Genomic DNA, 56,066 nt, shown 5'->3' with positions numbered 1-56,066 from the left:
CCGTGCCTGCTGGCAGTGGATGCGGGCCTGCTCCTCCTCCGCCTGGTCCTCGTCGCGCGCAGCCGGCGCGCCGTCGCGGCCGGGCGCCCGGCGCCGACCGACCTCCTGCTCGCCAGCAGCCTGACCTGGGCGGGCCTCGTCGGCATCGCCACCGTGCTGTGCTTCATGAGCGGCGATCCGCTGCTGCAGGTCCTGGCACCGCTGACCATGATGGGCATCCTCGCCGGCATCATCACCCGCAACTACGCCGCGCCGCGCCACGCCCTCGTGATGATCGTGCTGTGCGACCTGCCGCTGAAGCTGATGCTGCCCTTCCATTACGGCGATCCCTGGTTCCTGATCGGGGCGGTGCAGGGCCTGCTCTTCGTGGCCGCGATGCGCGTCACCACGGTGAAGCTCAACCGCACCTACGTCGAGGTGCTGCTCGCCCAGCGGGAGAACCAGCGCCGGGCCACCCACGACGCCCTCACGGGCCTGCGCAACCGCACCGGACTGATGGAGGACCTCGCCGACCGGCTGCGGCGCGGCGATGGCCTCGCCCTGCTCTACCTCGACCTCGACGGCTTCAAGGCGGTCAACGACTGCCTCGGCCACGCCGCCGGCGACGCGCTGCTGGTCGAGGTCGCCGGCCGGATCACCGCCGGGATCCCCGGGGAATGGCGGGCGGCGCGGCTCGGCGGCGACGAATTCGTGATCCTGGCCGCCGGCGACAGGGCCCACGAGGCCGCGATCACCGCGGCCCGCCTGATCGAGGCCGTAAAGGCGCCCTACGCCATCGGGATCGGCGTCGGCCTCAGCGTCGGGATCGGTTGGGCGGCCCCGGGGATGACCCCGGAGGCGCTGCTCGCCGAGGCCGATGCCGCGCTCTACCGCGCCAAGGCCGCCGGCAAGGGCCGCCTGATGACCGCGGGCGCCGGCGCGCCCGGGCCGCGCGCCGCGGCCCGGGTCGGGTGGGCGTGATACGATTTCAGGAAGTAATCTTCCGGAAATCGTATCACTAGCCCGCGCGGCGCCTGAGCGAAGCCGATTTCCGCATTGCGAAGCAATCAGTCGGAAATCGTATGAGACTTCAGCTCATCGCCTTCTTGACGAACCGGTCCTCGACCGTCGTGGCGAGGTCGATCTTGGCGCCCTGCAGGTCGGGATCGAGGGTGCGCACCAGTTCGAGCACGCTCGCCATGCCCTCCTGGGTCGGGATGCCGGTGCGGGAATAGCTCTCGAGCGAGTTCTTCACCGCCTGCACGTAGAGCGGCTTGTCGCCGAAATGATAGGCCGGCGGCACCGTGTCGGCGACCTCCTCCGGCGTCGCGGCGACGATCCACTTCAGCGCCTTGGCGAAGGCGTTGACGACCTTCTGGGTCCCGGCGGCGTGGTGCTCGATCCAGTCCTGCTTGGTGTAGACCACCGCCGCCGGATTCGGACCGCCGAACAGCGCCCGGGTGCCGGCCTCGGTGCGCGTGTCGATGATCACCGTGATGTCGCCGTCGGCCTCGAGCTTGGCGATCACCGGATCGAGATGCGCGATGGCGTCGATCTCGCCCTTCTTCATCGCCGCGATGGCGCCGGCCCCGCCCCCGACCCCGATGAGGGCCGCGTCGCTGGCCTTCAGCCCGGCCTTGATCATCGCGTATTGCGCCGTCAGCGCGGTCGAGGAGCCCGGCGCCGTGACGCCGATCTTGCGGCCCTTGAGGTCGGCGGCCGACTTCACCGTGCCGGCGAGGTCCTTGCGCACCCCGATCACGATGGCGGGGAAGCGGCCGAGCTCGCACACGGCGCGCACGTCCTGGCCCTTGGCCTGCATCCGGATCGTGTGCTCGTAGGCGCCCGTCACCACGTCGACCGAGCCGCCGATCAGCGCCTGGAGCGAGCGCGCGCCGCCGCCGAAATCGTTGATCTCGGCCTCGATCCCCTCCTCCTTGAAGAAGCCCTTCCGCTCGGCGATCGTCAGCGGCAGGTAGTAGAGGAGCGGCTTGCCGCCGACGCCGATGCGGACCTTCACGCTATCGGCCCGGGCGGGCACGGAAGGAGTCAGCGCCAGGGCGGCGGCGCCGGCGAGGAAGCTGCGGCGTTGCATTGGAAATTCCTCCTTTTTGTTGCTCTCCATGCCTGCCGGCGGTGGGAGCGAATGCGATGACCCGCGACGTCGACACCTCACAGGGTCATCCCGGGCTCCGCTGCGCGGCCCCGGAATGACGATGGAGGGTGCTCGGACGCCGCAAAACAGCCTCTCACCCCTGGCCGCCCGCCTGCGGGCGCCAGACCAGGAGGCGGTTCTCGATCAGGGTGACGACCGTGTCGATCACGATGACGAACACGGTCAGGATCAGCATGCCGGCGAACACGCCCGTCACGTCGAACACGCTCTCGGCCTCGTGGATCTTGTAGCCGAGCCCGGCCGAGGAGCCGAGATACTCGCCCACCACCGCCCCGACGAGGGCGAAGCCGACCGCCGTGTGGAGCGAGGAGAACATCCAGGTCAGCGCCGACGGCCAGTAGACGTGGCGGAGCAGGCCCCGCTCGCTCATCCCGAGCATCCGGGCGTTGTTGAGCACCACCGGGCTCACCTCGCGCACGCCCTGGTAGACGTTGAAGAACACGATGAAGAAGACCAGCGTGAAGCCGAGCGCCACCTTCGACCAGATGCCGAGCCCGAACCACAGGGCGAAGATCGGCGCCAGCACCACCCGCGGCAGGGCGTTCGCCGCCTTGATGTAGGGGTCGAACACCGCGGCGAGGAGCGCGTTGCGGGCGAACAGGAACCCGAAGGCGATGCCGCCGAGGGCACCGGTGATGAAGGCCAGCACCGTCTCCTGCAGGGTGATCCAGAGATGGCCCCAGATCTCGGGGTTGGTCATCTCGGTCCAGGTGCGCTTGAGCACCTCGACCGGGGTCGAGAAGAAGAACTGGATCTGCTTCGGGCTGCCGAGGATCGGATAGACGGTGAGCACGTGCCAGATCGCGAGGCCGGTCAGGCCGACGAGGATCTGCAGGGCGAGGAGGCCGAGGCGGTTCACGAGTGGAGTCTCCGATCAGGCGTCACGCGGGACCGCCCGCATAGGCGCGGGAGACCTCGACCCGCAGGCACGACCAGATCTCCTTGTAGAGGGCGTGGAAATGCGGCTCGAGGCGGATCTCGCTGATGTCGCGCGGGCGGGCCAGATCGACCTTGAACTGGCCGACGATGCGGGCGGCGGGACCGGCCGAGAGCACCACCACCCGGTCGGACAGCGCGATCGCCTCCTCGAGGTCGTGGGTCACGAACATCACCGCCTTGCGGTTGGCCGCCCACAGCTCCAGCAGCAGGTTGCCCATGATCTGCCGGGTCTGCGCGTCGAGGGGCCCGAACGGCTCGTCCATCAGCAGGATCTCGGGGTCGCGGATCAGCATCTGGGCGAGCGCCACGCGCTTGCGCTGGCCGCCCGAGAGCATGTGCGGGTAGCGGTCGACGAAGGCCGCGAGCCCGACTTTGGCCAGCCAGTCGCGGGCCCGGGCCAGCGCCTCGGCGCGCGGGACCTTCTGCGGCTCCAGCGCCACCGCGACGTTGTCGAGCGCCGTCTTCCACGGCATCAGGGCGTCGGCCTGGAACAGGTAGCCGGCGCGGGCATTCAGCCCTGAGAGCGCCGAAGAGAATACCGTGACGCTGCCGGACGCCGGCTTCAGCAGGCCGGCGGCGGCGTTGAGCAGGGTCGACTTGCCCGAGCCCGTCGGCCCGACCACCGCCACGAATTCGCCGGGGCTCACGCCGAGGTCGATGCCCTCGACGGCGACGTAGCGTTTGCCGCCCTTCAGGGTGAAGGCGATGCCGACATTCTCCAGCCGCACCGCATCGCCGTGGGCGAGCGCCGTGCCGCCGACGAGGCGCATGCCGGCCCGCCCACCCTTCTGTCCCTCGGCGGCGCGCTGCCCCACCATCGATCTCCCTCCCGTCGCCCGGCCGTCTCGTGCAGCCGTCTCGCGGGGCCGACCATCGGCGAGCGCGCGCGTGAGATCAACCGCTACGTCCGTCGCGGATGCGCGCCGCCTGCGACACGGGCCGCAGGTGACAAGGATGCGCGAAGCTGGTCCGATGACGTTCCCGATTCGGTCCCGCGCAACCCGTCAGACGCAGATCTCCACAGCCTTGTCCGCCGCCCTCGCCCTCTCGCTCCCCGTCGACCGCCGCCAATCGCCGACCGCGCTCAGCGTGCAGCGGGGGGTGCGGCGCCTCTTCGCCGAGCTCGGGCACGTCACGATCCCGGAATTCACCCTGGCCAATGGGCGCCGCGCCGACCTGATCGCCCTGGGGGCCTGCGGCAAGCTGACGATCATCGAGATCAAGTCGAGCGTCGCCGATTTCCGTGCCGACCGGAAATGGCCGGATTACCGCGACTTCTGCGACCGCTTCTACTTCGCGGTGCCCGAGACGCTGCCGGTGGAGATCCTGCCCGAGGAGACCGGGCTCATCGTCGCCGACGCCTTCGGGGCGGAGATCCTGCGCGCGCCGCCGGAGCATCCCCTGGCCGGCGCCCGCCGCAAGGCCGTGACCCTGCGCTTCGCCCATTCGGCGGCGGGCCTGCTCCACGCGCTGGCCGATCCGGGCTCGATCCGCGAGGGCGCGCTGTAGGGGCGCTACAGCACCAGGGTCTCGTCGAACCGGTCCGGCGACAGCGGCAGACGGAACTCGACCGCGAGGCCGCCCTTGAACCGGCGCACCACCCGGGCGGGGGTGCGGCCGACGGTGAGGGCAGATACGAGCGGCAGCTCCGCCTCGCAGGCCAGGGCCGCGCCGGAGAGCGAGACGTCGATGATGCGGGCGATCACCTCGCGTCCGTCGTCGAGCCGCAGGGTGGCGAGGGTCTGGCGCGGCACCACGCGCTCGTGCCGGCGGTCCTCCGGCAGGCCGAGCGCCGCCCGGTTGGCGAGCCAGGTCAGCTGCGAGGCGATCTTGTCGCGCTTGCGCATCGTCGCGCCGATCGCCACCGCGACGCCGTCCGGCAGGAGCCGGGCGATCGTCCCCTCGATCCGCCCGACATGGTCGAGATAGATCACGATGCGCTCGCCGACCGCGCCGCCGACGGCGCAGGCGAGGCGCACCCCGCCGGGGGACATGTCGACGGTCCGGCACGGGTATTCCTGCCGGTCGGCGAGCATGTAGCGCCCGAGCAGGGCCACGGCGACGCGCTGGTGCCGGCGCCGGTCCGGCACCCGCAGGGCGAGGGTCCGCGCGCCCGACGGCGCGGCCCGGTGCGAGAGGCTCGCCCGTTCGCCAGCCATGACGCTCGATCCTCCCGGCGCGAACCGCTTCGCCCGCGGCAGCCTGCACGGAACCGGTTAAGCAATCACAGCCTCGCGCGATGCGCCCGCCTCCGTCTTGCGGGCCGGGCCCCCGCCCCGTAAGCTCAAGTCCCTGTACACAAAGACGAATTAGTGTGATTCCAAAGTACCGATCAGGCATCGCGGCCGGCCCGGGCACGCCCGCGCCGTGACGCAGGCCATCGCGCTCGGCAGCGCCCGCACGCTCCTCGCGGCGTTGCGCCCGCTCCTCCCGTTCTTCTGCCTGTACGTGACCTTCGGGGCCACGCTCGGCTTCCTGTCGGGCGGGGCGCCGCTGATCCTGCGGGCGCGCGGCCTCGACCTCGCGCAGGTCGGGCTCCTGCAGCTCATCAACCTGCCGGTCGGGCTGACCTTCCTGTGGGCGGCCCTGCTCGACCGGGTGCGCCTGCCGTTCCTCGGCCGCCGCCTCGGCTGGATCGTCGCCGCGCAGGGCGCGACGGTCGCGCTGCTGGCTGTCTTGAGCCTCGGCGAGCACTGGCCGCTCCCGGTGCTGCTCGCGCTCGCCATCGCCACCTGCGCCTGCACCGCCACCATGGACATCGCGCTGGAGGCCCTGGTGGTCGAGACGGTGCCGGCGGAGCGGCGGGCCTTCGTCGCCTCGGCCAAGCTCTGCGGCGCCTCGCTCGGGGGGATTCTCGGGGTCGGCGTGCTGGTCGGCTCCTACGACACGATCGGCTGGCCGGCCGCCTTGCTGGCCTGCGCCGGGCTCGACGCGCTCTGCCTCCTGCCGATCCTCGCCTATCCGGAGGCGCGGCTGCAGGGGGCCGGCGGCGTGCCGGAGCGCTGGTCGGGCTCGCTCGAACGCCTGCGGGTGCTCGCCGGCCGCATCGCGGCGCTCGGCGCCTACTTCGCCGCGGCCTACCTGCTGGCCGGGCCCAACACCCTGGCGCTGCTCGATCTCGGGGTGCCGCTCGGCCAGGTCGGCTTCCTCACCGGCACCGTCCTGCCGGCGGTCAACCTGGTGATGGCGCTGTTGGCCGGCGGCCTGGCGGCCCGGTTCGGCACCGTGCGGCTGATCGGCCTCGGCGGGACCGGGGTGCTCCTCGTCGGCGGCCTGATGGCGGCGGCCTGCCTGCTGCGCTCCGAGGGGCTGGCCGTCGCCGCCACGGTCCTGAACTTCGTCTTCGGCGGCTTCCTCGGAGTGCCGGTGTTCAACATGATCTATCGCTGGTCGCAAGGACCGCGGCCCGCCACCGACTACGCGCTCCTGTTCGGCGCCGCCTTCTTCGCCGCGATGCCCTTGCGCGTCGCGAGCCCGGCACTCGCCGGCTGGGCCGGCTGGCCGGGCTACTTCGCCGCCGCGATGCCGCCCTACGCCGCGGCGCTCGCCTGGCTGGCGCTCCAGATCGCCCGCACCCTGCGGGCCGACCGGGCGGGGCCGCGATGAGCGCCGGTCCCGCCGCCGCGATGCCCGACATCGGCGCTCAAGTGGCCGCTCACGTGCCGGCCTCGCTCGGCACCTATCGCGACGGCGTGGCGGCGGAGACCGGCGGGGCGGGGACGCCCCTCGTCGCGTTGCGCGATCCTGCGGTGTTCGACGCCACGCTCGCGGCCTTCGCGGCCGGCCTCGGGGTGAGCCCCGGCACCGCCGACCGGCGGGCGCTGGTCTCGTACTGGAGCCAGTTCTACCTCGCGCCCCTCGCCACCCCGGTGATGACGGCCCTCGTGCGCCTCGGGCGGCCGCTGCCGCTCGCCTTCGCGACGACGAGCCTCGAACTCGACGCAGCCGGCCGCCCGGCCCGCTTCCTGGTGCGGCCCGGGGCCCAGGCGGGAGCCCGCGCCGGGCTCGCCGGGCTCGTCGAGGACCACCTGCGGCCCTTCGTCGAGCTGTGCCGGGCGCAATGCGGCATCGCCCCCCGGGTGATCTGGGGCAACGCCGCGGTGATCCTCGACTACGTCGCCCGCGAGCTCGGCGAGCCCGAGACCCTGGCCCGCCCGGAGGTCGCGACCTGCCTCGGCTGGTGCACCGAGGCCGCCCGCGACGGGGCCGCCTGCACCCTCAGCCCGCTGGCGCAGGCCCTGCGCGACCGGCGCCGGCGCACCTGCTGCCTGCGCCAGCGCCTGCCGGGGGTGGCGTCCTGCGGGGACTTGTGCCCGCTCCGGGAGAGCGGTGGGTGCTGCGGGGGCGACGCGCCCTGCGAGGGCGACGCGCCCTGCGGGGTCACGGATCGATGACGTGCGGCACGAAGCGGGCCCGGTCGGTGGTGATCGGCCCGTCGCCTTCGCGCAGGCACAGGCCCGAGGGCTCGTCGCCGACGATCCAGCTGCCGATCAGCGCGTGGCGCCCCTCGAAGCGCGGCAGCGCGGCGAGGCCCTGGCGGACGAAGCCCTCCGCGCCGTAGGGGCCCTCGACCCGGGCCGCCACCGCGCCCTCGCGCACGACCAGCACGTTGGCGCCCTCCCGGGCGTTGAGCGGCTTCTTGACGAAGCTGTCGCCGAGGATGGCCTTGGCCGGGTCGTCCTCGAAGAAGGCCGGCAGCAGGTTCGGATGGCCCGGCGCCATCGCCCAGAGATGGGCCAGCATCCCCTTGTTGGAGAGCACCGCCTTCCAGGGCGGCTCCAGGAAGCGGGTCGGCGAAGCGGCGACCGCCCGGCCGAACGGATCGGCGAAGATCCACTCCCACGGATAGAGCTTGAACAGGGTCTCGATCGGGTGCCCGGCCTCGTCGACGAACCACCCGCCGGACTCGAGGCCGATCGCCTCGACCGGCAGGAACGGCGCCGCGAGGCCGGCCTGGAGCGCGCAATCCTGCAGGTAGGCGACCGTGCCGCGGTCCTCCGGCGCGTCGGCGAAGCTCGCGAAGGTGAGGCGCCCCGACCCGCCGGTCTCGGCGAGGCGCGCGACCAGCCGCTCGTGCAGGGCGTTGTACTGGTCGCAGCCCGCCGGAAGGCGGCCATGGGCGAGCCCGTCCTCGAGCCAGAGCCACTGGAACACCGCGCTCTCGTAGAGGGCGGTCGGCGTGTCGGCATTGTATTCGAGGAGCTTGGCCGGCCCGCTGCCGGCCCCGCCGTAGCTGAGGTCGAGGCGGCCGTAGAGCGCGGGGTCGCCCCGGCGCCAGCTCGCCCGGATGGCGTCGAAGGCGTGCTCGGGGATCGCCAGGGAGGCGAGGATCGCCTCGTCCTCGACCGCGCGCGCGACGAAGGCGAGGCAGAGCGCGTGCAGGTCGCGGCTCGGTTCCTCGATGTCCTCCTCGATCTCCGCGAGGCTGAAGGCGTAGTAGGCGCTCTCGTCCCAGTAGGGCGCCCCCTCGAAGGAGTGGAAGTGGAAGCCGGCCCGGGCCGCGTGCTCGCGCCAGTCGGGCCGCTCCGCCGTCGCGACGCGGCGCATCAGCCGCCTCCGGTCCCGTGCCCGCTTCCCGCCGCCGCGACCGCCCGCCCGGATCCGCCGAAGCCGCCGCGGGCGATGGTCCGCGGGCTCGAGACGGGGCTGCGGGCGACCGCGGAGGAGACGCGGGCGCCCGAGCCGCCGCCCCCGGGCACGACCCGGGCGCCCGAGCCGGTGCAGTAGCCGCCGGCATACCCGCCGCCATGGCCGGCGTGAGACCGCTCCTCCTCCGGGTCGTGGGCGTAGAGCGGCTGGACCGGCAGGTTCTGCTCGTCCGTCCGCCCCATCATGAAGGCCGACATCAGCGGGAGGGTGCGGCCTTGCGCGTCCGGCGTCACCGTCGCGCCCGGCACGCAGCCGCCGCGTCCGTGGTGGCGCTCGCACTCGGCCAGGGTCTCGTAGCGCGGCGCGCTCGCCGCGTAGGCGGCGCGGGCGGCGGCCTCGGCCTCGGTGCAGGCTTGGGCGCTGCGCACCCGCTCGGCGAGGCAGGCGTCGAGCGTGCGGTAGACCAGCACGTCCTCGTCCCGTTTCGCGCCGGCGAGGCCGGCGAGCGCGAAGGCCCCCGCCCCGGCGCCCGCGACGAGCACCAGGGAGATCGCGGCCGAGCGCTTGGCGCGGCGGGCCGTTTCGTGGGGAGGGACCGTCACGAACTCGCTCACAGGCGCCTCAGGAGGTCATCGAGGCGGCGTTCAGGATGCCGCCGGCGAGCGAGGCGGCCCCGAGCAGGCAGGCCGCCGCCATCCGGTCCTCCTCGATCCGCCGCGACAGGTCCGGCACGACGAGCCGGACCAGCCAGTACACCGCGATCTGCACCACCAGCGCGATGAGGCCCCAGACCAGGCAGTCGAGCACGGAGCCGGCGTTGGTGACCGCCACCGCGAGCGGCAGGGTGAAGCCGACGAGGCTGCCGCCGAGGGCGATCGCGGCGGCCGTCACGTCCCGGCGGATCAGCGCCAGCTCGTTATGCGCCGTGGCGAGGGTGTAGACGACGAGGTAGAGGCCGGTCAGGCCCGCGGCGGTGCCGAGATAGAGCAGGAACTCGGGCAGCCCGGCGATCGACGTCATCAGGTCGATCTCACGCTGTCACCCGGGCCGCTGCGACTGGGAAAAATCTCTGCGAGATGAGCGAGGTGCAAGGCGGAACAAATCCTTCGATCGTCTGATACGATTTCCGACGAATTGCTTCGCAATGCGGAAATCGGCTTCGCTCAGGCGCCGCGCGGGCTGCCATATGATTTCCGGAAGGAATCCTCCGGAAATCATATGGGTGCGATCGATTCGCCCGGCCAGTGTCATCAGTCCCCTCGCCATCGTCAACTCCGCGCCGGCGGCAACGCCGCCACCAGCGCCGTCAGGAAAGCCTGCACCGCGCGGGGCAGGCGCCGGTCGCGCATGGTCTGGACCTCGATGCCCCGCGCCAGGCTGCGGCGGGAGCGGACAGGCAGCACCCGGAACTCGCCCCGCGCGACCTGGCCCTGGAGCGCGACCGAGGACACCAGGGTCAGCCCCCGGGTGCGGCGCAGGAAGGGCAGGACGGAGGAGAGGGTGTTGGCGGTGAGCGCCGGCTCGATCGCGACGCCGTCCGCCGCGCAGGCCGCGTCGAGGATGGTGCGCAAGGTGGTGTCCCGCGGCAGCAACGCCACCGGGTAGGCGGCGAGGTCGGAGAGCCCGATCGGCCCGCCCCCGGCGAGCGGATGGTCGGGCGCGCACAAAGCCACCATGTCGAGGCTGCCGCGATAGGCGACCGCGGTCCCGGTCGAGGGCTCCAGGCTGAAGGTGAGCCCGAGATCGGCGTCGCCCTGGACCACCCGGTGGGTGACCTGGCCCGGCGGCAGCACGGCGAGGTCGAAGCGGATGCCCGGATGGCGGGTGTGGAAGGCGGCCATCGCCTCCGGCACGAGGTCGATGGCGAAGGCCTCGGTGCAGGCGACCCGCACCAGGCCGCGCCACAGCCCCTCCAGCTCCCGGATCTCGGTGACGACCTGCTCGGCGCTCGCGAGCACCTGATGGGCGTGGCGGGCGAGCAGCTCGCCGGCCTGGCTCAGCACCATGCCGCGCGGCCGGCGCTCGAACAGCGGGCAGGCGAGCTCGGCCTCCAGGTTGGCGATCTGCCGGCTGATCGCGGAGGGCGCGACGTTGAGCCGGGCGGAGGCCGCCGCGATCGTGCCCTCGCGGGCGACCGCCAGGAAGTAGCGCAACGCCGTGGTCTGCATCCCGCCCGCATCCCCTGCCTTGCCGTTTCGGCAACGAGCCTATCGACAAATTCGACTTGCTGCGATCGGATCTGCGCAACATTCTGGCAGGGTGAATTTTGCGGCAGTGCAACATGACGGGTCGACGTGCCCGCGCTGTCCACGACGAGGCGGAGCCGACATGCCGACACGGATGATGCCGACACGGATGCCGACACGGATCGAAGCGGGCCGGATGTGCAAAGCGGGGGCGCTGCTCGCCGGCCTCCTCCTCGCCGGAGTCGCGGGCCCGGCGCTGGCGGGCAAGGCCAACGACACCCTGATCTACGCCTCGGACAGCGAGCCGGAGAACCTGAGCCCCTACCACAACAACCTGCGCGAGGGTGTGATCCTCGCCCGCAACGTCTGGGATACTCTCCTCTACCGCGATCCGGCGACCGGCCAGCACCAGCCGATGCTCGCGACCGCCTGGACCTGGGTCGACCCGGTGACGCTCGACCTCACGCTGCGCGACGGCGTGACCTTCCACAACGGCGATCCGCTGACGCCCGAGGACGTCGCCTTCACCTTCAACTACGTGCTGACGCCCGAGGCGAAGATCGTCACCAAGGGCAACGTCGACTGGATGAAGTCGACCGAGGTGACCGGGCCCAACAGCGTCCGGATCCACCTCAAGGCGCCGTTCCCGGCCGCCCTCGAATACCTCTCCGGCCCGACCCCGATCCTGCCCGCCGCCTACTTCAAGAAGGTGGGCCTCGACGGCTTCAGCAAGGCCCCGGTCGGCACCGGCCCCTACCGCATCGTCTCTGTCGAGAGCGGCCGCAGCGTGAAGATGGTGCGCAACGACAAGTACTGGCCGGGCAGCCCGATCGGCAAGGCCAAGATCGGCAAGCTCGAATTCCGGGTCATCCCGGACGCCGACAGCCGCATGGCCGAACTGATGACCGGCGGCGTCGACTGGATCTGGCGCGTGCCGACCGACCAGGCCGAGCAGCTGAAGAACGATCCCACCCTGACCGTGGTCTCCGCCGAGACGATGCGGGTCGGCTACCTGCAATTCGACGTGCAGGGCCGCGCGCAGGAGAACTCTCCGATCAAGGACGTGCGGGTGCGCCAGGCGATCGCCCACGCCATCGACCGCAAGGCGATGGTCGACAACCTGGCACGCGGCGGCGCCCGGGTGATGAACGCCATGTGCTTCATCGAGCAGTTCGGCTGCACCAGCGAGGGCGTGCCCACCTACGCCTACGACCCGGCCAAGGCGCGGGCGCTCCTCAAGGAGGCCGGCTACCCCAACGGCTTCGAGATCGACCTCTCGGCCTATCGCGAGCGCGACTACGCCGAGGCGGTGATCGGCTACCTGCGCGCCGTCGGCATCCGCGCCAAGCTCAACTACCTGCGCTACGCCGCCTTCCGCGACGCGCTCCGGGCCGGCAAGACCTCGATCGGCTACCAGACCTGGGGCTCGTTCTCGATCAACGACGTCTCGGCCTTCACCGGAATCTACTTCCGCGGCGGCGAGGAGGACCTGGCCCGCGATTCCACCGTGATCGCCGACCTCCAGGCCGGCGACACCAGCACCGATCCGGCGACCCGCAAGGCGAAGTACAGGCAAGCCCTGACGCGCATCTCGGCCGAAGCCTACGCGCTGCCGATGTTCTCCTACCCGTCGAACTACGCCTTCAGCGCCGATCTGACCTTCACCGCGCAGACCGACGAGGTGCCGCGCTTCTACGCCGCCTCCTGGAAGAAGTAGGAGGAGGCGCCATGCTGGGCTTCGCGCTGCGGCGCATCCTCGTCGCGGTCGGCGTCGCGCTGACCGTCTCGGTGGCGAGCTTCATGCTCCTCCACCTCTCGGGCGATCTCGCCACCGCGATCGCCGGCCCGGAGGCGACGGGCGAGCAGATCGCGGCGGTCCGCGCGCAGCACGGGCTGGACCAGCCGCTGGTGGTCCAGTTCGGCACCTGGGCCTGGCGGGCGCTCCACTTCGATTTCGGCCGCTCGTTCTACTTCCCCGAGCAGGTGACCGACCTCGTCGCCGCCCGCATGCCGGTGACCCTGACCCTTGGGGTGATCGCGCTCGCCGTCGCGCTCCTAGTGGCGATCCCGCTCGGCGTGCTCGCGGCGTTCTATCGCGACACCTGGCTCGACCGGGCGGCGCTCGCGATCTCGGTGCTGGGCCAGGCGATGCCGAGCTTCTGGTTCGGCCTCACCCTGATCCTGATCTTCTCCGTCAACCTGCGCTGGCTGCCGGTCTCCGGCAACGCGACCTGGAAGCACTTCATCCTGCCGGCGGTGGCGCTCGGCTACTACGCCATGCCGGCGGTGATGCGGCTGACCCGCAACGGCATGCTCGAGGTTTTATCCTCGGACTACGTCCGCACCGCCCGCGCCAAGGGTCTGCCGCAGCGCAAGATCCTGATCCGCCACGCGCTCCGTAACGCCGTGATCCCGGTGATCGCGCTCGCCGCGGTGCAGTTCGGCTTCATGCTCGGCGGCTCGATCGTGATCGAGGCGGTGTTCTCGCTCCAGGGTCTCGGCCAGCTCGCCTGGGAATCGATCGCCCGCAACGACTTCCCCGTGGTCCAGGCGATCGTGCTGGTGCTGGCGATGATCTATATCGGGCTGACGCTGGCCGCCGACCTCCTCAACGCCCTCCTGGATCCGAGGCTGCGCTCATGACGACCCGGCCCGCCTCCCCGCTCGTCCCGGCTTCGGCGCCCGCCGAGATCGTCCTGCCCCCGGCCCGCTCGCCGGCCGCCATCGCGCTCCGGCGCGGCCTGTCCCATGGCGGCTTCCTGATCGGGGCCGGCATCGTCGGGTTCGTCGTGCTGATGGCGCTCGCAGCGCCGCTGATCGCCCCGCACGACCCCTACGCCCAGGACGTGTCGCGCCGGCTGATCCCGCCGTTCTGGCACGCCAAGGGCAGCGTCGAGCACCTCCTCGGCACCGACAAGCTCGGGCGCGACTACTTGAGCCGCCTGATCTACGGCAGTCAGATCTCGCTGCTGATCGGGCTGTCCGCCGCGCTGATCTCGGGGGTGATCGGCACCGCGCTCGGGGTGCTGGCCGGCTATTACGGCGGGCGGGTCGACGCGGTGGTGAGCTACGTCGTCACCACGCGGCTCGCGATGCCGGTGGTGCTGGTGGCGCTCGCCATGGCCTCGCTGGTCGGCGGCTCGCTGAAGGTCGTGGTGCTGGTGCTGGGCTTCCTGCTCTGGGACCGCTTCGCGGTGGTGACGCGGGCCGCGACGAGGCAGGTGCGCAACCAGGACTTCGTCTCCGCCGCGAAGGCCGCGGGCTTCTCCCCGGTGCGGATCCTTGCCCAGGAGATCCTGCCCAACATCCTGAACGCCCTGATCGTCGTCGCGACCCTTGAGATGGCGCACGCGATCCTGCTTGAGGCGGCGCTCTCCTTCCTCGGCCTCGGCGTGCAGCCGCCGCTGCCGTCCTGGGGCCTGATGATCGCCGAGGGCAAGCAGTACATGTTCTTCCAGCCCTGGGTCATCACCATCCCGGGCGTGGCGCTCCTGATCCTGGTGCTGGGCATCAACCTTCTGGGCGACGGGGTGCGCGACATCACCGCTCCGGAAGGCTGGCACTGATCTTTCCTTTCGTCCGCGTAGAAGAAGAGAGAGTTCTCCCATGTCGCGACGCGACGCCATCGGGCTGGCCTACCGGCACTTCGACGACGGCGGCTTCCTCACCGGCTTACGCGAGGCGGTCGCCCTGCCGACCGAGAGCCAGGCCCCGGACCAGGGTGAGGCGCTCGCCGCCTACCTGACCCGCTTCGTCACCCCCCTGGTGGAGCGCCTCGGCTTCCAGACCCGCCTCCTCGACAACCCGAAGTCTGGGCGCGGGCCGTTCCTGATCGCCACGCGGCACGAGGGCGACGACCTGCCGACCGTGCTGACCTACGGCCACGGCGACACGGTGCGGAACTACCCCGAGCAGTGGCGCAAGGGCCTGCATCCCCTCGCCGTCACGGTCGAGGGCGAGCGCTGGTACGGGCGCGGCACCGCCGACAACAAGGGCCAGCACCTCATCAATCTCGGCGCCCTCGAGGCGGTGATGCAGGCCCGCGGCGGCCAGCTCGGCTTCAACGTCAAGCTCCTGGTCGAGATGGGCGAGGAGGCCGGCTCGCCGGGCCTGCACGAGGTCTGCCGCGCGGAGTCCGCTTCGCTCGCCGCCGACCTCCTCATCGCCTCCGACGGGCCGCGGCTGGAGGCGGCGCGGCCGACGATGTTCCTCGGCTCGCGCGGCGGCGTCACCTTCGAATTGCTGGTGAATCTTCGCGAGGGCGGCCACCATTCGGGCAATTGGGGCGGGCTCCTGCGCAATCCCGGTACCGTGCTGGCGAACGCCATCGCGACCCTGGTCGACGGGCAGGGCAAGATCCTCCTCGACGCGTTGCGCCCGCCGCCGATCCCCGCGGGCGTGCGGGCGGCGCTCGCCGACATCACCGTCGGGGGCGATCCGAACGCGCCCGAGATCGACGAGGGCTGGGGCGAGCCGGGCCTGACTCCGGCCGAGCGGGTCTTCGCCTGGAACACCCTCGAGGTGCTGGCCTTCAAGTGCGGCGATCCGGACGGGCCGCAGAACGCGGTGCCGCCCTCCGCCAGGGCGACGCTGCAGCTGCGCTTCGTCGTCGGCACCGACTGGCAGGGCGTGCTGCCGGCGGTCCGTGCCCATCTCGACGCGAACGGTTTCCCGATGGTCGAGGTGCGGGCGACCCGCGGCGAGGTGTTCCGCGCCACCCGCCTGCCGGTCGAGGATCCCTGGGTGACCTGGGCTCTCGCCTCGATCGAGGCCAGCACGGGCAAGCGGCCGGCGCTCCTGCCCAATCTCGGCGGCTCGCTGCCGAACGACGCCTTCTCGGAGATCCTCGGGCTGCCGACGCTCTGGGTGCCGCATTCCTACCCGGCCTGCGCCCAGCACGCGCCGAACGAGCACCTTCTGGGCCCGCCGACCCGCGAGGCGCTGGGGCTGATGGCCGGGCTGTTCTGGGACCTCGGCGAGACCGGGCCGGCGGTGCTGGCGGAGCGCAAGGCGGCGGGGTGAGAACCCCCGCTCGCATCCCGCAACGGAACTGACACCCTCCGGGTCATCCCGGGGCCGCGCAGCGGAACCCGGGATCCATAGCCGCCGACGCCTCAGGATGATGCGGAACGCTGACCGCCTGTTCCTCCAATATCGGCGGTTATGGATCCCGGGCTCTCGCCTTCGGCGAGCCCCGGGATGACGCGGAGGGCATGAATGCTGTCGAGACACTGACACCAGCCGCGAACAAGACTTCATCCGATCGAACCAACCCGCCCATCGGGCGCATGAGGGCCAGAGATGAGCGAACCGATCGTCCAGATCCGCAACCTGACCCTCGCCCTGCCGAAGGGCGCCGACCGGCCGCACGCGGTCGAGGACCTGAACCTCGACCTGATGCCGGGCAAGATCCTGTGCGTCGTCGGCGAGTCCGGCTCGGGCAAGTCGATGAGCGCCTACGCGCTCACCGGCCTCCTGCCGCGGTCGCTGAAGGTGGCGGGCGGCGAGATCCTGTTCGAGGGCCGGGACCTGCTCCGCCTCGACGAGCGCGCCTGGCGTTCCTTGCGTGGCCGGCGGATCGCGATGATCTTCCAGGAGCCGATGACGGCGCTCAACCCGGTGATGCGCATCGGCGACCAGATCGCCGAGATGTTCGAGGCCCACGACCTGCTGACGCCGAGGGAGCGGCGCGAGCGCGCGGTCGCGCTCGCCTGCGAGGTCGGCCTGCCCGACCCCGAGCAGATCGTGAAGGCCTATCCGCACCAGCTCTCGGGCGGGCAGCGCCAGCGGGCGATGATCGCGATGGCGCTGGCCCTCGAACCGGCGGTGCTGGTGGCCGACGAGCCGACGACGGCCCTCGACGTCACGACCCAGGCGCAGATCCTGAAGCTGATCCGTGCCATCCAGAAGCGCCGCAACATGGCGGTGCTGTTCATCACCCACGATTTCGGCGTCGTCGCCGACATCGCCGACCACGTCGCCGTGCTCCAACGCGGCCGGCTGGTCGAATCCGGCTCGGCCGAGGCGGTCCTGCGCCATCCCCAACACGCCTACACCAAGGCGCTGCTCGCCGCCGTGCCGAGCCTGACCCCGCCCAAGCGCGAGCCGATCACCGAGGCGCCGGTCGCCCTCTCGGTGATGGGGCTTGCCAAGACCTACGCCACCCGCGCCGGCCTCCTCGGCAAGCCCCGGGTGGTGGCCGCGGTCAAGGAGGTGAGCTTCGACTTGCGCCGGCGCGAGACCCTCGGGATCGTCGGCGAATCGGGCTCCGGCAAATCGACGACGGCGCGGCTGGCGATCCGGCTGATCGAGCCCGATCACGGTACGGTGCGCCTCGGCAGCCTCGACTTCACGGCGCTGAAGCCCACGGCACTCCGCGACGAGCGCCGGCGGATCCAGATGATCTTCCAGGATCCCTTCGCCTCGCTCAATCCCCGCCGCACCGTCGAGCAGATCATCGCCGGCGGCCCGATCGCCCACGGTACCCCGTCCCGCCAGGCGCGGGCCCGGGCGCGCGAGCTCCTCGACCTCGTCGGCCTGCCCCAGACCGCCGCCGAGCGCTATCCCAACGCCTTCTCGGGCGGCCAGCGCCAGCGCATCGGCATCGCCCGGGCCCTCGCCATGGAGCCGGACGTGCTCGTCGCCGACGAGGCGGTCTCGGCCCTCGACGTCTCGGTCCAGGCCCAGGTGCTGGCGCTGCTGGAGGATTTGAAGCAGCGCCTCGGCATCGCGATGCTGTTCATCACCCACGATCTGCGCGTGGCGGCGACGATCTGCGACCGGATCGCCGTGATGCATCGCGGCGAAGTCGTCGAGATGAACCGCACCGAGGCGTTGTTCCGGGCGCCGGAGCATCCCTACACAAGCAGCCTGCTGGCGGCGGTGCCCGGGGCGCTGTTCGCCGAGACGGCGTGAGGAGGCGGTACGATTTCATCGTAACTAACTTCAATATTCTTCAAGCGCGAGATCCCCTCTCCCGTGTGGGAGAGGGGTAGGGGTGAGGGTGACACGCTTCAGTGTGAAGCACGGAGCGTGGTGCTGGCAGCGAGGCGGTTCAGTATTCTGCGGAATCGTAGCACCCTCACCCCCAGCCCCTCTCCACATGGGAGAGGGGAGCGCGCTCTATTCTTTTGCGCACCGAACAAGCAGAAATCGCATTGAGATCGCCCGCACCTCTCGCGCGTCCGGTGGTAGATCCGCATGGTCCCCCGAACCCCGCGAGCCCGACCCCATGGTGCCCTCCTCCCCCCGCTCCGCCCCGCGGCCGGCCTTCGCCCGGTGGATGGGCACCACCAACCAGATCACCCGCACCTTCCTCGCCGCCGGCGCGATCCCCGACCTGATCAACGTCGCCGGCGGCCTGCCCGACCCGAACATCTACCCGACGGAGCGCATGGCCGGGATCGCCCGCTGCGCCGTCGCCGAGCATCCGGACGAGGTTCTGGGCTACGGCCCGGTCGAGGGGCTGCCGGCCCTGCGGGACGCCCTCGCCCGGCGCCTCGGGTCGCCCGCCCTGCCGCTGACCCGCGACAACGTGCTGGTGACCACCTCGGGGATGCAAGCCCTCGACCTCGTCGGCAAGGTGCTGCTGGACGAGGGCGGGCTGATCGCCGGCCAGCACCCGACCTATCTCGGCGCCCTTGACGCCTGGCGGCCGCGCTCGCCGTCCTTCCGCAACCTCGTGCTCGACGCCCCCGGCTTCGACGCCCACGAAGGCTTGGCGGGCGCGCAATTCGCCTACGTGGTGCCGAACTTCTCCAATCCCACCGGGCGCCTCGTCGGCCTGGAGACGCGCCGGGCCCTCGTCGCGGCGGCGCACGACACCGGCACCTGGCTCGTCGAGGACGATCCCTACGGCACCCTGCAATACGACGGCGCGCCGCTGCCGCGCCTGATCGAGCTGTCGGCGCAAGGAGCGCCGGGCGAGCCCTATGCCGGCCCGGTCGTCTCGCTGGGCACGCTGTCGAAGGAGATCGCGCCGGGTCTGCGCATCGGCTGGATCGTCGCGGCGCCCGCGATGATCGAGGCGCTGACGCTCGCCAAGCAGGGCTCGGACCTGTGCACCAGCGGCGTGACCCAGCGCATCGCGCTCGCGGCGATCGAGACGGGCCTCGTCGAGGCGATCCGGCCGGCGGTCGTCGCGCTCTACCGCGCGCGCCGGGACGCGCTCTGCGCCGCGCTCGCGACGCACCTCGCCGAGTGGTTCACCTGGGAGGTGCCGGTCGGCGGGATGTTCGTCTGGGCAACCGCCCGGGATCCTGGCTTCGACACCGACGCGCTGCTCCCGCACGCCCTCGCGGCGGGAATCTGCTACGCGCCGAGCAGCGTGTTCGACGCCGGCGGGGCGGACAGGCGGGGGATGCGGATCAACTTCACCCTCAACCCGCCGGAACGGCTGGACGAGGGGATGCGGCGACTCGCGGCGGCAGTCGCCGCACTTCGGCGCGCGACCTGATCCCGCCCGTCACCGTCCGGAAACGATCGGCCACGGAGCGGAAATCAGACTTGCTATAAAGTTGCGCACAATCCAAAGTGCCCCTCGGTAAATCCGAGGAAACGCCCTGATGATCCGGTCCCTCTCCCTCCTGGCCGGCGCCGCCGCGCTCGCCTCTCTCGTCGCGCCCGCAGCCGCGGAGGAGGCGGATCCCGCCGCCATCGTCGCCCTGCAATTCGCCGTCAGCGGCGACCACAAGGGCGTGCGCGCCAGCGGCGCCAAGGGCGTCTGCCTCAAGGGCACGTTCACGCCGGCCTCCGACGCGGCGAGCCTGTCGAAGGCGCCCCAGTTCAGCAAGGCCGTGCCGGTCACCGCCCGCTTCTCGATGGGCGGCGGCAACCCGAAGATCTCGGACAAGACCAAGGCGACCACCCGCGGCTTCGCGATGCGGATGGCCGATCCCGCCGGCGACCTGACCTTCGTGATCATCTCCGCCCCGGTCTTCTCGACCAGGACCCCGGGCCAGCTCCTCGACTTCCTGAAGGTCCGGGTGGCGGGGCCGGACGGCAAGCCGGATGCCGAGAAGATCAAGGCCTTCGCGGCCCAGAACCCGGAGACCGGCCGCCAGGCGGCGTGGCTCAGCGCCCGGCCGGTGCCGGCGAGCTTCGCGGGCACCGATTACTGGGCGGTCCACGCCTACACGCTGACGAACGCCAAGGGCGACAAGACGACGGCCAAGCTCAAGTTCGTCGCCGCCGACAAGGCGACCCTCTCGGACGAGGAGCTGAAGGCCAAGCCCGACGCGTTCTACGCCGATGAATTGAAGGAGCGGCTGTCCCGCGGCCCGGCGAAGTTCGACCTCGTGGCGATCCTGGCCGAGCCGGGCGACCCGACCGCCGACGTGACCGCGACCTGGCCGGAGGACCAGCGCAAGACGAAGACGCTCGGCACCCTGGCGATCACCGAGATCGCGCCCGACGCGACCTGCGACGCCGCCACCTTCGATCCGGTCGTCGACCTGCCCGAGGGCATCGCCGGCCCGGCCGACGACCCGATGTTCGCGATCCGCTCCCCGGCCTACGCGGTGTCGCTGTCGCGGCGCTCGAACTGAGGGCTGCCCGTCTCGCGGGAACAGGACTGCGAGAAAGGGTTTTCCGTCCCACCCGCAGCCTCATCCTGAGGTCGGGGGTGGGATGAGGGATACCGGCAGTTCAACGCTTGTCGGACCTGCTCAGCAGACTTGAAACCCTCCATCGTCATTCCGGGCTCCGCTGCGCGGCCCCGGAATGACGATGGAGGGAATGAACCCGGTGGAGAGATCCGAAGTCCTCTCAGGCCACCGCCCACTCCGCCCGCCGCGGCGCTACGACTACCTCCCCCTGGCGCACCTCCTCCACCTCCCGGCACAGCATCCCGGCGAGCACCCGGGCGCGCTCGGCCCAGTGGTCGCGCTCGGCGCGAAGGGCCGCGAGTTCGTCGCGACCCGCGGCGAGGGCGACCGCGAGGTCGTCGACCTCGGCCGAGAGGGCGTGGGCCCGGTCGCGCTCGCGGGCGAGCGCGGTCCGGAGCACCGCGAGCGCCGCGGACCCCGCCTCCGGCAGGGACGCCTCGGCCGGACGGACGGCCGCCACCGGCGGGACCGCCGCCGCAACAGGCGCCTCCGCGGCGACCGCGCGAGGGCCGGTCGGAGCCTGCATCGGCGCGGGCGCGACCGTGATCGGGACGCCCTCCTCCTCCAGCACGAGGCCGTGCAGCATCGCGAACACCCCGTCGCCGTCCAGGCGCGCGAGGTCGAAGCCGCTCTCGGCCGCGAGCCCGCACCACAGGGCCTGGCCGCGGGCGGACTGGCCGACGAAGGCCATCGACCAGTCGGGGAAGCCGCGGGTCTCGGCCGGGCCGCATTGCAGCACCGTGACGTCGCCGTGGCGCTCGTCGCGCTGGATGCGCTCGAAGGTCTCCTCCACGCCGGCCCGCGGCCCTTCCAGCACCTGCGCGAAGGCGCCGCCGTTGAACATCAGGGCGCCGGTGACGCCGGCCGCGCGGTTGTTGGTTTTCGAGGCGTCGAGGATCTGGCGCATGGCCGCCGCGACCTCGTGGTCCGGGCCCTGGATCAGGTTCCTGCTGGCATAGACCAGGCGGTAGAGGTCACTCATGACGGGCTCCGGCATGGCGGGCTTCCGGGAATTGCGGCGGCGAGCAGGGTCAGGAGGGCATCGGCCGTCAGCGGCCGGCTGATCAGGTAGCCCTGGACGTCGGTGCAGCCCTCGGCCCGGATGCGCCGCAGCTGCTCGGGCGTCTCGACGCCCTCCGCCACCGTGGTCATGCCGAGGCTGCGGCCGAGGCCGGCGATGGCCCGGATGATCGCCTCGCCGTCGGCCTTGGTGCCCGCATCCGTCCCGGTGCACAGGCCGGCGACGAAGGAGCGGTCGATCTTGATCTTGTCGAACGGGAAGGCGCGCAGGTAGCTCAGGGACGAGTAGCCGGTGCCGAAATCGTCCATCGACACCCGCACCCCGAGGGCGCGCAGGCGGTGGAGGGTGTGCAGGGTCTTGTCGTTGTCCTGCAAGAGCACGCCCTCGGTGATCTCGACCTCGAGCCGTGCCGCCGGCAGGCCGGTATTGGCGAGGGCCGACACGATGGTCTCGACGAGGCGGTCGCTCGTGAACTGCGCCGGCGAGACGTTGACGGCCACCGTCAGGGGTTGGGGCCACGCGGCGGCGTCGCGGCAGGCCTGGCGGATCACCCACTCGCCGATCGGCACGATCAGGCCGATCTCCTCGGCGAGCGGGATGAAGTCGACAGGCGAGACCAGCCCGCGCTCCGGATGGTGCCAGCGGATCAGCGCCTCGCAGCCGACCAGCCGCTCGTCGGCGAGGTTCATCTGCGGCTGGTAGTGGAGCTGGAACTCGCGCCGGGCCAGCGCCTGGCGCATGTCGAGCTCGAGGCGCCGGCGCGCCTGCATGCGCGCGTCCATCGCCGGCTCGAAGAACCGGAAGGTGCCCCGCCCGTCGAGCTTGGCGCGGTAGAGGGCGAGGTCGGCGTTCTTCAGGAGCCGGTCGGCATCCTGCCCGTCGGCCGGCGCCAGGGCGACGCCGACGCTCGCCCCGATCGAGAGCAGCTGGCCCTCGATCATGTAGGTGCGGCCGACGAGGTCGACGACGCGGCGCGCCAGCGCCTGGGCCTCGCCCGGCTCGGCCACGCCGGCCTGCAGCACCACGAACTCGTCGCCGCCGATCCGCGCGACGGTGTCGCCGGCCCGGACCATCGCGCGCAGCCGGTCGGCCACCTTGCGCAGCAGCGCGTCGCCGACCGGATGGCCGAGCGTGTCGTTGACCGGCTTGAAGCGGTCGAGATCGACGAGGAGGACGGCGCAGCCCTCGGCCTGGCGCTCCAGGCGCGCCAGCGCCGCGTCGAGGTGCTCGCGCAGCTGCAGGCGGTTCGGCAGGCCGGTGAGGGGATCGAGGCGGGCGAGGTCGTGGGCCCGGCTCTCCGCCGCCCGGCGCAGGCTGACATCCTCCAGCACCAGGGCGACGCCCTCGCCCGGGACGTCGTGCATCTCGACCTGGACGCTGTGGCCGCCCGCCGCCACGTCGAGGACGGCCCCGCCGACGAGGCGCCCGTGGATCTCCCGCGCGGACAGGCCGGAGCCGGCGCGGGCGAGGCGCAGGAGCCGCCGGAGGCTCGGCGTGCCGTGAAGGCCGAGCCGTTCCAGCAGCGCGCGGGCCGGCGCGGTGCAGACGGCGACGCCGCCGTCGGGGTCGATCAGCACGAATCCGTGCCGGACCGCGTCGAGGCCGCGGGCGAGGCGCCGGGTCGCGGCGGGGTCCGGCCCGTCCGGGCGCACGGCGGCGCGGACCGGCACAAAGCGCGGCTCGGCCGACAGGAGGGCTGTCATGGGGGTGTCGGGCTCCGCGAGGGGCGCCGGGGCGGCGCAGCGCGATACTGGGTAGGACTATATTGAAACGATGAACGCTTCGTCTCGCTTGTTGGCGGACCGGAAGATCCGGCGCTGCGTCGCGCGTTTCCGGGGTACCGTTCGGCTGATCCCGGAAGCGCGCTCAACTGCAACGTGGCAAGAGACGACAAGCTCCGCCGGATCGTCGTGCATGGCTAATGGATGGTGATCGGCCGGATGGCGTGCCGGTGATCGGGATAGCGGCACGGAGACGGACGGGCGCGGTCGCCCCAGCTTCACGGTAGCGAGGGACGACGCACGGGTTTACGTCACGCGGCCGGAGCGGCCGGCGCCGCGCGCGACCGCAGCACGTCGAGCCGGTAGGAATGCGCGCGGACCTGCCGGTCGAGCGCGAGGGTCTCGCGGCTCTCGCGGATGAACAGGTCGGCGGCCTCGTCGCCGCTCAGGGGATAATGCGTCTCGCCGGTCCAGTGCACCAGGACGACGTCGCCGCCGGGACGCAGGCTCCCGCGCACCCGGGCCGCGAGGCGGGCGACGTCGCCGGCATCCAGGTAGTAGACCACTTCCGAGAGCAGGATCAGGTCGAAGGTGCCCTCCGGCCACTCGCCCGGCACCTGGGCCCGCATCAGGCGTACGCCCGGGAGGTCGCGGCAGCGCGCGCGGGCCTGGTCCAGGGCGGCCTCGGCCACGTCGAGGGCGGTGAGGGTGTCGCAGCGGGGCGCGAGCGAAGCCGTCAGCACCCCGATCGAGCAGCCGATCTCGAGGCCAGCCGCGTAACGCGGGCGTGGCAGGGCCGCGAGGGTGGCGTCGTACTTGTCGCGTTCGTAGGCGCTCGTCTCGAAGTTCCATGGATCGGGATCGGCGGCGTAGCGCTCGTCGAAGTAGCCGGGCGGCAGCGAGGTCGTGTGGCGGGTCATCGCGGCCTCGTCATAGAGCGACGTCGAGGAAGATCTCGTGGTCCCGCGCGAAGCGGGCGAGCATCGCCGGCTCCAGGCGAAAGCCCTGCGGATCGTCGTCGATCAGGTCGGTGGTCTGCGAGCGGTGGGCGGCGATGGCCGCCGCCTTGGCGCGCAAGTGGCGGGAAACCGAGAGGCGGACGCCTCGGGGCTCTCCGTCGATCTCGGTCTCCGGCGGCAGCGTCCAGCCCCAGACCGGGTAGGCATGAAGGGACACATCCCCGAGGAGGTCCCGCGCGCGGCGGGCGAGCGCCGCGCTCGCCGCGTGGTCGCAATGCGGATCGTGCTCCCAGGTCACGAACAGGGCGCCCGCCCCGCAGGCCCGGGCGGCCTCGGCAATCGCCCGGGCCGCGACTTCGGCCTCGGGACCCGAATGCGGCACGAACCGGTCGGGCAGGCGCAGGAAGGCGACGTGCTCGGGGCCCAAGCCCAGGCATTCCGCCGCCGCCAGGGTCTCGGCTTCGCGCAGACGCCGCAGGCGCTCGGGCGGGTGGGTCCTGGAATTCGGATGCGAGCCGATTCCGTCGCTCACCACGACGAGGCGGACCGGGATGTGTCGGGCGCAGGCCTCGGCGATGAGCCCGCCGCAGCCGAGGCTCTCGTCGTCGGGATGGGGCGCCACCACGACGATCCCGCCGGCCGGCACGAGGTCGCGCAGGGAGCCCTCGGGCAGCGCCTCGGCGGCGGCGAGGAAGACGTCGGCCCGCATCATCGCGGCTCCCAGAGCGCGGCGACCGGCCCGTCGGCGGCGAGGATCGTGGCGGCGGCGCCGGTCAGCGCCCGGTCGGGGGCGGGCTGGCGCAGGTAGGTCGCGAGGTCGCGCGACAGCCGCTCCAGGGGATGGCCGCGCAGGAAGCCCTGGAGGCCGACCGAGCGCTGGGCGAGGCCCAGCACCTCCAGTCCCGCCCGCTCGACCGCGAGCCGGGTGAGATCGACGAAGGCGACGACCCGCTCCACGGCGAGCGCCTCCTCCGCGACGAGGGCGGCCGCCCGGGACACGAAGAGCCGGGCGCCCTCGAGGGCGATCGCCCCCTCGCCGAGGCGGGCGAGCTGGTGGGGATCGTCGCCCCGCCCGGTCCGGGCGAGATGGCCGCGCCACGCTTCGAACACCGCCTCGATGCCGCCTAACTGCACCGCCGCGAAGCGCCAGGCGCCGCCGGAGAAGTGCGGCTGGCGGTGGTAATCGTCCGGCCCGCCGAGCACCGCCTCCGGGGCGAGGCCGGCGAGGTCGACGGTGCCGGTCGCCGAGGCGCGCATCCCCTGCGCGCGCCAGGCCGAGAGGTCGGACCGCATCCCGGGCTCGAGGGCGACGACGAGCATTAGCGGCCGCCCGTCGCCGGGCCGGCGCGCCGTCACCAGGGCGCGGGTGACGCGGCCGGCGCCCGAGGCGAAGGTCTTGACCCCGGAGAGCCGACCGTCCGCGCCGAGGACGAGGCCGGCCCCTGGCGGCTCGGTGTTCCACACCCCGAACAGGTGCCCCGCGCGGGCATCGGCGAACAGGGTCCGCCGCTCCGCCGGTGCGGCGTAGCGGGCGACGAGCTGGAGCGCGTTGACATGGCCCTCGTAGACCCGGCCGAGCGCCAGGCTGCCGAGGCCAACGAGGCGCAGCACCTCGGCGAGGTCGGCCGCGCCCGGCTCCTGCCCGAGACCGGCCCCGCCCTCCCCCGCCGGCACCGGGGCGGCGAGGAGGCCTTCCTGAGCGAGGTCGGCCACGTCCTCGGCCGGGAAGCCGTCGTCGCGGTCCTGCGCGTCGGCCCGCGCGGCGGCGAGGGCCGAGACCCGGCGGGCGGCGGCGACGCAGTCGCGGGTCGGGCCGGGGAGAATCCAGGGATCACGCATTGCCGGCCTCCTCCGACGCCCGGCCGAGGGCGGGCAGGGTTGGCGGCGCCTCGGTACGGCCGGACGTGTCGGGTGCAACGAGACGCCGCCATCCTTGCCCGCCGCGCCGCAGCCCGGCGAGCAGGAGGCGGGCGGCGAGGCTGTGGCGGGGCAGCGCGCGCGGGCGCAGGGGCCGGGGGGCGAGGAGCGGGCTTGCCGCCTCGACCGCCGCGAGGACCGCCCCGAGGGTCGGGAGACCGGCGATCCGCCGCGCCTCGGCGGCCGGCACGCGCAGCCAGGGCGCCCACGATCCGGTCCGGGCGAGGCGCCCGGCCCCGTGCAGGCGCCGCAGCCGGCGCCGCCAGGCGTAGCGGAACAGGGCGCGGGCGAGGGGTTCGAGGCGCGGGTCGCACGGGGTCTCGGGCACGGCGCAGCGCTGCCTCATCGTGTCGGCGCAGCCGCCCGGGGCGCGGCCGTCGAGCCGCCCCGAGGTGACGACGACGAGGCCGGGAGCGTGGCGCACCCGGGCATCCGCTTGCAGCAGGGCCGCCACGAAGGCCCGGTCCTCGCCCAGCGCCAAGGCCGGCATGCCGCCGGCGGCGCGGTAGGCCGCGAGGCGCACCGCGAGGCTCGCCCCCGAGCGGGTGGCGTGGCGCGGCCAGGGATCGTGCGCGACCGGGTCGATGAGCGATTCGAGGGCGACGAGCAGCGCCTCGTAGGTGCCCTCCCGGCGGCCGCGGGCGTGGAGCGCGTCCGGCAGGCGCGCGGCCTCGGCCGCGTCGAGGGCCACCGTGCCGGCGACCGCGTCGGCGCCCTGCGCCAGGGCCGCGAGGTTGCGCGCGACCCAGTCCGGCGGCACCCGGCTGTCGGCATCGGTGGTCAGGATCGCGCCGTCCGGCACCGCGTCTTCTTCCAGCCAAGCCGCGGCGGCTTCCATCGCCTCGCGCCTTGCCCATCCGGCCTGCGCCCCGGCGAAGTCGCGCGCGATCACCCGCACCGGCACGTCCAGGTCGGGCACGAGCGCCGCCACGGCCTCCGCCGTGCCGTCGGTGCAGTTGTTGAGGAAGAGGACGATTCCGAGGTTCTCCGCCGCGATCCCCTCCTGCGCCGCCAGCGCGCGGAGGCAGGGGCCGATCCGGTCGACCTCGTTGCGGACCGGCACGGCGACGATGCAAAGCGGCGCGGGCGGGCCGCCGGAATCCAATCCCCGGGTTCGGTCCCGGTTGTCCGAATGGGTCACGCGCAGCGTCTCCGGCGGGCCGAACGCGCCCCCGGACAGACACATATGTCATACTCCACCCCAGTCTCTGGGGTGCGACCAAATCGACCGCTTCTCCCTGGAAGTCCGGCTTGCCTCCCGCGATCGAGTCACAGGCGGCGGACCGCCCCGTTCCGGGACGCCCGAGTGTGTCTGCCGTCAAGTTTGCGGTTACAAACCTTCGCCGGCGCCCCCGATGCGGAGCGGCCGGCGCTCGGCTATCGTGGCCGTATGACCGGATGCGCCGCCTCCCGCTCCCGCCGCCGCCTCGCGGCTTTCTCCCCCCGCCGCCTCGTGGCCTGCCTCACCCTCGGCCTCGGCGCCCTCGCGCCGGATCCCGGTAGGGCGCAGGGCCTCGTCGGCTTCGGCTTCCTCCCCGTCTTCGCCTGGCCCGAGACTACTTGGCCGAAAAGCCTCGAAGAGGAACCCGGCGTGGATGGCCGCTGGTCCGGCTCCTACGCCCGGATGTCGACCGGGTTCGAGGCGGTGTCGTCGCGGCGGTTCGGCAGCTATGCCGGGCCGACCATCGGCTTCGAGGGCGGGCGGCTCTGGCAGGAGGGCCGGTTCGTCTACGGCATCTCCGGCGGGTTCGACTACCTCGCGGCGACCTCCGGCGGCCTGACGCCGGGCTTCGGGGCCTTGAGCTACACCCGGGACTTCGCCGGGGCGGTGCAGGTGAAGGTCGGCGCGCTGCTGACGCCGGAGGTGCTGCTCTACGCCCGCGGCGGCGTGGCGGCCGTGCACGGCACGATCCGGGCCGGGGCGACGCCGGTCTCGGGCCCGTTCTCGCGCGACGACATCGTGGTCCTGCCGAACGCGCATGTCGGGGTGGAGTGGGCGATCACCGACCGCCTGTCGGTCGCCGTCGAGGCGGGCGTGCTCGGCGGCGGCCTGCGCTGAGCCGGGCGCGACCGTCCTTCCGTCACACGCCACAACATTGCGCATCGAAGCGGAACGCATTCGGCAACATCGAGACCCAAAAATAAATCGACCTCGACGTCGATCCGCGTCCGCGGGAACGAATCACCGGCAAAATCAACGGCATGATCCGCATCTCGACGGTATTCGTCGTCGGATCTTGCCTCGCGGGACCGGGACTTTGCCGGGCGACCGGCTCATGATGCCGCAAAATCGCCCTGTTCGGGCTTGCAGTTCTGCCCATCCAACGGCTCCGCTTGAGCCGTGACCGCCGGCTCCGGCGGGGTGCGACCCCGCGCCCTCCGGGGCGCCGGCCTGAGGCATGGGAGATCCGCATGATCCCTGACCGGACGACGCCCCGCGCATCCCCGACCGCTCCCGCGCGGGAACGCCGGCATCGGGACAGGCGCTGAGGACCGCCATGCGCCGCGCCATCATCCATATCGGCACCCCGCGCACCGGCACCTCGTCGCTGCAGATGCTGCTGCACACCCGCCGGGACGCCTTGCGCGGAGCGGGCATCCTCTACCCCGCGCTGACGCCGGCCTCGGCCGCCCACCCGCATGTCAGCCACCAGCATCTCGGCGAGACCCTGGACGGGCGCCGGCCGCGGCGGGAGCGGGGCGAATTGATCGACGCCCTCGACCGGGCGCTGGCCAGGAGCCGGGAGGAGGTCGCGCTCCTCTCCTACGAGAGCCTGTGCCTGCTGCCGCCCTGGCACCGGGCGCCGAAGCTCCTCTGCGGCCTGTTCGAGCGCCGGGGCTTCCGGCCCGAGATCCTGATGACGGTGCGCCCGCAAGCCGCCTACCTGCAATCGCAATATACCTGGCGGATCCAGTTCCTGCGCGAGGCCCGGGCTTTCGCGGCGTCGTTCGAGGCCGAGCTGCGGGCGCGGCGGTTCGATTACTGGCGCGGCCTCAAGGGCTGGGCGCGGGCGGCCGCGGGGCGCGTGCACCTCGTGCCGGTCCAGGACCGGCACTCCCCGGCTCCGCTGATCGAGCGCATCGCCGTCGAGCTCGGCCTCGCCGACCGCCTGCTGCCGCTCCTGACCCCCGCCGACCTCGCCTACCGCACCAACGAGAGTCTCGGGCCCGTCGGCGTCGAGGTGTCGCGCCGCCTGCGGGCGGGCGGGGCCGGCGGCGCGCAAGGGGCCTCCCGCGCGGTCACCGCCCGCATCGATGCCCTCGCGCACGAGCACGGCTTCGACGCCGAGCCGTTCCGGGCCCTCGACCCGGCGATGACCGCCCGGGTCGACGAGGTCTACCGCCGGCGCAACGACGCCCTCGCCCGCCGGGTCTGGGGCACCGACTGGGCCACCCGCGTCGCCGCACCGCCGCCCCGGGCGGTGAACGAGCTGGCGCGGCTCGGGCCCGAGAGCGGGCGGGAGGCCGAGGTGGCGGAGATCCTCGGGGCGATCCGGGGCGAGTTCGGCGCCCGGGTCCCGCAGGGGGCGCCCGGCCTGCGCGGCCGCTTCGGACTGGCGGCGTCCGAGTTCGCACGCTTCGCCAGGACCCTCATGTGAGGACGATCCCATGATCCAGCGCTCTCACGCCGCCGCCAGTTCCCGCCCCGACCGCGCCCGCAAGCTCGCGAGCCCGGTCAGGCTCACCACCAGGATCGCCGCCGCGTAGAGGTCGGCGGTCGCCGCGTAGCCGAGGGCGCGGGCGAGGAAGCCGGCGCCGACCGCCGGCAGGCTGAAGGCGAGGTAGCTCTGGACGTAGAAGGCGGCCAGCAGCCCGGCGCGCTCGTCGGGCTCGGCCAGCGGCATGATCGTGCCGAGGGTGCCGAGGAAGCTGGTGCCGAAGCCGCAGCCGGTGACCAGGGTGGCGAGGATCAGCAGCGGCACGCTCGCCGCGTGGATGCCGGCGACGACCCCGACGACGCCGAAAGCCGTGGTGAGCACCCCGAAGGTCAGGTTCTCCCGCGGCGGCGCGGTGCGGCGCAGGAGGACGGTGACGGCGCCCGCCACCATCAGGGCGGCAACGACGGCCCCGCCGGTGAGCGGCGCCCGGCTGCCGGTGGCCGCCGCGACCACCGAGGGCACCAGCGACAGGTAAAAGCCGCCGAGCGTCCAGTTGGCGATGTTGATCGGCGTCACCAGGGCGAGCGGCCGCCGGATCCGGGGCGGGACCGCCATGCGGGGCCGCAGCGAGGCGAGCGCCCCCGGCCGCGTCGCAGCGCTCTCGGGAATGAGCCAGACCGCCAAAGCCAGCCCGGCGAAGGTGCAGAGCAGGAGCCCGTAGACGAGGTGGAGCGGCAGCGGCGCATACTGGATCAGCGCGCTGGTGCCGAGCGCGCCGACGGCCATGCCGGCGAGCGGCGCCACCGCGTTGACGATCGGCCCGCGGGCGCGATCCACGTCGACGAGGGCGGCGCCGAGCGACGCGGCGGCGATGCCGGTGGCGAGCCCCTGCACGATCCGGGCGACGACGAGCCAGCCCGGCCCGTTCCCGACCAGCAGGAACAGGCCCATCGCCGCGGCTTCGAGCCACAGTGCCCCGGCGATCACCGGCCGGCGCCCGAGGTGGTCGGAAAGCGAGCCGGCGACGAGGAGCGCCTTGAGCAGGGCCACCGCATAGACCGCGAAGACCAGGGTGACGAAGACCGGCGAGAGCGCCAGGGTCTCCTGGTAGATCCGGTAGAGCGGCGTCGGCGCCGCCGCGGCGGCGAAGAACGCCCCGAGCGTCACGGCGTGGACGACGAGCGGGTCGACCCGCCGGAATCCTTGACCTGCGCGCATCTGTGTGTCCCTAAAGCAAATCCGTTGCGTTAAGGATCTAGCGCCGCGGAGCGCTAAAAGCAAATTCTTTGCGTTTGGAGGAGGCATGGCGATGGCGGAGAGGGAGGCGGGGCCGCGTCCGGGCGGGCGCAGCGCGCGGGTCCAGGCCTCGGTCCACCGCGCCGCGCGGGATCTCCTCGCCCGGATGGACCGGGCCGAGGTGACGATCCCGCTGATCGCCGCCGAGGCCGGCGTCACGCCCTCGACGATCTACCGGCGCTGGGGCGAGCTGAACGAGTTGCTGGCCGACGTCGCGGTCGAGCGGCTGCGGCCGGACATGGTGCCGGTCGAGACCGGCAGCGGCCGCGGCGACCTTCTGGCCTGGGCCGAGCAATATGCCGAGGAGATGTCCTCCAGCCTCGGGCGCGAGATGATCCGCGACGTGCTCGCCGCCGAGGGCGGGGCCGGGCCGCGCCGCTGCTGCGGCTATGTCAGGCAGCAGATCACGGTCATCGCGGAGCGCGCAGGCCTGCGCGGCGAGGTGTTTCCGCATATCGACACGGTGCTCGACCGGGTCGTCGCGCCGATCGTCTACCGGATCCTGTTCGACGAGGCGCTCGGGGCGGAGCGGGTGGGCGGGCTGGTGGAGACGGCGTTCTCCGCCGCTTGACAGCCCCCTCCTCGCTTCGCGGGCGGCTGCGTCCTCGCCGCCGGCCCCGGCCCGGGTCCGTGCCAGCGAGAGGCGCATGAGGCCATCGAACACGCTGACCATCAGGGCTGGCATGTGGCGCTGGCCCGCCTCGCAGGCGCGCCGCAGCGCCTTGCCGTCCACGGCCAGCACCGCGCCGCTGCGCAGAGAGTGTCCCGTGGCGGGCAGGCAGGCGGCGAGAGTTTGCTTCAGTTCGCGCGGGTCGAGCCAGCGCAGGACCCGCGAGACGGTGTCGTGGCTCGGCGAGCCGTGGCGCAAGACCAGGACTTCGCGAAACTTCGCCTCATGTCCCGCCGCGAAGTCGGCGATGTCGGCACAGGCTGTTTCGCCACACAGCAGGCCGCAGAGCGCCAGGACCAGCCTCTCGCCCAAGTCGTGGCGCACCGTCAAATCGCGCGGATCACGGACCTCGCGAAAGATCGTCAGGATCTGCTCGACCATGACCGGACCCTCCCGGTGGGACGGTCCGATCAAACCCCTTCAAATACATCATCGCAATCCGCGATCCACTCGTCTGCAATCGCCCTACCCCGCAGAGGGGGGAGGGTTCACGCGCGGGTCCGGACGCGCTCTCCTCACGCCCGCTTCAGCTTCGTGATGGTCTCGCCCGGCACGCCCGTGAAATTGTTCGACAGGAGGTAGCGCGGGCTCGCCTTGATCCAGGTGTCGAGGTCGATCTCCTCGAACTTGCCGTTGTCCCAGGTCTGGACGATCTCCAGGTCCTCGTCGCCGGTGTTCTTGATCGCGTGGCCGAAGCCCATCGGGATGTAGGCGACGTCGCCGGGCTTGAACTCGGCCACCTTGCCGCGCCCGCCGGAGCCGAACAGGGCCACCTGGCCCTTGCCCTTGAGGTAGTAGTGCCACTCGTTGGCGTTGACGTTCCAGTGCAGCTTGCGCATCTGCCCCGGCCGGATCGTCATCACGCCGCCGGACATCGTCCGCTGGATCGGCCACTCGTCGACCGTGGCGAGGCGGAAGGTGCCGCCCTCGAACTCGCGCACCGCGCGCGGATCCTTGAGCAGGCGGAACTTGTGGGTCGACTCCTTCGGCCAGGGCGCGTCGAGGGCGTCCGACACCGGGATCACCGGGCCCGCCTGGATGTAGGCCTCGCCCTTCGGGAAGGCGTCCAGCGCCTCCGGCGACAGGCCGAATTCCAGCGCCAGCATGTCCTTCGGCGTCACGTCGATCCAGTCGGTGATCGAGAACGTGCCGTGCTCCGAGAAGGCGCCGTTGTCGAAGGACAGGATGAAGTGGCAGGGCTTGTCGCCGATGGTCTGGATCGAGTGGCCGTGCCCCTTCGGGAAGTACCAGAGGTCGCCCGGCTCGTAGTTGTTGATCTCGCTGGCGCCCGACGGATCGAGCACCACCGTCTGGCAGCGCCCGTCGATGACGTAGGCCCACTCGGCCGCGATGGCGTGCCAGTGCAATTCGCGCGAGGCGCCGGGCTCGAGGAACATGTGGACGCCCGCGATCCCCTTGCTGATGGGGAACTGGTGCACCGTCGCCTCCTTGGCCCAGCCGCCGGAGGTCACCTTCGGGCTGTTGCCGTCGAGGGAGAAGCGGAAGTCGGGCATCGCCCCGACATCCTTGGGATCGTGATAGGCGACCCTGGCGCCCGGCGGCAGCGAGACCGACTGGCGACCGAAGCCGCCGTCGCCCGGGTTGCCGTGGTCGTGCTCCAGCGCCTTCGCGCCCGTCGCCACCACGCTGGCGCCGAGCGCCGCCGATCCCAGAAACAGCCGCCGCGTCTGGTCCATGATGCGTCCCCCTGCGGCCGGCCTCGCGCCGGCCGTCATCCGTCGGGCCCTGTCCCCGGGCCGTGGTGCGGCAAGCTGAGCCAAGGCGGTGCGCCCGTGAAACGCATTGTCGGCATTCGCGCATGCTGCGCATTCATGATGCCGCACGAGGATGGAATGAGGGGCGGAGATGTCCTGGTCACCGATGTCCTGGCAGGTCTGGGCGCTCGTCTCGGCGGTGTTCACGGCGCTCACGGCGGTGCTGGCCCGGGCCGGCAGCGCCGGGGCGGACTCGGACGCCGCCGCCTTCATGCGCTCGATCGTGATCCTCCTGGCCCTCGGGGCGCTCTGTTTCGCCACCGGCCAGTGGCAGGCCCTGCGGGCGCTCACCGGGCGCAATCTCGGCCTGCTCAGCCTCTCGGGACTGGCCACCGCCGGCTCCTGGGCCTGCTACTTCCGCGCCCTCAAGGTCGGCGGCGCGGCGCAGGTCGCGACCCTCAACAAGCTGTCGATCGTGCTGGTCGCCGTGTTCGGCGCGACGATGCTCGGCGAGCGGTTGTCGGGGGTGAACTGGCTCGGAGTCGGGCTCGTGGTGCTCGGGGCCTATCTGCTCACCTGGCGGGGGTGAGAGGGAGGGCGGCGGCCCTTGGTCATGTCCAGCGAGCGACGTCTCACGGCCAGACCTTGATCGCCACCGGCCGCCGCACGAGGTCGCGCTCCGAGGTGATCTCGCAGCCCTTGGTCTTCAGGGTGACGTAGAACAACATCGCGGTGTCGCCGACGGTGTCGAAGTTGCGGCCGGGCGCGGCCGGATCGATCAGCGAGGGATAGCTGACGAGCTCGCCCCCGGCGGTGCAGGGATCGTCGTAGAGCGTCGCCCCGGCGATCAGCAGGCGCGGCGCGTCCCAGGCGTAAAGGTCGCGCGACGTGCTCCAGTAGATCCCCGACCGCGAAAAGACGCCGCCGGCGGCGGCCTGGAACACCGCGATCCAGGCGCCGGTGCCGCGGTGGCGGCTCACCGAGCCGACCGGGGCCGGGAACGGGGCGATCGGAGCACAGGTGCCGGCGGGCTTCGCGCCCTTCAGGTAGGGGTTCGGGAAGCGGGCGGTGAAGCCCTTGCCGTCCCATGCGCGCCAGCGGGCGGGGTCCGCGACGTCGTCGCTGCGAAACAGGCAGACGCCGAAGGGCTGGCCGGTCCAGCCGGTGGTCGAGGCGTAGAAGTAGCGGGAGCGGCCGTCGGAAAAGATGTTCGAGGGGTTGAAGAAGCCGCGGTGGCGGCCCTGCTCGACCTCCTGGCGGAAGGGCGGGGCCGCCACCACCGTCGGCGGGCTCGCGCGGGTGAAGCTGCGCCCGCCGTCGGTGGAGCGGGCGGCCAGCACGGCGTTGTACCAGCAGGCGAGCATGCCGGTGGTGCGGCAGCGGCCGTGCTCGTCGGCGTGGTACTCCTCGTGCAGCAGCGCCTCGACCCGGATGCCGTCCTCGGTCCAAGTGGCGGTGATCCAGGTGCGGTCGTCGAAGGCCTCGGGTTCCGGCTTGAAGGCGGAATCGAGCACGATCCGGCAGTCGAGCTTCAGGCCGTCGAAGTCGCGGCCGCGCAGGGCCCGGTTGCGGTAATGCATCCCGAACAGCGCGATCCCGCCATCGGCCTCGCGCAGAGCCCGGGCGGGAGCGTCCGGCACGTCGTGGCCGTCGCAGGCGTCGCGGCCGGCCTTGAACACGATGCGGGGCGGACCGACGAGCGTGAGCGCTGAGAGCGGGGGCTCGGCGGCGGCCGGGACCGTCACGGCCGCGACGCAGAGACACGCGAGGAGGAGACGGAGGAGCATGCGGCGTCCCTGGACTTGACGGCGAAGCCTGCCCCAGAGTGCTTGAGGCTTGCTTTCGGCGATCCGCCGGATCGGCCGCCCGTCCCGAGGACTTTTTTAAGATGCTGCTCCTGATCCTCGGCCTCGCGCTGTTCCTCGGCACCCACGCCTTCACGATGGCCCGCGGCCCCCGCGCCGCGCTGATCGCGCGGCTGGGGGAGGGACCCTACAAGATCGGCTACTCGCTGGTCGCGCTCCTCGGCCTCGTCGTCACCGGGATCGGCTACGGCCAGTACCGGGCGCACGGCTACATCGAACTGTGGTCGCCCCCGGTCTGGACCCGGCACCTCGCCCTGCTGCTCGTGCTCCTCGCCTTCATCAGCTTCGTCGCCGCCTACCTGCCGGGACGAATCAAGGCACGGCTGAAGCACCCGATGCTGCTCGGCGTGAAGATCTGGGCGACCGCGCATCTCCTCGCCAACGGCGATCTCGGCTCGCTCATCCTGTTCGGGGCGATCCTGGCCTGGGCGGTGATGGCCCGCATCAGCGCCAAGCGCCGCGACGAGGTGAAAGCCCATGCGGGGCCGGTCGCCGCGCCCGCCGGCTGGCGCAACGACGCGCTCGCCGTCGTGATCGGCGTCGCGGCCTGGTTCGTCTTCGCCCGGGTGCTGCATCCCTGGCTCATCGGCGTCGCGGTCTGGCCGGGCCAGGCTTGATCCTCAACTCTTCTCGCGAGGCCTGACTTCCCGCCGGGACTGTGCTACGCGACCGGCCCTGTCGCACGGTCGCGGCGAAGAGCCCACCGGGTCCTTGGTGCGGGACCCTGGTGGAGGCGAGCCAAAGAGATCATGAGCGAGAACGAGTTCATCCGCGAGGTCAACGACGAGTACCGGCGCGACCGCCTGGCCCAGATCTGGTCGCGCTACAGCGGCGTGTTCATCGGTCTCGCGGTGCTGGTGGTGCTGGGTGTCGGCGGCTGGCGCTACTGGCAGCACGCGCAGGCCCAGCAGGCCGAGGCGGCGAGCCTGCGCTTCGAGGAGGCCCTGCGCCGCGCCAAGGGCGGCACGCCGGAAGATGCCGAGAAGGCCTTCGCGGGCGTCGCCGCCGACGCGCCGTTCGGCTACCGCCTGCTGGCGCGCCTGCGCGCCGCGGCGGAAGCCGGCAAGGCCGATCCGGCCGCCGGGGCCAAGGCCTACGCGGCGATCGCCGACGATTCCGCCGTCGGCCAGTCCCTGCGCGACCTCGCCCGCCTGCGCGGCGCGCTGCTCCTCGTCGACAAGGACGATGCCGGCGCGCTCAACAGCCTCCAGAGCCTCGCCGCCCCGTCGAGCGCCTTCCGCCACACCGCCCGCGAGACGCTGGGCCTCGTGGCGCTCAGGAAGGGCGATTTCGAGGGGGCGGGCCGCTGGTTCGACCAGATCGCCGCCGACCGCGAGACCCCCGCGGGCCTGCGCCAGCGGCTTGAGATCTATGTCGGCCTGGTGGCCGGCGGGCCGGTGCAGGTGACCGAGGCGGCGCCTCCGGCCCCCGCCGCCCCGCCGCCGCCTTCCCTGCTCGGGACGCCCCTGCCCGCACCCGACGCTCACGATTCCGACGCGCACGAGGACGCCCCGGCCCCCGAGGCTCCGGCTCCCGAGGCGACGCGCTAAGCATCATTCGCCGAAGTGGTCACCGGTTCGGCGGCAAAAATGATGCAAAAACAAGAATCTAAGCGGAGTTGCCCCGTGCAGCTCTGCTTAGAACTCCCCCGTAGCGCGGGGCTCTTTCGTCCCGCATCATGTTGAAGAGGGCGGCGCGCCTCGCGGCGTGCCCGCCCGCTGCTATTTTCAGGAAGACCTCCATGTCGATGCCCATCGTCGCGATCGTCGGGCGTCCCAACGTCGGCAAGTCGACGCTGTTCAACCGCCTCGTCGGCCGCAAGCTCGCGCTCGTCGACGACCGCCCGGGCGTGACCCGCGACCGGCGCGAGGGCGAGGTGCGCCTCGGCCATCTGCGCTTCCGCATCCTCGACACTGCGGGCCTCGAGGAGGCCGAAGCCGATTCGCTGGCCGGCCGCATGCGCGCCCAGACCGAGGCCGCCATCGCCGAGGCCGACGCGGTCCTGTTCGTGATCGACGCCCGCGCCGGCCTGCTGCCGGCCGACCAGCCCTTCGCCGAGCTGGTTCGCCGGGCCGACAAGCCGGTGATCCTGCTCGCCAACAAGGCCGAGGGCGGGGCCGGCATGGCCGGGGCCTACGAGGCCTTCGCGCTGGGCCTCGGCGACCCCGTCCCGCTCTCGGCCGAGCACGGCGAGGGCATGGGCGACCTGCTCGATGCCCTCGAGGCGGTGCTGCCGGAATCCGACGACGACGACGAGGAGGGGGGCGAGGGCAAGCCCCTCAAGGTCGCGATCGTCGGCCGGCCCAATGCCGGCAAGTCGACCCTGATCAACCGGATGCTCGGCGAGGACCGTCTCCTCGTCGGCCCCGAGGCCGGCATCACCCGCGATTCGATCTCCCTCGACTGGGAGTGGCGCGGCCGCCGGATCAAGCTGCACGACACCGCCGGCATGCGCCGCCGCGCCCGGATCGACGACAAGCTGGAGAAGCTCGCGGTCTCGGACGGGTTGCGCGCCGTGCGCTTCGCCGAGATCGTGGTCGTGCTCCTCGACGCCACGATCCCGTTCGAGAAGCAGGACCTCACCATCGTCGACCTCGTCGAGTCGGAGGGGCGCGCCCTCGTCATCGGCCTCAACAAGTGGGACCTCGTCGCCGACCAGCCGGGGCTCCTCAAGGATCTCAAGGAGAAGGCGACCCGCCTGCTGCCGCAGGTGCGCGGCGCGGCGGTGGTGCCCCTCTCGGGATTGGCCGGCGAGGGCATCGACCGGCTGATGCACGCCGTGGTCTCCACCGCCGAGGTGTGGAACCGCCGCGTCTCGACCGCGAAGATCAACCAGTGGCTGAGCGAGGCGACGCAGGCCAACCCGCCGCCGGCGGTGTCCGGCCGGCGGATCAAGATCCGCTACGCCACGCAGGTCAAGTCGCGCCCGCCGCACTTCGCCCTGTTCGGCAACCAGCTCGACGCGCTGCCGAAATCCTACACCCGCTACCTCGTCAACAGCCTGCGCGAGGCCTTCGACCTGCCGGGCGTGCCGATCCGCCTGTCGCTCCGGACCTCGAAGAACCCGTTCGACAAGGGCGAGTAGGGTTTGGGCGAGTAGGGTTTCAAGGCGCGCGGGTCAGCGCGGCTTCTGGTCGGCGGGAAGGTTGCGGGCGTAGGCCTCGCGCTCTTCCTTCTCGCGGATCAGCTTCTCGTAGGCCGCCTTGGCCTCGGGCGAGACCGTGAGGGTGCGCGCCTGCGCCGACTTGCGCTTCGGGGCACGCTTGAACCGGTCGGTGGATTCGCTCATCGCCTGAACACCCCCGTGTTGACTGATTGCGGACGAAGCTACCGCGTTCGGCGGGCCTTGGCGACCGCCAATGACCGAGCGGCAGGCGGAATCTCGCAGGCCCGAGAAAGCTTTGCCGGCTGGAGCGGGGCCCCGGGGGCGTCCGGCCGAGAGGGCTCGGCCGCCCGATCGCCGATGAGGGCGACGACACCGCCGCGTTCGAGCGGTCCTTGCGGGCCTTTTCATGTCGCCCTGGATGGCCCTCGACATGCGCCTTTCCGCGCGGCTCGGGTGCCCCTTGCGTGCCTGTCGCAACTTCGCCGCAGGCGAGCCCGTCCCCGGCCCTGAACGGGCCGGCCGACGGGGGCGGCGGCCTCAAGCGGAGGGCGCGAGCGTCTCGGCCGGTCTCCCGCTGATGCGGCGCGCCCAGGCGATCGACGGCTTCTCGACGAACTCGTAGAGGCCTTCGGCCAGCAGCAGGGCCGTCGGGATCGCCAGGGCCACGATGACGGGAACGGGCAGGAGGCCGGACAGCCCCGTCTTCAGGCCCTCGAGCAGGACGACATGGGTAAGATAGAGGCTGTAGGAGATCCGGCCGAGCCAGAGCAGGACGGGCAGCATCAGCACCCGGCGCATGACCGGCCATTCCAGCGCGAGGACGATCAGGAGGATGGCGGCGATCAGGCTCAGCTGATCGAGCAGGACGCTCATCAGGACGAGCGCGGCGACGAAGCTCGCCAGCGGGTAGCGCGCGACTGCGGTGAAGACGGTGCGCCGGCCGTGCCAATCCCAGGCCAGGAACGCGCCGACGCCGAAGCAGACCGCGAACCGTGCGGTGGTCAGGGCGGCCGCGACGGGATCCGCCGAGCCGTAGGGGAACTGCCCGATCCGCAGGGCCACGAATGCCGCCTCGGTGCCGAGGAAGAGGACGGCCATGGCCCAGAAGGCCGCGCGCGGCCGCCGCAGGATGACGAAGCAGATCAGCGGCATGACGAGCGACAGGCGGATCTCGTAGACGAGAGACCAGCTCGGTGGATTGATCGACGTGCCGGCGGGATGGCCGGTGAAGGCGAGGTAATGCAGCCAGCCCGCCGGATCGACGATCCCCGTTCCGGCTGCCAGCAGCATGCCCCCCAACCCGGCGACGAGATAGGGCGGATACAGCCGGGCGAACCGTCGCGCGGCGTAGCGCGCGTAGCCGTCGCGCTGGCGCCCGCTCCACAGGGCGGTGGCGAGGACGGTGCCGCTCAGCACGAAGAAGAAGATGACGAAGCTGCGGCCGTTGGCGAGGACCCGCAAGGGGGTGTGGTTCAAGGTGCCGTCCGGCAGGGCCATCTGCAGGCAGTGCGTCACCAGGACGCCGAACGCCGCCACGCCGCGCAGGGCATCGAGGACATGGTAACGGGCCGGCTCGTGGCGCTCCGCCACGCTGCCGGCACTCCCGATCGGCGCCATCCGCTTGCCTGTCCTGGTCTTGGATAATATTCCGGTATGCTACACGCGACGCCTTAATCGTTCGTGGAATCGAGTATCTCGGATTTTACTCCAGCGTTGATGGATCGGATCCCATCCGACCGAGCGGTGGGCTGTCGTCCGATGGGGCGGGTGCCGCTTCGCCGCGATCCGGCTCAGCCCCGTCCGCGCCCCACCAGCCAGGCCGGATCGAACCAGCGGTCGGCCTCGCCGTCATAGGGCAGGCGGGTAATGTCCCATTGCTGGATGAAGGGCGCGTAGACGTTCCAGACCGCGATGCCGCCGCCGACATAGATGCGCCGGCCGGGATAGCGCGCCAGCACCGCACGCGGGTCCTCGTGCGAGCGGATGATCGCGATGGTGCGGTCCTGGTAGGCGAAGTCCGGCACCGCCTCGATGGTCTTGGGGCCGGCGATCAGCACGTGGCCCTGCGTCACGGCGAAGAAGCGCGTCACGTCCTCGACGTAGAGCGGATCGGTGTTGCCCTCCCAGGGCAGCCGCCCGTGGAGGCCGAGCTGGCCCCGCTGCCCGATGGCGCACATCGCCCGCACGTCGATCATCGGCTCGCCGTCCTCCGGTCCGGGCCCGAAAGGCCCCGGACCGACTGATAGCCCGCCCGCCGGGCCGGGGGCCAGCCGGCCGAAGGGCGGGGGCTCACGACCTGCAGTGCACCGCTTCCCGGCCCGTCTCCTCGCGGACCGTCTCTTCCCGGGCCGTCTTGCCGCCCCGGACCTCCGGCAAGGCGGCCGGCGGCATCGGCTTGCCGTAGAGATAGCCCTGGAGCTGGGTGCAGCCTTCCCGGCGCAGGCAGGCGGCCTGCTCGGGGGTCTCGACGCCCTCCGCCGTCGTGGCGATGCGCAGGCTGCGGCTGAGCCCGGTGATCGCCCGCACCACCGCCAGGGCCTCGCGGCTGTCGCAGATCTCGCGCACGAACGACCGGTCGATCTTGATCTTGTCGAACCGGAACGCGCACAGGTAGCTCAGGGACGAGTAGCCGGTGCCGAAATCGTCGAGCGCGATCCGGGCGCCGAGCTGCTTCATCTGTTCCAGCAGCGCGAGGTTGTTCGCCGAGGCGTCGAGCAGCACCGATTCGGTGATCTCCAGCTCGAGCCGGCCGGCTTGCAGGCCGGAGGCGGCCAGCGCCGAGGCCACCTGGGCGGCCAGCGCCGGACTGCGGAACTGCGCCGGCGACAGGTTGACGGCGACGCTGCGGCCGCTCGCCCAGCGGCTCGCCTCGCGGCAGGCCTCGTGCAGCACGAAGGCGCCGATCTCGTGGATCAGCCCGGTCTCCTCGGCGATCGGGATGAAGTCGAGGGGCGAGATCGGGCCGCGCACGGGGTGCTGCCAGCGCAGGAGCGCCTCGTACCCGATCGTCTCGCCGTCCTGCGCCCGCACGATCGGCTGGTAGTGCAGGCGGAGCTCGCGCCGGGCGATCGCCCCGCGCAGGTCGGCCTCGATCAGGCGGCGGTAGCGGGCCGCGGTCGCGAAGGCGTCGTGGTAGCGCAGGAACCGGCCGCGGCCCCGGCGCTTCGCCTCGTAGAGCGCGAGGTCGCCGCAGCGCAGGAGCCCCTCGCCGCTGTCGGCATCGGCGGGCGCCAGCGCGATGCCGACGCTGAGGCCGGTCTCGATCCGCTGGCCCTCGACCTCGATCGGCTCGCGCGCCGCCGCGATCAGCCGCTCGGCCAGGGCCTCCGCCTCCTCCTCCGCCTGCGTGGCGAGGAGCGGGGCGACGACGGCGAACTTGTCGCCGTTGAGGCGCGCCAGGCAATCGCCCGGGCGCAGGACCTCCCGGAGGCGCCGGACGAGGGCCCGCAGCATCTGGTCGCCGACCGGATGCCCGAGGGTGTCGTTGATCCGCTTGAAGTCGTCGAGGTCGATGCACAGAACCGCCGTACCAGCAGTGCCGGAGCCCGAAGCCGCCGCGGCCAGGGCCTCGCCGAGCCGCTGCCGGAACAGCTCGCGGTTGGGCAGCCCGGTCAGCCCGTCGTAATGCGCGAGATGGTGGATCCGCATGCTCGCGGCGCGCTCCTCGCTCACGTCCTCGGCGATGAGCAGGCCGTGGAGCGGCTGCTCGCCGTGCCCGCCGATCGCCAGGGCGCGCATCCGGAGCGTGCGCAAGCCCCAGGCGGTCGGGACCGGCAGCTCCTGGGTGATGGCGGCAGGCTCGCCGGCTTCCGCGGCGGCCGGCTGGCCGGCTGTTGCGGCCGGCTGGCCGGCTGTTGCGGCCGGCTGGCCGGCCGCCGCGAGGGCGGTCTTCAGCAGCGCCGCGACGGCCGTCGGCAGGACCAGTTCCGCCGGCCGGCCGACCAGCTGGCCGGTGCAGCCGCACAGCAGCAGCTCCGCGTGCCGGTTGGCGAGCCGGATCAGCCCGGTCGCGGCGTCCTGCACGACGACGCTCGACGGCATGGTGGCGATCACGCTGTCGAGGAAGGACGTGGTCGCGGCCAGCCCGTCGCGGTGGCGCTCGGCGATCTCCTTGGCCTCCACGAGCTGCAGCTCCTGCGTCCGCCGGTCGCTGCGGTCGCGGGTGATCTTGGCGAAGCCGATGAGGCCGCCATCCTCGTCGCGGATCGCGTCGATGACGATTTCGGCCCAGAACCAGGTGCCGTCGCGGCGGATGCGCCAGCCCTCCACCTCGAACCGTCCGGTCTCGCGCGCCTGGCGCAGGCCGGCCTCGGGCAGCCCGGCCGCCCGGTCCTCCGGCCGGTACAGGCAGGCGAAGTGCCGGCCGATCATCTCGTCGCCGGTGAACTGCTTGGCCCGCTCCGCCCCGGTGTTCCAGTTCACCACGATCCCGTCCGGATCGAGCATGAAGATCGCATAATCCGTCACGCCCTGGACGAGCAGCCGGTACATGACGTCGGTGCTTGCAGTCACGGCTGGCCGTCCCGTCTGCGGCCGGACCCCGTAAGGGTCCAGTGTGATGAGGTTCCCCTGCGTCCCAATAGGACGGAAGGGTCCTAAAGCCGTGTTAAATCGCGCTGCTTCAGAGGTCAAAGCGGTCTTCCCAAGAGGAAGCTTCGCCGCTGTAGACCGACGGACATCCCGCGCGCCGCAGGGGCACAATGCCGCAGAATAGGACCCAAGACCTATATTTGTCGACGGGACGGTCGAGAGCCGGGCCTGGGGGATGCGATGGCGGGCAAGGCCGCAAGCCCTTCCGGCCGCAGGGATCGTGCGGCCGCGAAGAGCCGGGACGGGCCGCGCAGCCTGCGCCCGCGGCTTCTGCCGATGATGTCGATCGGCGGCGACGGAGCCGCGGCGCGGCTCCGTGCGGTCAGGCCGGCTTCTGCGGTGTCAGGACGCGGCCGGTCGGGAAGTCGAAGATCGTCCCGCTCTCGGTCGAGTCCGGGCTCGCCAGGCGCACGATGTGGGGAGCCAGATCCTCGGGCGTGCGCAGGGTCTCCGGATCCTCGCCCGGCATCGCGGCCTTGCGCATCGCGGTGCGCAAGGGGCCGGGATTGAGCAGCATCGCGCGCACCGGCGTCGAAGCGGTCTCGGCCGCGTAGGTGCGCACCAGCGCCTCCAGGGCCGCCTTCGACACCGCGTAGGGCCCCCAATAGGCCCGGCACGACGAGGCCGCGCCCGAGGTGACGAACACCGCCCGCCCCGCATCCGAGCGCCGCAGCAGGGGATCGAGGGAGCGGATCAGGCGCCAGTTCGCCGTGACGTTGACGTCCATCACGCTCGACCAGACCTTCGGGTCGACGTGGCCGAGCGGCATCAGCTTGCCGAGCACGCCGGCATTGCCGACGAGCACGTCGAGCCGGCCCCAGCGCTCGTGGATCGCCGCACCCAGGCGGTCGATGGCGTCGTAGTCGCACAGGTCGAGGGGGACGAGGGTGGCGGAGCCGCCCGCCGCCCGCACCGCGTCGTCGAGGTCTTCGAGCGCTCCTTGCGTGCGGGCGACCGCGATCACGTGGGCGCCGGCTTGCGCCAGCGCCAGGGCGGCCGCGCGGCCGATGCCGCGCGAGGCCCCGGTGACGACCGCGATGCGGTCGGCCAGCGGCTTTGCCGGAAGAGTCGTCTCAGGGAGGGAGGTGTCGGACATCGGATCAATCGGCCTCGGCGAGGATCGCCATCCGGCGCGGCGAGGCGACCGCGAGGTCGGTCAGCGGCGTCGGATAGTCGCCGGTGAAGCAGTGGTCGGTGTATTGCGGGCAGGCGGCGTCGCGGCCCTCCTCCCCCATCGCCCGGTAGAGCCCCGGGATCGACAGGAAGGCGAGCGAGTCGGCGCCGATATACTGGCGCATGCTCTCCAGGTCGTGGGTCGCGGCGAGCAGCTTCTCCTTCTCCGGCGTGTCGATGCCGTAGAAGTCGGGATGGGTGATCGGCGGCGAGGCGATGCGGAAATGCACCTCGCTCGCGCCGGCCTCGCGCATCATCCGGACGATCTTCACCGAGGTGGTGCCGCGCACCAGGCTGTCGTCGACGAGGACGATGCGCTTGCCCGCGACCGCGGCGCGGTTGGCCGAGTGCTTCATCCGCACGCCGAGCTCGCGCACCGACTGGGTCGGCTGGATGAAGGTGCGGCCGACATAGTGGTTGCGGATGATCCCGAGCTCGTAGGGCAGCCCGGTCTGCTGGGCGTAGCCGAGCGCCGCCGGCACGCCGGAATCCGGCACCGGGATGACGATGTCGGCCTCTGCCGGCGATTCCTTCGCCAGCTCGACGCCGATGTTCTTGCGCACGGAGTAGACGTTCTTGCCGTTCACGATCGAATCGGGACGGGCGAAGTAGATGTACTCGAAGATGCAGGGACGCAAGGCTTGCGCCCGGGCGAAGCGGATCGACTCGATGCCCTCCTCCGAGATCACCACCATCTCGCCGTTCTCGACGTCGCGCACGAAGCGGGCGCCGATGATGTCGAGGGCGCAGGTCTCGGAGGCCAGGATGTAGCGGCCGTCGAGCTCGCCCAGCACCAGCGGGCGGATGCCGAGCGGATCGCGGGCGCCGATCAGCTTCTTGTTCGTCATCATCACGAGGGCGTAGGCGCCCTCGATCTGGCGCAGCGCATCCATCACCCGGTCGACGATGCGGACGTGGCGCGAGCGGGCGACGAGGTGGAGGATCGCCTCGGTGTCCGAGGTCGACTGGCAGATCGCGCCGTCGCGCACGAGCTGGCGGCGCAGGAGCAGGCCGTTCGTCAGGTTGCCGTTATGGGCAACCGAGAGGCCGCCGGTCTCGAGCTCGGCGAAGAGCGGCTGCACGTTGCGCAGGATGGTCTCGCCGGTGGTCGAGTAGCGCACGTGGCCGATCGCGGCCTCGCCCTTCAGGCGCTCGATCGTGGCGAGGTCGGAGAACGAATCGCCGACGAGGCCCAGGCGGCGCTCTGAGTGGAAGACCCGGCCGTCGAACGACACGATGCCGGCCGCCTCCTGGCCGCGATGCTGCAGGGCGTGGAGGCCGAGCGCCACGATCGCGGCGGCGTCCGGATGGCCGTAGATGCCGAAGACGCCGCACTCCTCGCGCAGGGTGTCGCCGTCGAGATCGAGATCGCCGCCGAACGCCTCGCTCGCCCCGGGGGCACCCCGGAAGGTTTCGCTGCGTGCTGACATGATGAGAAGCCCCTGGTGGCCGGTCACCGCACGGCCTCGCCTCGCCGACCCCGCGCATCGGAACCTCCGCGCGCGGGCCTGATGTCTCGAACGAAGCAGGGTCCGGGCCGCGCCCGCCGGGGAGCGTTGCGTCCGGAATCTCACCTCGCGCCGGCTATGTAGTCGTTGCGGTCGGCGGAACCAAGGCGTCACGCGTGCGTTGCGCGGCGTACCTCACATGCAAAGGGCGCCGGTCGGGCGCCCTTCTCGTCGTACGGTTCAGTGCCGGTTCATCAGGGCCGGCTCAGCGGCGCGGGCTGGCGTCGGTCCGGCGCTGGGGCGGGGTGTCGGCCTCGGCGGGCGCGTCGGTGCCGGGATCCGTCTCGGGCTTGGGCTTGCGGAACTGCTTGAGCAGCCCCTCCGGGTTGTCCGGCAGCATCGCCACGAGCTTCTGGCCGCTATTCTCCAGGATTTCGCGGCTGCGGGCCTGCTGGGCCCAGTCCGGCACCTTGCCCTGGACCAGCCAGGCGAGGAAGACCCAGCCGATGACGCAGATCAGGAAGCCGCGGGCCGCCCCGAAGGCGAGGCCGAGGCTGCGGTCGACCGCGCCGATGCGCGAATCGAGGATCAGGTCCGAGATCTTCACGGTGATCACCGAGACCACCAGCAGGGTGACGAGGAAGATCGCGGCGATCGAGACCACCAGCGAGACGGTGTCGCTGGAGACGTGCTGCTTCACGGTCGGCAGCAGCAGCGGGTGCAGGGTCCAGGCGAGGCCGGCCGCCGCGACCCAGGCCACGATCGCCAGCACCTCGCGGGTGAAGCCCCGCACCGCCGCGAGCAGAGCGGAGATGACGACGACACCCAGCACGACGAGATCGAGAACGGAGAACGGCATCGGCAGGAACGGTTCGGGGGCTGTAGCGTTGCCTCGGGGTTCGCGGCTGCCCTGACCGCCGGGGTTGTATACGCTGCCGGATCGGATCCGTCACCCTCGCCCTGACAGCCCGTCCCCCTCACATGTCCTCGTCGTCGTAGGCCGGCATCCGCTGCGGCGGGCGCCGCCCGCCGCGGACCGGCTTGCCGCTGGCCGCCACCCCCGCCACCAGGTCGGCGATGTGGCGCAGGGATTCCGCCGGAAACCCCGTCCCGGACCCGTCGCGGCCGGCGCCTTCCCGTCCTTGCGGCATCAAGGCCTTGGCGAAGCCGAGCTTCTGCGCCTCCTTGAGCCGCGCCGGCGCCTGTGCCACCGGGCGGATCGCCCCCGACAGGCCGACCTCGCCGAAATACACCGCGTCCGACGGCAGGGCCGCGCCGGAGAGCGAGGAGACGAGCGCCGCCGCCACCGCGAGGTCGGCGGCGGGCTCGCCGATGCGCAAACCGCCCGCGACGTTGAGGTAGACGTCGTGGCCGCCCAAGCGGATGCCGCCATGAGCCTCGAGCACGGCGAGGACCATCGACAGGCGGTTGGGATCCCAGCCGACCACGGCGCGGCGCGGCATGCCGAGCGCCGAGGGCGCGACGAGAGCCTGGATCTCGACGAGGAGCGGCCGCGTGCCCTCCATCCCGGCGAAGACCGCGGTGCCCGGCGCCGCGAGGTCGCGCCCGGCGAGGAACAGGGCCGAGGGGTTCGGCACCTCCGCCAAGCCCCCGTCGGTCATCTCGAACACCCCGATCTCGTCGGTGGGGCCGAAGCGGTTCTTCACCGCCCGCAGGATGCGGAAATGGTGGCCCTGGTCGCCCTCGAACGAGGCGACGGCATCCACCATGTGCTCGACGACGCGGGGCCCGGCGATCTGCCCGTCCTTGGTGACGTGGCCGACGAGGATCACGGCGGTGCCGGAGGTCTTGGCGAAGCGGATCAGGCTCTGGGCCGAGCCGCGGACCTGCGTCACCGTGCCGGGGGCCGATTCGACCGTCTCGGTCCACATCGTCTGGATCGAATCGATGATCGCGAGCGCCGGCGGCTTGCCCTGGCTCAAGGTGGCGATGATGTCCTCGACGTTGGTCTCTGCGGCAAGTTCCACGGGGGCGCTCGCGAGTCCCAGCCGCTCGGCCCGCAGGCGCACCTGGCCCACCGCCTCCTCGCCCGAGATGTAGGCGACGCGCTCGCCCCGCTTCGCCAGGGCGGCGGAGGCCTGCATCAGCAGCGTCGACTTGCCGATGCCGGGATCGCCCCCGAGCAGGATCACCGAGCCGCGGACGAAGCCCCCTCCCGTCACCCGGTCGAGCTCGGCGATGCCGGACGAGGTCCGCGGCGCCTCCTTGACCTCGCCGGTGAGGCCTTCGAGCGGAAAGATCCGGCCGCGCGCCCGGCTCGGCCGGGTCGCGACCGGGCCGGAGACGGGGCTTGCCGCGCCGGTCTCCTCGACGATCGTGTTCCAGCCGTTGCAGGCCTCGCAGCGCCCGCGCCAGCGGTTGTAGACTGCGCCGCAGGACTGGCAGGCGAAGGTCTGGTGGGTCTTCGCCATCGGGGGCGGTTCTCCGGGGAAGGGGGCCGCGCGCCGGCAGCCGCATGTGTTCTTGATATGTCCCGAGGCGGGCGCTCGCGCAACCGCGGGCCCGCGATCGTATCTCGGCGACCGTTGGGAAACGAACCTGCCGCGCTCGCGTCCCATTCCGCCGCGAAAGCTTGAGGGGACTCCCCCGCGTCACGGATGCGCGCCCGATGCCCCGCCTGAGGCGAACCTACACCTACGACCGCGTCCAGCGCGGCTTCCACTGGATCATGGCGGCCCTGATCGTCCTGGCGCTCGGCCTCGGCATCTACGCCGCCTGGCAGGAGCCCGGCACCTCGCCGCGGCGCGAGCTCCTCGACATCCACAAGTCGCTCGGCCTGACGGTGCTGCTGCTCCTGCCGCTGCGCTTCGTCTACCGGCTCGTCGCCGGCGAGCCGGCCTACCGTGCGCCGCCGACCCGCGGCGCCCATCTCGCCGCGAGCCTGGCGCACCTCACCCTCTACGCCCTGATGCTGCTGCTGCCGATCAGCGGCTACGTCTACTCGGCGGCGGGCGGCTACGGCCTGCCGTGGTTCGGCGTGTTCTCCTTCCCGCGCCTCGTCCCGGTCGACAAGGCGCTGTCGCAGGCGGGCTACGGCGCGCATTACTGGATCGGCTGGGGTCTCGGGATCGTGCTCGCCCTGCACCTGCTGGCGGTCGCCTGGCACGCCTGGATCCGTCGCGACGAGGTGATGGGGCGGATGTGGCCGCGGCGGGGGGTGGGGCTTCCGCTTGATCCGATACATTGACGCGCGGGATTCCACCTCTCCCCGCGGAGGTAGGGCTGTCCTGCGCAGAGGGGGGCCGCCCGTGGCGCCCCGCGGATCCCTCGGCTACAACCCGCGCCCGTGAACTGGGACGCGTTCGACTTCAAGCTGCTCATCGTGTTCGACGCGATCATGCGCGAGCGCCACGTGACGCGCGCCGGCGAGCGGCTGGGCCTGAGCCAGTCGGCGGTGAGCCACGCGCTCCAGCGCCTGCGCCGGGCGCTCGGCGACGAGTTGTTCGTGCGCGGGCCGGAGGGCATGAGCCCGACGCCCCGCGCCCTCGACCTCGCCGAGCCGGTGCGCCGGGCCCTGGCCGAGATCGAGGGCGCCCTGCACCAGGACCGGTTCGACCCGGCCACGTCCGGCGCGCGCTTCCGCCTGGTGCTCAACAACACCGCCGCGGTGGTGCTCGCCGCGCCGATCGCCGAGTGGATCGGCCAGAGGGCGCCGTCCCTGAGCCTGCACATGAGCCCGAGCGGCACGGTGCGGGTCGACGACCTGCTCGATCGCGGCGACGTCGATCTCGGCATCGTCGGCGCCGGCCGGGCCGAGGGCGAGCGCTTCGGCACCACCACGCTGATCCGGGACGGGTTCGCGGTGGTCGCCCGGCGCGGGCACCCGGCCTTCGCCTCGCCCCTCACCTACGAGCGTCTCTCGGATCTCGCGCACCTCGTCGTCTCCTCCACCGGCGACGATGTCGGCTTCCTCGACGCGATCCTGTCGCGCCGGGGCTTGGGGCCGCGCCGCATCGCGATGGCGGCGCCGTTCCTGTCGGCGGCGCCGATCCTCGCCCGCTCCGACCTGGTGGCGGTGATGGCCGGGCGGATCGCCCGCACCCTCGCGACGGTGCACCCGGTCGCCTGCGCGGCCCTGCCGGCGGATCCGGACCTGCCGGTCACCACGTCTAGCCTGGTCTGGGCCCGGCGGGTCGAGCGCCATCCGGGCCATGCCTGGCTGCGCCGGGAGATCGCCGCCTGCGTCCGCAGCCTGGCGGGCGGCCCGGACCATCTCATAGGTAACGATTAGCGGCCCAATCGATCGGCGATAACCGAAAATTATCGAACTACTCGCATCAGTTGTGTATCCGAGCAGGTGCAACTGAGCCATGGATCAGACGGTCGTCACCGCCGCGCAGAGCCGGCGCTTCGCCACCTTCGGCCTCACGGAGGACGACCGGGCCCGTCTGCGGGGTCTGGCCGGCTTCGCGCGCGAGCGCCTGCCGGGGCTGCTCGCCGAGTGGAACGCCCGCTTCGGCGACTGGCCGGAGATCCAGGAGGCCCTGCGCGACCCGGAGGTGCACGCGGCCCGGGTGGCGCACTGGGTGCGGGTGGTGAGCGGCGATTTCGGGCCGGACTTCACGGCCTCCGCCGAGCGCTTGGCCTCGGTCTTCTACGCCCGGCGGGTGCCGGCCTACGCGGTCGCGATCTGCCACGCCACGGTGTCGGCGGGGCTCGCCGAGGCGCTCGGCCTCGCCGGCCCGCGCCGGCTCATCGGTCGGAAGGATGCCGCGGCGCTCCACGGCGCCCTCACCCGGGCGGCGTGGCTCGACCTCGAAATGCTGCTCGAGACCTACGCGGCCGCCGAACAGGCGAGCCGCCGCCGCACCACCGCGGCTCTCGCCCAGGCCTTCGAGGAGCGCGTCGGGGCGGCGATCGGCGCGGTCGCCGACCAGGCGCTCGCCCTCGACGGCACTGTCGGCGCCCTGTCGCGCAACGCCGCGCGCTCGACCGAGGCGGCGACCGCCGTCGCGGCGGCGGTGACCGAGGCCTCGGCCGGGACCGAGCAGGTGGCGCGCTCCGCCGAGCAGCTGCGGGCCGCCATCGCCGAGATCGCCGGCGAGGTCGGCCGCTCCCACGCGGTGGCGGAGGACGCGGTGGCGCAATCCGACGCGGTGGCGGCGCGGGTGACGGCGCTCGCCGGGGCGGTGGCGCAGGTCGGCGAGGTGGTGACGCTGATCACCGGCATCGCCAGCCAGACCAACCTGCTCGCGCTCAACGCCACGATCGAGGCTTCCCGCGCCGGGGCGGCGGGACGGGGCTTCGCGGTGGTCGCCGCCGAGGTGAAGGCCCTGGCGCAGCAGACCGCCCGGGCGACCGGGACGATCGCCGGCCAGATCGACGCCATGCGGGCGGCGGCGGGCGGCTCGGTCGAGGCGATCGCCCGCATCCGCGAGACGATCGGGCGGGTGAGCGAGAGCAGCGCGATGATCTCCGCCGCGGTCGAGGAGCAGAGCGCCGCCACCGCGGAGATCGCCCGCAGCACCCGCGACGTCAGCGCCGGCACCGACGAGGTCGCCCGCCTGATCGACCGGGTGCGCGAGGATGCCGGCGGCACCGCCGAGGCCGCCTCCCGCGTCACCGGCTCCACCCAGGATCTCGGCCGGCAGGCGGCGGCGATGAGCGCGGCGGTGGGGGCGTTCCTGGGGGAAGTCAGGGCGGCGTAGCGCCACCTTTGGGAGAGGTCAGGGCGGCGTTGGGCCGCCGATCCCCGCCCGCTTCAAGGTCCCGGCCAGGAGCTCGACCTGGGCCGCGATGCGCCCGAACGCCGCCGCATCCGACCCGTCCGGCTTCGGCGGCAGCCGCTCGCCGCTCGCGGTGCGGGCGAGCGCGCCCGCCAGCCAGTCGCGCCAGGCCCGCCAGGAAGCGGCGTCCGCCTCCGCCGGCTCGGGCTCGTGGCGCAGGATCGCCAGGCGCCCGGCCATGCGGCGCAGGGTGGCGTCGGCGACCATCGCGGCCTCGATGCGGGAGCGGCCGCGCCGGCGCGGCTCCTGCAGCGCGCGGGAGAGCGCCGCCTCGAGGTTGTTGCTGGCGAGGCCCGCCGCCCGGGCCGCGGCCTCGGCGGCGGCGGGCGTGCCTTCGCCCAAGCGCTCCGCCACCACCGCCTCGGCGTAGCGGGCGTGGGTCGTCAGCGCGGCGCGCAGCGCGTCGCGCACCCGGCCCGGCTCCCAGAGCGGCCACAGCAGCAGGCCCGCCAGCACCGCCACCGCGCCGCCCAGCACCGTGAACAGCGCCCGCATCCCGACGATCTCCCAGGAGGAGTGGCCGGGCTCGACGAGCTCCACCAGCACCACCACGAGGGGCGTCAGGCAGGCGATGAAGGTGCCGTAGCTCACGCCCCGGGCGGCGAAGCCGATCACGCTGAGGGGCACCATCATGGCGGCGAGGATCTGCGGCGAGGTCGCGTAGAAGGCGAGCACCGCCCCGATCACCCCGCCCAGAACCGTGCCGCCGATGCGCTCCAGCGCCCGCTGCCAGGTGGCGGCGTAGAAGGGCTGCATCGTCAGCACCACCGTGATGGTGAGCCAGTGGGTGAACGGGCCCGGCCACCAGAAGGTGACGGCCAGCGCCGGCAGCGCCACCACGGTCGCCCGCACGGCGTGGCGGAGGTTCGCCGAGGACCAGGTCAGGTTGGCGCGCAGCGGCTGCAACACCGTCTCGCGCCAGGGCGGGGCCGGCGCGCCGGCCAGCCCCCCGCCGCCGGCGAGGTCCTCCGGCCCCGACAGCTTGGCGCCGATCCGCACCCGGTCGAGGATGCGCTCGGCCATCCGGCGATAGGCCGGGTCGGCGTCGGCGGCCGGTTTCACCCGGGCGAGCGCCCGCTCGATGCGCGCCAGATTCACCGGCCGGTCGCGGCGGATCGCCCGGGACAGGATCTTCAGCATCGGTGGCAGCAGGCGCAGGAGCTTGGCGGCCTCCGCCCGCTGCGCCGGGGTGGCGCGCTCGAGATAATCCGACAGGGCGATCATCACGCCGAACAGCTGCTCGGCGGCCTCCAGCCGGATCAGCGCCCGGGCGTTGCGCTCCGACAGGCGGGCGCGGCTGCGGGCGAGGTCGAGCACCAGGGTGCGGGCGGCCTCGATGGCGTCGCGTACCGCCCGGCGGTGGCCGCGGGCATGGGCCTCCCAGACTGCAAGGTCGGATCCGTTCGTGTCCGGTCCCGGCGGATCGGCGGAGAGCCGGCGCAGGTCGCGGGCGAGCCGCGACAGGCCGCGCCAGACGCCCCCGATCGCCGCGTGGGCGGGCCGGTAGGGGTGGAGCCGCCATACGACGAGGGCGAGGAAGGTGGCCCAGAGCCCGCCGGCCCAGAACATCGCGGCGACGACCGCCCCCTGCTCCACCGTGAGCGCCCGGTCGAGGGCGAGGCAGAGCACCACCACCAGCACGTTGCCGACGGTCTGGGCCGGCACGCCCCAGACCCGCGCGAAGGTGCAGCCGAAGATGACGACGAGCGCCACCGGCAGCACCAGCGCCGGGCCGTAGCCCTCCATCACACCGAAGGCGCCCCAGAACAGGCCGCCGAGCCCCGCGAAGGCGAGGAGCGCCCGCAGCCGCGGCCGGATCGGCCCGCCGATGTCGCAGAAGCAGGTCAGGTTGGCGGCGAGCGCCATCGTGAGGAGTGGCGGCCAGGCCAGCCACCATTCGATGAGGATGATGCTCGCGAAGGCGACCGCCGCCCGCAGGCCCTCGGCGACGTTGATGCCGGCGAGATCCGGCGCCACCGGCAACCGGCCGAGGTCGGAGCCCGGCTCGCGCAGGGTGCCGCGGCGGATCGGGAGAGGCTTCATCGGGGGGGCAGGGTCACGGGCGCGCGGATCCTCGAGGGCTCCGCGAGCGTGGCAAGCCGCGTGCCCCGAAGCCGTTATAGGATGCGGGGCCGCCCCGTGTACCGCTCAGGTCTCCGGGCGCATCGGATAGACCGGCCGGCCCTCATCCGGCATCGCGACCCGGCGGCAGAGATAGACCTCTTCTTCCGGATGCGCCTCGATCCGGAAGCCGGAGGCCCGCAGCATCGCCTCGGTGCAGGCGCGGTTGGGCGCCCACCAGTTGGTCGGGTCGCCGGCGTAACGGTGCTCGATGAAGTGCAGCTTCGGGTAACCCGGATCGTCGAAGGGGGCGGCGTCGAAGAAATCGTAATCCGCCGCCACCGGCGCGACCGTGCCCGCGCCCCGCTGCATCGACTGGAACACCATCAGGTCGCCGGCGACGTGGGCGTGGATCAGGTCGAGGGCGAGCAGCGGGTGGCGCAGGTGGTAGAGCACCCCCATGAACAGCACCACGTCGAAGCGCTCGCCGAGCGCCCCGACGTCGTAGACCGAGAGGTTGCGGAACTCGATCTCGGCGCCCAGCGCCTCGGCGACGAAGCGGGCTTGGGCGAGGTAGCGCTCGTCCTCGTCGATCCCGAGCACCCGGGCCGCGCCGCGGCGCTTCATCTCGACGGCGTAGAAGCCGGCATTGCAGCCGATGTCGAGCACCGTCTTGCCCGTGAGGTCGCGGGGCACCGCGTCGGCGAAGGTGCGCCACTTCACCATCGGGTAGTCGCCGAGGAAGTGGCCGGGCGCGGTGAACACGCCGGGCGCGATCTCGATGTTGTGGAACCACGGCCCCAGGGCCTCGGCCTGTTCGCGCAGAGACTGGGCGCGCAAGGTCTCGTCGGTCATGCGTGGCTCCCCAGGAAGGCCCGCTCGTTCAGGCTCTCGACCTTGGCGCCCCAGGCGCCCAGCACCAGCACGCTCACCGAGGCCGGGCCGATCTCGAAGCGTTGCATCGCGTCCGCCCCGAGCCCGAGGGCGTGGGCGATCACGAGCTTGATCACGTCGGCGTGGCTGACGAGGGCGAGGCGGGCCTCGCCGTGGCGGGCGTGCAAGGCCTCCAGCCCCCGCAGCACCCGGGCCTGCGCCTCCAACGCCGTCTCGCCCCCCGGCGGCCGGGTGACGTGGCGGGCCTGGTTCCAGCCGGTCCAGACGGGATCGCCGTGCAGATGCTCGAAGCTCCGCCCGGCCCAGGCGCCGAAATCGATCTCGTTCAGGGCCGGCAGGGTCTCGACCGCGAGCCCGGCCCGGGCCGCGAGCGGGAGGGCGGTCTCCTGCGCCCGCTCCAGCGGCGAGGCGTAGACCGCCGCCAGCCCCTCGGCCGAGAGCCGCAGGGCCAGCGCCTCGGCCTGCGCCCTCCCCTCGCGCCCGAGGGTCACCCCAGGCATCCGCCCGCACAGGACGCGGCCGAGCCTGTCGTGGGCGGCGTGCCGCACCAGGAAGAAGGTCGTGGTCATGCGCCTCCGGCCATCGTCGCGTCGGACGGCAGATAGGCCGGGGGGCGGGGGCGGCCATGGGTGGGATAGATACTGGTGGGTAGTTTTTTGAAGGAACCGGCCGCGGCTGGTGCGAAAGCCATCGCCCGATTCCCGATCCCTCCACGCCCTTTCCGGGCCCGTACCGGGCCCGGAAAGGGCGACGCGCAGGCGATGGTCCGATCCCCCTCACCCTGGCGCAGGCGGCCGGCCGCGCTAGCTTCGCACCCGTGCCGAAGCCCGGCCCCAGACCGTGCGGCCCCGTCCGGAGGATCCCCGCCATGCGCCCGACCCTGCGCCCGACCCTGCTCCTCGCCCTGACGGGCGCGCTCGTCGGCGGCGCGGCCGGCGCGCAGGGCATCCGCAACGCAGCGCCGCCCCGGGCGCTGGAGACGGCGGCCTACGTGTTCGCGGCGGCCAATGTCTGCGGCTACCGCATCGGCACCGCGCCGTTCGAGGCGCTGCTCGCGCGCTACCAGGTGTCGATCGAGGACGTGCGCCCGCCCCGCGGCCCGTTCGGCGCCAAGGTGCAGACGATCTTCACCCTGATGTCGAACCAGATGATGCAGAATCGGGACGCCGCCTGCCGGGCGGTGGCCGGCGAGTACGGTCCCGAGGGCACGGTCGCCCCGGGCATCCTCCTGCCCGCCGCCCCGGCGGAGCCGCCCGCGAAACAGCCTTGAGACCACGGAGACACGGATGAGCGACGAGGCCCGCCCGCCGGTGCAGCCGCACGGGCGCTACGCCTACAGCCCCCTGCCGCGGCGCCCCGCCTACGACTGGCCGGAGGGCAGGCGGCTGGCGGTCTACGTCGCCCTCAACGTCGAGTGCTTCGATTTCGGCGGCGGGCTCGGGGCCGAGCTGGCCCCGGGCGGGCCGCAGCCGGACGTGCTGAACTACGCCTGGCGCGACTGGGGCAACCGCGTCGGGGTCTTTCGCCTCGCCGAATTGTTCGACGGCCTGTCCCTGCCGGCCTCGGTGCTGGTCAACAGCCGCATCTATGCCGAGTGCCCCGGCCTGATGGACGTTTTTCGCGCCCGCGGCGACGAGGTGGTGGGGCACGGCCGCAGCAACGCCGAGCGCCAGGGCACCTTGGCCGAGGACGAGGAGCGGGCCCTGATCGCCGAGGCCACCGCGACCCTGACCCGGGAGGAGGGCCGGCCCCCGGCGGGCTGGCTCGGCCCCTGGATCTCGCAGAGCCGCACGACCCCGGACCTGCTGGC

Annotated in this window: 51 protein-coding genes (2 of these 51 only partly in view); 23 read left to right on the top strand and 28 right to left on the bottom strand. The window is 72.5% G+C overall.

Annotated features, from left to right (window positions below):
- Nucleotides 1–960: the 3' portion of a GGDEF domain-containing protein gene (locus BM430_RS15240; protein ID WP_093568110.1), read on the top strand. It extends 204 nt beyond the left edge of the window; 960 of the gene's 1,164 nt are visible here — the last part of the coding sequence; its start codon lies beyond the left edge, outside the window; it ends in the stop codon at nt 958–960.
- Nucleotides 961–1,069: 109 nt separating this feature from the next.
- On the opposite strand, the gene BM430_RS15235 is transcribed toward BM430_RS15240, so the two are convergent.
- The 3 genes from BM430_RS15235 to BM430_RS15225 all read right to left on the bottom strand — a co-directional run bounded on the left by BM430_RS15235 (nt 1,070) and on the right by BM430_RS15225 (nt 3,864).
- Nucleotides 1,070–2,074 carry an ABC transporter substrate-binding protein gene (locus BM430_RS15235; RefSeq protein WP_093568109.1) on the bottom strand — a complete coding sequence of 335 codons (1,005 nt, stop codon included), beginning with the start codon at nt 2,072–2,074 and terminating at the stop codon, nt 1,070–1,072.
- 154 nt (nt 2,075–2,228) lie between these two features.
- A complete protein-coding gene (locus tag BM430_RS15230; protein ID WP_093568108.1) occupies nt 2,229–3,014 on the bottom strand; it encodes an ABC transporter permease in 786 nt (261 codons plus the stop codon).
- A gap of 22 nt (nt 3,015–3,036) precedes the next feature.
- The gene (locus tag BM430_RS15225) at nt 3,037–3,864 is read right to left on the bottom strand and encodes an ABC transporter ATP-binding protein (RefSeq protein ID WP_177303059.1); all 828 of its coding nucleotides are present in this window, start codon (nt 3,862–3,864) and stop codon (nt 3,037–3,039) included.
- Nucleotides 3,865–4,120: 256 nt separating this feature from the next.
- On the opposite strand from BM430_RS15225, the gene BM430_RS15220 reads away from it, so the two are divergent.
- A complete protein-coding gene (locus BM430_RS15220) occupies nt 4,121–4,603 on the top strand; it encodes an MmcB family DNA repair protein (RefSeq protein ID WP_244539503.1) in 483 nt (160 codons plus the stop codon).
- Nucleotides 4,604–4,608: 5 nt separating this feature from the next.
- Here the strand turns inward: BM430_RS15220 and BM430_RS15215 are convergent, their stop codons facing one another.
- Nucleotides 4,609–5,253 carry a PilZ domain-containing protein gene (locus tag BM430_RS15215; RefSeq protein ID WP_093568105.1) on the bottom strand — a complete coding sequence of 215 codons (645 nt, stop codon included), beginning with the start codon at nt 5,251–5,253 and terminating at the stop codon, nt 4,609–4,611.
- A gap of 208 nt (nt 5,254–5,461) precedes the next feature.
- Between BM430_RS15215 and BM430_RS15210 the strand changes: the two genes are divergently transcribed.
- Together BM430_RS15210 and fhuF are read left to right on the top strand one after the other, a co-directional pair.
- Nucleotides 5,462–6,700, top strand: a complete 1,239-nt coding sequence (locus BM430_RS15210) for an MFS transporter (protein WP_093568104.1) — start codon at nt 5,462–5,464, stop codon at nt 6,698–6,700.
- On the top strand, nt 6,697–7,488 hold the full coding sequence (fhuF, locus tag BM430_RS15205; protein ID WP_244539502.1) for a siderophore-iron reductase FhuF: 792 nt from the start codon (nt 6,697–6,699) through the stop codon (nt 7,486–7,488). Before BM430_RS15210 ends, fhuF begins: the two co-directional genes overlap by 4 nt.
- Here the strand turns inward: fhuF and BM430_RS15200 are convergent.
- The 4 genes from BM430_RS15200 to BM430_RS15185 all read right to left on the bottom strand — a co-directional run bounded on the left by BM430_RS15200 (nt 7,475) and on the right by BM430_RS15185 (nt 10,851).
- The gene (locus tag BM430_RS15200) at nt 7,475–8,641 is read right to left on the bottom strand and encodes a glutathionylspermidine synthase family protein (RefSeq protein WP_093568103.1); all 1,167 of its coding nucleotides are present in this window, start codon (nt 8,639–8,641) and stop codon (nt 7,475–7,477) included. The genes fhuF and BM430_RS15200 overlap by 14 nt on opposite strands.
- The gene (locus tag BM430_RS15195; protein WP_093568102.1) at nt 8,641–9,297 is read right to left on the bottom strand and encodes a DUF1190 domain-containing protein; all 657 of its coding nucleotides are present in this window, start codon (nt 9,295–9,297) and stop codon (nt 8,641–8,643) included. The genes BM430_RS15200 and BM430_RS15195 overlap by 1 nt, the downstream gene beginning before the upstream one ends.
- Before the next feature lie 7 nt (nt 9,298–9,304).
- Complete coding sequence (locus BM430_RS15190) at nt 9,305–9,703, bottom strand: DUF350 domain-containing protein (RefSeq protein ID WP_093568101.1); 399 nt, start codon at nt 9,701–9,703, stop codon at nt 9,305–9,307.
- 248 nt (nt 9,704–9,951) lie between these two features.
- Nucleotides 9,952–10,851 (bottom strand): LysR family transcriptional regulator, encoded by a 900-nt coding sequence (locus tag BM430_RS15185; RefSeq protein ID WP_093568100.1) that lies wholly within the window; start codon nt 10,849–10,851, stop codon nt 9,952–9,954.
- 214 nt (nt 10,852–11,065) lie between these two features.
- Here BM430_RS15185 and BM430_RS15180 point away from each other — a divergent pair, with 214 nt between their 5' ends.
- From BM430_RS15180 to BM430_RS15150, 7 genes are all read left to right on the top strand, one after another.
- Nucleotides 11,066–12,586: an ABC transporter substrate-binding protein gene (locus BM430_RS15180; RefSeq protein WP_093568168.1), complete on the top strand. Its 1,521-nt coding sequence runs from the start codon at nt 11,066–11,068 to the stop codon at nt 12,584–12,586.
- Between the two features lie 11 nt (nt 12,587–12,597).
- The gene (locus BM430_RS15175; RefSeq protein WP_093568099.1) at nt 12,598–13,512 is read left to right on the top strand and encodes an ABC transporter permease; all 915 of its coding nucleotides are present in this window, start codon (nt 12,598–12,600) and stop codon (nt 13,510–13,512) included.
- A complete protein-coding gene (locus BM430_RS15170) occupies nt 13,509–14,435 on the top strand; it encodes an ABC transporter permease (RefSeq protein ID WP_093568098.1) in 927 nt (308 codons plus the stop codon). Before BM430_RS15175 ends, BM430_RS15170 begins: the two co-directional genes overlap by 4 nt.
- A gap of 40 nt (nt 14,436–14,475) precedes the next feature.
- Nucleotides 14,476–15,891 (top strand): M20 family metallopeptidase, encoded by a 1,416-nt coding sequence (locus BM430_RS15165; protein ID WP_093568097.1) that lies wholly within the window; start codon nt 14,476–14,478, stop codon nt 15,889–15,891.
- Nucleotides 15,892–16,170: 279 nt separating this feature from the next.
- Complete coding sequence (locus BM430_RS15160) at nt 16,171–17,784, top strand: ABC transporter ATP-binding protein (RefSeq protein WP_093568096.1); 1,614 nt, start codon at nt 16,171–16,173, stop codon at nt 17,782–17,784.
- A 316-nt stretch (nt 17,785–18,100) separates the two neighbouring features.
- The gene (locus BM430_RS15155) at nt 18,101–19,324 is read left to right on the top strand and encodes an aminotransferase-like domain-containing protein (protein ID WP_093568095.1); all 1,224 of its coding nucleotides are present in this window, start codon (nt 18,101–18,103) and stop codon (nt 19,322–19,324) included.
- Between the two features lie 109 nt (nt 19,325–19,433).
- Nucleotides 19,434–20,414, top strand: a complete 981-nt coding sequence (locus BM430_RS15150) for a catalase family peroxidase (protein ID WP_093568094.1) — start codon at nt 19,434–19,436, stop codon at nt 20,412–20,414.
- A gap of 220 nt (nt 20,415–20,634) precedes the next feature.
- On the opposite strand, the gene BM430_RS15145 is transcribed toward BM430_RS15150, so the two are convergent.
- The 6 genes from BM430_RS15145 to BM430_RS15120 form a co-directional block, all read right to left on the bottom strand.
- Nucleotides 20,635–21,456 carry a BLUF domain-containing protein gene (locus tag BM430_RS15145; RefSeq protein ID WP_093568167.1) on the bottom strand — a complete coding sequence of 274 codons (822 nt, stop codon included), beginning with the start codon at nt 21,454–21,456 and terminating at the stop codon, nt 20,635–20,637.
- Complete coding sequence (locus BM430_RS15140) at nt 21,453–23,198, bottom strand: putative bifunctional diguanylate cyclase/phosphodiesterase (protein WP_093568093.1); 1,746 nt, start codon at nt 23,196–23,198, stop codon at nt 21,453–21,455. The genes BM430_RS15145 and BM430_RS15140 overlap by 4 nt, the downstream gene beginning before the upstream one ends.
- Before the next feature lie 329 nt (nt 23,199–23,527).
- On the bottom strand, nt 23,528–24,136 hold the full coding sequence (locus BM430_RS15135; RefSeq protein WP_093568092.1) for a class I SAM-dependent DNA methyltransferase: 609 nt from the start codon (nt 24,134–24,136) through the stop codon (nt 23,528–23,530).
- A 10-nt stretch (nt 24,137–24,146) separates the two neighbouring features.
- The gene (locus tag BM430_RS15130; protein WP_093568091.1) at nt 24,147–24,884 is read right to left on the bottom strand and encodes a PIG-L deacetylase family protein; all 738 of its coding nucleotides are present in this window, start codon (nt 24,882–24,884) and stop codon (nt 24,147–24,149) included.
- Nucleotides 24,884–26,014: an acyl-CoA dehydrogenase family protein gene (locus tag BM430_RS15125; RefSeq protein ID WP_093568090.1), complete on the bottom strand. Its 1,131-nt coding sequence runs from the start codon at nt 26,012–26,014 to the stop codon at nt 24,884–24,886. The genes BM430_RS15130 and BM430_RS15125 overlap by 1 nt, the downstream gene beginning before the upstream one ends.
- Nucleotides 26,007–27,233, bottom strand: a complete 1,227-nt coding sequence (locus tag BM430_RS15120; protein WP_244539501.1) for a glycosyltransferase family 2 protein — start codon at nt 27,231–27,233, stop codon at nt 26,007–26,009. Before BM430_RS15120 ends, BM430_RS15125 begins: the two co-directional genes overlap by 8 nt.
- A gap of 249 nt (nt 27,234–27,482) precedes the next feature.
- On the opposite strand from BM430_RS15120, the gene BM430_RS15115 reads away from it, so the two are divergent.
- Together BM430_RS15115 and BM430_RS15110 are read left to right on the top strand one after the other, a co-directional pair.
- Nucleotides 27,483–28,151 (top strand): outer membrane protein, encoded by a 669-nt coding sequence (locus tag BM430_RS15115; RefSeq protein WP_093568088.1) that lies wholly within the window; start codon nt 27,483–27,485, stop codon nt 28,149–28,151.
- A gap of 439 nt (nt 28,152–28,590) precedes the next feature.
- Entirely contained in the window at nt 28,591–29,691 is a 1,101-nt protein-coding gene (locus BM430_RS15110; RefSeq protein WP_093568087.1) for a hypothetical protein, read from the top strand.
- Nucleotides 29,692–29,715: 24 nt separating this feature from the next.
- Here BM430_RS15110 and BM430_RS15105 read toward each other — a convergent pair whose 3' ends face one another.
- Complete coding sequence (locus BM430_RS15105; RefSeq protein ID WP_093568086.1) at nt 29,716–30,909, bottom strand: MFS transporter; 1,194 nt, start codon at nt 30,907–30,909, stop codon at nt 29,716–29,718.
- A 91-nt stretch (nt 30,910–31,000) separates the two neighbouring features.
- Between BM430_RS15105 and BM430_RS15100 the strand changes: the two genes are divergently transcribed.
- On the top strand, nt 31,001–31,558 hold the full coding sequence (locus BM430_RS15100; RefSeq protein WP_093568085.1) for a TetR/AcrR family transcriptional regulator: 558 nt from the start codon (nt 31,001–31,003) through the stop codon (nt 31,556–31,558).
- A gap of 614 nt (nt 31,559–32,172) precedes the next feature.
- Here the strand turns inward: BM430_RS15100 and BM430_RS15090 are convergent.
- Nucleotides 32,173–33,354, bottom strand: a complete 1,182-nt coding sequence (locus BM430_RS15090) for a cupin domain-containing protein (RefSeq protein WP_093568084.1) — start codon at nt 33,352–33,354, stop codon at nt 32,173–32,175.
- 169 nt (nt 33,355–33,523) lie between these two features.
- Between BM430_RS15090 and BM430_RS15085 the strand changes: the two genes are divergently transcribed.
- Nucleotides 33,524–33,961 (top strand): EamA family transporter, encoded by a 438-nt coding sequence (locus tag BM430_RS15085; RefSeq protein WP_093568083.1) that lies wholly within the window; start codon nt 33,524–33,526, stop codon nt 33,959–33,961.
- 43 nt (nt 33,962–34,004) lie between these two features.
- Here BM430_RS15085 and BM430_RS15080 read toward each other — a convergent pair whose 3' ends face one another.
- Nucleotides 34,005–35,159, bottom strand: a complete 1,155-nt coding sequence (locus BM430_RS15080) for a hypothetical protein (protein ID WP_093568082.1) — start codon at nt 35,157–35,159, stop codon at nt 34,005–34,007.
- A gap of 101 nt (nt 35,160–35,260) precedes the next feature.
- On the opposite strand from BM430_RS15080, the gene BM430_RS15075 reads away from it, so the two are divergent.
- From BM430_RS15075 to der, 3 genes are all read left to right on the top strand, one after another.
- The gene (locus tag BM430_RS15075) at nt 35,261–35,854 is read left to right on the top strand and encodes an NnrU family protein (RefSeq protein ID WP_093568081.1); all 594 of its coding nucleotides are present in this window, start codon (nt 35,261–35,263) and stop codon (nt 35,852–35,854) included.
- A 129-nt stretch (nt 35,855–35,983) separates the two neighbouring features.
- Nucleotides 35,984–36,787, top strand: coding sequence for a tetratricopeptide repeat protein (locus BM430_RS15070; RefSeq protein ID WP_177303058.1), 804 nt, complete (start codon nt 35,984–35,986; stop codon nt 36,785–36,787).
- Between the two features lie 191 nt (nt 36,788–36,978).
- Nucleotides 36,979–38,322, top strand: coding sequence for a ribosome biogenesis GTPase Der (gene der, locus BM430_RS15065; RefSeq protein WP_093568079.1), 1,344 nt, complete (start codon nt 36,979–36,981; stop codon nt 38,320–38,322).
- Nucleotides 38,323–38,355: 33 nt separating this feature from the next.
- Here der and BM430_RS34725 read toward each other — a convergent pair whose 3' ends face one another.
- The 8 genes from BM430_RS34725 to radA form a co-directional block, all read right to left on the bottom strand.
- Nucleotides 38,356–38,526, bottom strand: a complete 171-nt coding sequence (locus BM430_RS34725; RefSeq protein ID WP_177303054.1) for a hypothetical protein — start codon at nt 38,524–38,526, stop codon at nt 38,356–38,358.
- Between the two features lie 354 nt (nt 38,527–38,880).
- The gene (locus tag BM430_RS15060) at nt 38,881–39,960 is read right to left on the bottom strand and encodes an acyltransferase family protein (protein ID WP_093568078.1); all 1,080 of its coding nucleotides are present in this window, start codon (nt 39,958–39,960) and stop codon (nt 38,881–38,883) included.
- A 173-nt stretch (nt 39,961–40,133) separates the two neighbouring features.
- Nucleotides 40,134–40,538, bottom strand: coding sequence for a dihydrofolate reductase family protein (locus tag BM430_RS15055; RefSeq protein ID WP_093568077.1), 405 nt, complete (start codon nt 40,536–40,538; stop codon nt 40,134–40,136).
- Nucleotides 40,539–40,632: 94 nt separating this feature from the next.
- A complete protein-coding gene (locus BM430_RS15050) occupies nt 40,633–42,855 on the bottom strand; it encodes a sensor domain-containing protein (RefSeq protein ID WP_093568076.1) in 2,223 nt (740 codons plus the stop codon).
- A 400-nt stretch (nt 42,856–43,255) separates the two neighbouring features.
- Nucleotides 43,256–44,029, bottom strand: coding sequence for an SDR family NAD(P)-dependent oxidoreductase (locus BM430_RS15045; protein ID WP_093568075.1), 774 nt, complete (start codon nt 44,027–44,029; stop codon nt 43,256–43,258).
- A 4-nt stretch (nt 44,030–44,033) separates the two neighbouring features.
- A complete protein-coding gene (purF, locus tag BM430_RS15040; RefSeq protein WP_093568166.1) occupies nt 44,034–45,536 on the bottom strand; it encodes an amidophosphoribosyltransferase in 1,503 nt (500 codons plus the stop codon).
- Nucleotides 45,537–45,819: 283 nt separating this feature from the next.
- Entirely contained in the window at nt 45,820–46,413 is a 594-nt protein-coding gene (locus BM430_RS15035) for a CvpA family protein (RefSeq protein WP_093568074.1), read from the bottom strand.
- Nucleotides 46,414–46,531: 118 nt separating this feature from the next.
- Complete coding sequence (gene radA, locus BM430_RS15030) at nt 46,532–47,986, bottom strand: DNA repair protein RadA (RefSeq protein ID WP_093568073.1); 1,455 nt, start codon at nt 47,984–47,986, stop codon at nt 46,532–46,534.
- A gap of 197 nt (nt 47,987–48,183) precedes the next feature.
- Here radA and BM430_RS15025 point away from each other — a divergent pair, with 197 nt between their 5' ends.
- From BM430_RS15025 to BM430_RS15015, 3 genes are all read left to right on the top strand, one after another.
- Nucleotides 48,184–48,762 (top strand): cytochrome b, encoded by a 579-nt coding sequence (locus BM430_RS15025; RefSeq protein ID WP_093568072.1) that lies wholly within the window; start codon nt 48,184–48,186, stop codon nt 48,760–48,762.
- Between the two features lie 99 nt (nt 48,763–48,861).
- On the top strand, nt 48,862–49,806 hold the full coding sequence (locus BM430_RS15020) for a LysR family transcriptional regulator (RefSeq protein ID WP_093568071.1): 945 nt from the start codon (nt 48,862–48,864) through the stop codon (nt 49,804–49,806).
- A 79-nt stretch (nt 49,807–49,885) separates the two neighbouring features.
- Entirely contained in the window at nt 49,886–51,223 is a 1,338-nt protein-coding gene (locus BM430_RS15015; RefSeq protein ID WP_093568070.1) for a globin-coupled sensor protein, read from the top strand.
- A gap of 18 nt (nt 51,224–51,241) precedes the next feature.
- Here BM430_RS15015 and BM430_RS15010 read toward each other — a convergent pair whose 3' ends face one another.
- From BM430_RS15010 to BM430_RS15000, 3 genes are all read right to left on the bottom strand, one after another.
- Nucleotides 51,242–53,344, bottom strand: coding sequence for an FUSC family protein (locus tag BM430_RS15010; RefSeq protein ID WP_093568069.1), 2,103 nt, complete (start codon nt 53,342–53,344; stop codon nt 51,242–51,244).
- A 105-nt stretch (nt 53,345–53,449) separates the two neighbouring features.
- A complete protein-coding gene (locus tag BM430_RS15005; protein ID WP_093568068.1) occupies nt 53,450–54,217 on the bottom strand; it encodes a TIGR04290 family methyltransferase in 768 nt (255 codons plus the stop codon).
- Nucleotides 54,214–54,825 carry a histidine phosphatase family protein gene (locus BM430_RS15000; RefSeq protein ID WP_093568067.1) on the bottom strand — a complete coding sequence of 204 codons (612 nt, stop codon included), beginning with the start codon at nt 54,823–54,825 and terminating at the stop codon, nt 54,214–54,216. The genes BM430_RS15005 and BM430_RS15000 overlap by 4 nt, the downstream gene beginning before the upstream one ends.
- A gap of 299 nt (nt 54,826–55,124) precedes the next feature.
- Between BM430_RS15000 and BM430_RS14995 the strand changes: the two genes are divergently transcribed.
- Complete coding sequence (locus BM430_RS14995; protein WP_093568066.1) at nt 55,125–55,526, top strand: hypothetical protein; 402 nt, start codon at nt 55,125–55,127, stop codon at nt 55,524–55,526.
- A 16-nt stretch (nt 55,527–55,542) separates the two neighbouring features.
- A protein-coding gene (locus BM430_RS14990; RefSeq protein ID WP_093568065.1) for a polysaccharide deacetylase family protein crosses the window boundary here: on the top strand, nt 55,543–56,066 show its 5' portion. 388 nt of this gene lie beyond the right edge of the window; the window shows 524 of its 912 coding nt (coding positions 1–524); the start codon lies at nt 55,543–55,545; its stop codon lies beyond the right edge, outside the window.

This window comes from Methylobacterium sp. 174MFSha1.1 (assembly GCF_900116815.1).
In the GTDB taxonomy this organism is placed as follows: domain Bacteria; phylum Pseudomonadota; class Alphaproteobacteria; order Rhizobiales; family Beijerinckiaceae; genus Methylobacterium.
This window is presented reverse-complemented; position numbering and strand designations above follow the sequence as displayed.

Coding starts and splice junctions, on each gene's coding strand:
- radA (WP_093568073.1), bottom strand. CDS start 47,986: ATGGCGAAGACCCACCAGACCTTCGCCTGCCAGTCCTGCGGCGCAGTC.
- BM430_RS15235 (WP_093568109.1), bottom strand. CDS start 2,074: ATGCAACGCCGCAGCTTCCTCGCCGGCGCCGCCGCCCTGGCGCTGACT.
- BM430_RS15010 (WP_093568069.1), bottom strand. CDS start 53,344: ATGAAGCCTCTCCCGATCCGCCGCGGCACCCTGCGCGAGCCGGGCTCC.
- BM430_RS15225 (WP_177303059.1), bottom strand. CDS start 3,864: ATGCGCCTCGTCGGCGGCACGGCGCTCGCCCACGGCGATGCGGTGCGG.
- BM430_RS15115 (WP_093568088.1), top strand. CDS start 27,483: ATGACCGGATGCGCCGCCTCCCGCTCCCGCCGCCGCCTCGCGGCTTTC.
- BM430_RS34725 (WP_177303054.1), bottom strand. CDS start 38,526: ATGAGCGAATCCACCGACCGGTTCAAGCGTGCCCCGAAGCGCAAGTCG.
- BM430_RS15145 (WP_093568167.1), bottom strand. CDS start 21,456: ATGAGTGACCTCTACCGCCTGGTCTATGCCAGCAGGAACCTGATCCAG.
- BM430_RS15060 (WP_093568078.1), bottom strand. CDS start 39,960: ATGGCGCCGATCGGGAGTGCCGGCAGCGTGGCGGAGCGCCACGAGCCG.
- BM430_RS15080 (WP_093568082.1), bottom strand. CDS start 35,159: ATGCTCCTCCGTCTCCTCCTCGCGTGTCTCTGCGTCGCGGCCGTGACG.
- BM430_RS15190 (WP_093568101.1), bottom strand. CDS start 9,703: ATGACGTCGATCGCCGGGCTGCCCGAGTTCCTGCTCTATCTCGGCACC.
- BM430_RS15005 (WP_093568068.1), bottom strand. CDS start 54,217: ATGACCGACGAGACCTTGCGCGCCCAGTCTCTGCGCGAACAGGCCGAG.
- BM430_RS15140 (WP_093568093.1), bottom strand. CDS start 23,198: ATGACAGCCCTCCTGTCGGCCGAGCCGCGCTTTGTGCCGGTCCGCGCC.
- BM430_RS15200 (WP_093568103.1), bottom strand. CDS start 8,641: ATGCGCCGCGTCGCGACGGCGGAGCGGCCCGACTGGCGCGAGCACGCG.
- purF (WP_093568166.1), bottom strand. CDS start 45,536: ATGTCAGCACGCAGCGAAACCTTCCGGGGTGCCCCCGGGGCGAGCGAG.
- BM430_RS15015 (WP_093568070.1), top strand. CDS start 49,886: ATGGATCAGACGGTCGTCACCGCCGCGCAGAGCCGGCGCTTCGCCACC.
- BM430_RS15025 (WP_093568072.1), top strand. CDS start 48,184: ATGCCCCGCCTGAGGCGAACCTACACCTACGACCGCGTCCAGCGCGGC.
- BM430_RS15170 (WP_093568098.1), top strand. CDS start 13,509: ATGACGACCCGGCCCGCCTCCCCGCTCGTCCCGGCTTCGGCGCCCGCC.
- fhuF (WP_244539502.1), top strand. CDS start 6,697: ATGAGCGCCGGTCCCGCCGCCGCGATGCCCGACATCGGCGCTCAAGTG.
- BM430_RS15075 (WP_093568081.1), top strand. CDS start 35,261: ATGCTGCTCCTGATCCTCGGCCTCGCGCTGTTCCTCGGCACCCACGCC.
- BM430_RS14995 (WP_093568066.1), top strand. CDS start 55,125: ATGCGCCCGACCCTGCGCCCGACCCTGCTCCTCGCCCTGACGGGCGCG.
- BM430_RS15125 (WP_093568090.1), bottom strand. CDS start 26,014: ATGCGTGATCCCTGGATTCTCCCCGGCCCGACCCGCGACTGCGTCGCC.
- BM430_RS15105 (WP_093568086.1), bottom strand. CDS start 30,909: ATGCGCGCAGGTCAAGGATTCCGGCGGGTCGACCCGCTCGTCGTCCAC.
- BM430_RS15150 (WP_093568094.1), top strand. CDS start 19,434: ATGATCCGGTCCCTCTCCCTCCTGGCCGGCGCCGCCGCGCTCGCCTCT.
- der (WP_093568079.1), top strand. CDS start 36,979: ATGTCGATGCCCATCGTCGCGATCGTCGGGCGTCCCAACGTCGGCAAG.
- BM430_RS15045 (WP_093568075.1), bottom strand. CDS start 44,029: ATGTCCGACACCTCCCTCCCTGAGACGACTCTTCCGGCAAAGCCGCTG.
- BM430_RS15085 (WP_093568083.1), top strand. CDS start 33,524: ATGTCCTGGTCACCGATGTCCTGGCAGGTCTGGGCGCTCGTCTCGGCG.
- BM430_RS15090 (WP_093568084.1), bottom strand. CDS start 33,354: ATGGACCAGACGCGGCGGCTGTTTCTGGGATCGGCGGCGCTCGGCGCC.
- BM430_RS15055 (WP_093568077.1), bottom strand. CDS start 40,538: ATGATCGACGTGCGGGCGATGTGCGCCATCGGGCAGCGGGGCCAGCTC.
- BM430_RS15110 (WP_093568087.1), top strand. CDS start 28,591: ATGCGCCGCGCCATCATCCATATCGGCACCCCGCGCACCGGCACCTCG.
- BM430_RS15185 (WP_093568100.1), bottom strand. CDS start 10,851: ATGCAGACCACGGCGTTGCGCTACTTCCTGGCGGTCGCCCGCGAGGGC.
- BM430_RS15000 (WP_093568067.1), bottom strand. CDS start 54,825: ATGACCACGACCTTCTTCCTGGTGCGGCACGCCGCCCACGACAGGCTC.
- BM430_RS15155 (WP_093568095.1), top strand. CDS start 18,101: ATGGTGCCCTCCTCCCCCCGCTCCGCCCCGCGGCCGGCCTTCGCCCGG.
- BM430_RS15175 (WP_093568099.1), top strand. CDS start 12,598: ATGCTGGGCTTCGCGCTGCGGCGCATCCTCGTCGCGGTCGGCGTCGCG.
- BM430_RS15165 (WP_093568097.1), top strand. CDS start 14,476: ATGTCGCGACGCGACGCCATCGGGCTGGCCTACCGGCACTTCGACGAC.
- BM430_RS15035 (WP_093568074.1), bottom strand. CDS start 46,413: ATGCCGTTCTCCGTTCTCGATCTCGTCGTGCTGGGTGTCGTCGTCATC.
- BM430_RS15180 (WP_093568168.1), top strand. CDS start 11,066: ATGTGCAAAGCGGGGGCGCTGCTCGCCGGCCTCCTCCTCGCCGGAGTC.
- BM430_RS15100 (WP_093568085.1), top strand. CDS start 31,001: ATGGCGGAGAGGGAGGCGGGGCCGCGTCCGGGCGGGCGCAGCGCGCGG.
- BM430_RS15135 (WP_093568092.1), bottom strand. CDS start 24,136: ATGACCCGCCACACGACCTCGCTGCCGCCCGGCTACTTCGACGAGCGC.
- BM430_RS15160 (WP_093568096.1), top strand. CDS start 16,171: ATGAGCGAACCGATCGTCCAGATCCGCAACCTGACCCTCGCCCTGCCG.
- BM430_RS15130 (WP_093568091.1), bottom strand. CDS start 24,884: ATGCGGGCCGACGTCTTCCTCGCCGCCGCCGAGGCGCTGCCCGAGGGC.
- BM430_RS15215 (WP_093568105.1), bottom strand. CDS start 5,253: ATGGCTGGCGAACGGGCGAGCCTCTCGCACCGGGCCGCGCCGTCGGGC.